43 protein-coding genes (1 of these 43 running past the window's edge) are annotated in these 57,671 nt (G+C 57.5%); 20 read left to right on the top strand and 23 right to left on the bottom strand.

Annotated elements, in window-relative coordinates:
• The 6 genes from B3Z17_RS00250 to B3Z17_RS00225 all read left to right on the top strand — a co-directional run.
• Positions 1-381: the end of a hydantoinase B/oxoprolinase family protein gene (locus B3Z17_RS00250; RefSeq protein WP_286828071.1), read on the top strand. The gene continues 3,201 nt to the left of window position 1, outside the view; 381 of the gene's 3,582 nt are visible here — the last part of the coding sequence; its start codon lies beyond the left edge, outside the window; its stop codon occupies positions 379-381.
• Between the two features lie 234 nt (positions 382-615).
• Complete coding sequence (locus B3Z17_RS00245) at positions 616-1,047, top strand: energy transducer TonB (protein WP_286828070.1); 432 nt, start codon at positions 616-618, stop codon at positions 1,045-1,047.
• 46 nt (positions 1,048-1,093) lie between these two features.
• Positions 1,094-2,023: an energy transducer TonB gene (locus tag B3Z17_RS00240; protein ID WP_286828069.1), complete on the top strand. Its 930-nt coding sequence runs from the start codon at positions 1,094-1,096 to the stop codon at positions 2,021-2,023.
• A 98-nt stretch (positions 2,024-2,121) separates the two neighbouring features.
• Positions 2,122-3,471, top strand: a complete 1,350-nt coding sequence (locus B3Z17_RS00235) for a cytochrome P450 (protein ID WP_286828068.1) — start codon at positions 2,122-2,124, stop codon at positions 3,469-3,471.
• Positions 3,468-5,093: a GMC family oxidoreductase gene (locus B3Z17_RS00230; protein ID WP_286828067.1), complete on the top strand. Its 1,626-nt coding sequence runs from the start codon at positions 3,468-3,470 to the stop codon at positions 5,091-5,093. Before B3Z17_RS00235 ends, B3Z17_RS00230 begins: the two co-directional genes overlap by 4 nt.
• Positions 5,094-5,189: 96 nt before the next feature.
• The gene (locus tag B3Z17_RS00225; RefSeq protein WP_074519497.1) at positions 5,190-5,630 is read left to right on the top strand and encodes a universal stress protein; all 441 of its coding nucleotides are present in this window, start codon (positions 5,190-5,192) and stop codon (positions 5,628-5,630) included.
• Here B3Z17_RS00225 and B3Z17_RS00220 read toward each other — a convergent pair.
• Positions 5,527-7,221 carry a response regulator gene (locus B3Z17_RS00220; protein ID WP_286828066.1) on the bottom strand — a complete coding sequence of 565 codons (1,695 nt, stop codon included), beginning with the start codon at positions 7,219-7,221 and terminating at the stop codon, positions 5,527-5,529. The two genes, B3Z17_RS00225 and B3Z17_RS00220, sit on opposite strands and share 104 nt — an antisense overlap.
• 376 nt (positions 7,222-7,597) lie before the next feature.
• Between B3Z17_RS00220 and B3Z17_RS00215 the strand changes: the two genes are divergently transcribed.
• Positions 7,598-7,999 carry a DUF423 domain-containing protein gene (locus B3Z17_RS00215; protein WP_286828065.1) on the top strand — a complete coding sequence of 134 codons (402 nt, stop codon included), beginning with the start codon at positions 7,598-7,600 and terminating at the stop codon, positions 7,997-7,999.
• On the opposite strand, the gene B3Z17_RS00210 is transcribed toward B3Z17_RS00215, so the two are convergent.
• The 3 genes from B3Z17_RS00210 to B3Z17_RS00200 are packed head-to-tail and all read right to left on the bottom strand — an operon-like array spanning position 7,992 to position 10,407.
• Positions 7,992-9,395, bottom strand: coding sequence for a sensor histidine kinase (locus B3Z17_RS00210; protein ID WP_286828064.1), 1,404 nt, complete (start codon positions 9,393-9,395; stop codon positions 7,992-7,994). The genes B3Z17_RS00215 and B3Z17_RS00210 overlap by 8 nt on opposite strands.
• Before the next feature lie 2 nt (positions 9,396-9,397).
• Entirely contained in the window at positions 9,398-10,063 is a 666-nt protein-coding gene (locus tag B3Z17_RS00205; RefSeq protein WP_068304771.1) for a response regulator transcription factor, read from the bottom strand.
• A gap of 14 nt (positions 10,064-10,077) precedes the next feature.
• On the bottom strand, positions 10,078-10,407 hold the full coding sequence (locus tag B3Z17_RS00200; RefSeq protein WP_068304769.1) for a PepSY domain-containing protein: 330 nt from the start codon (positions 10,405-10,407) through the stop codon (positions 10,078-10,080).
• A gap of 123 nt (positions 10,408-10,530) precedes the next feature.
• On the opposite strand from B3Z17_RS00200, the gene B3Z17_RS00195 reads away from it, so the two are divergent.
• Together B3Z17_RS00195 and B3Z17_RS00190 are read left to right on the top strand one after the other, a co-directional pair.
• The gene (locus tag B3Z17_RS00195) at positions 10,531-11,388 is read left to right on the top strand and encodes a universal stress protein (protein ID WP_286828063.1); all 858 of its coding nucleotides are present in this window, start codon (positions 10,531-10,533) and stop codon (positions 11,386-11,388) included.
• A gap of 74 nt (positions 11,389-11,462) precedes the next feature.
• On the top strand, positions 11,463-12,590 hold the full coding sequence (locus B3Z17_RS00190) for a glycosyltransferase family 4 protein (RefSeq protein ID WP_068304765.1): 1,128 nt from the start codon (positions 11,463-11,465) through the stop codon (positions 12,588-12,590).
• On the opposite strand, the gene B3Z17_RS00185 is transcribed toward B3Z17_RS00190, so the two are convergent.
• From B3Z17_RS00185 to B3Z17_RS00160, 6 genes are all read right to left on the bottom strand, one after another.
• Complete coding sequence (locus B3Z17_RS00185) at positions 12,580-13,584, bottom strand: aminoglycoside phosphotransferase family protein (protein ID WP_286828062.1); 1,005 nt, start codon at positions 13,582-13,584, stop codon at positions 12,580-12,582. The genes B3Z17_RS00190 and B3Z17_RS00185 overlap by 11 nt on opposite strands.
• A gap of 148 nt (positions 13,585-13,732) precedes the next feature.
• On the bottom strand, positions 13,733-14,176 hold the full coding sequence (locus tag B3Z17_RS00180) for a GNAT family N-acetyltransferase (RefSeq protein ID WP_068304761.1): 444 nt from the start codon (positions 14,174-14,176) through the stop codon (positions 13,733-13,735).
• 184 nt (positions 14,177-14,360) lie between these two features.
• On the bottom strand, positions 14,361-14,768 hold the full coding sequence (locus B3Z17_RS00175) for a hypothetical protein (protein ID WP_068304759.1): 408 nt from the start codon (positions 14,766-14,768) through the stop codon (positions 14,361-14,363).
• Between the two features lie 2 nt (positions 14,769-14,770).
• Complete coding sequence (locus B3Z17_RS00170) at positions 14,771-15,148, bottom strand: DUF4345 family protein (protein ID WP_068304757.1); 378 nt, start codon at positions 15,146-15,148, stop codon at positions 14,771-14,773.
• A gap of 101 nt (positions 15,149-15,249) precedes the next feature.
• Positions 15,250-16,005 (bottom strand): helix-turn-helix domain-containing protein, encoded by a 756-nt coding sequence (locus B3Z17_RS00165; protein ID WP_286828061.1) that lies wholly within the window; start codon positions 16,003-16,005, stop codon positions 15,250-15,252.
• A 57-nt stretch (positions 16,006-16,062) separates the two neighbouring features.
• The gene (locus B3Z17_RS00160; protein ID WP_286828060.1) at positions 16,063-17,394 is read right to left on the bottom strand and encodes a hypothetical protein; all 1,332 of its coding nucleotides are present in this window, start codon (positions 17,392-17,394) and stop codon (positions 16,063-16,065) included.
• Between the two features lie 232 nt (positions 17,395-17,626).
• On the opposite strand from B3Z17_RS00160, the gene B3Z17_RS00155 reads away from it, so the two are divergent.
• Together B3Z17_RS00155 and B3Z17_RS00150 are read left to right on the top strand one after the other, a co-directional pair.
• Positions 17,627-18,067 (top strand): hypothetical protein, encoded by a 441-nt coding sequence (locus B3Z17_RS00155; protein ID WP_286828059.1) that lies wholly within the window; start codon positions 17,627-17,629, stop codon positions 18,065-18,067.
• Positions 18,067-18,291: a helix-turn-helix transcriptional regulator gene (locus B3Z17_RS00150; RefSeq protein WP_206594875.1), complete on the top strand. Its 225-nt coding sequence runs from the start codon at positions 18,067-18,069 to the stop codon at positions 18,289-18,291. The genes B3Z17_RS00155 and B3Z17_RS00150 overlap by 1 nt, the downstream gene beginning before the upstream one ends.
• A gap of 46 nt (positions 18,292-18,337) precedes the next feature.
• Here the strand turns inward: B3Z17_RS00150 and B3Z17_RS00145 are convergent, their stop codons facing one another.
• Complete coding sequence (locus B3Z17_RS00145) at positions 18,338-19,096, bottom strand: enoyl-CoA hydratase (protein WP_068304746.1); 759 nt, start codon at positions 19,094-19,096, stop codon at positions 18,338-18,340.
• Positions 19,097-19,117: 21 nt separating this feature from the next.
• Positions 19,118-19,582, bottom strand: a complete 465-nt coding sequence (locus B3Z17_RS00140; RefSeq protein ID WP_286828058.1) for a MarR family winged helix-turn-helix transcriptional regulator — start codon at positions 19,580-19,582, stop codon at positions 19,118-19,120.
• Positions 19,583-19,775: 193 nt separating this feature from the next.
• Between B3Z17_RS00140 and B3Z17_RS00135 the strand changes: the two genes are divergently transcribed.
• Complete coding sequence (locus B3Z17_RS00135) at positions 19,776-21,416, top strand: mucoidy inhibitor MuiA family protein (protein WP_286828057.1); 1,641 nt, start codon at positions 19,776-19,778, stop codon at positions 21,414-21,416.
• Positions 21,417-21,572: 156 nt separating this feature from the next.
• Positions 21,573-22,217 (top strand): CatB-related O-acetyltransferase, encoded by a 645-nt coding sequence (locus B3Z17_RS00130; RefSeq protein ID WP_286828056.1) that lies wholly within the window; start codon positions 21,573-21,575, stop codon positions 22,215-22,217.
• Here B3Z17_RS00130 and B3Z17_RS00125 read toward each other — a convergent pair.
• Positions 22,214-22,423, bottom strand: coding sequence for a cold-shock protein (locus B3Z17_RS00125; protein ID WP_286828055.1), 210 nt, complete (start codon positions 22,421-22,423; stop codon positions 22,214-22,216). The two genes, B3Z17_RS00130 and B3Z17_RS00125, sit on opposite strands and share 4 nt — an antisense overlap.
• A gap of 910 nt (positions 22,424-23,333) precedes the next feature.
• Here B3Z17_RS00125 and B3Z17_RS00120 point away from each other — a divergent pair.
• Positions 23,334-24,305, top strand: coding sequence for a patatin-like phospholipase family protein (locus B3Z17_RS00120; protein WP_068304735.1), 972 nt, complete (start codon positions 23,334-23,336; stop codon positions 24,303-24,305).
• Between the two features lie 35 nt (positions 24,306-24,340).
• Here the strand turns inward: B3Z17_RS00120 and B3Z17_RS00115 are convergent, their stop codons facing one another.
• The 6 genes from B3Z17_RS00115 to B3Z17_RS00090 form a co-directional block, all read right to left on the bottom strand.
• Positions 24,341-25,936 (bottom strand): MBL fold metallo-hydrolase RNA specificity domain-containing protein, encoded by a 1,596-nt coding sequence (locus tag B3Z17_RS00115; RefSeq protein WP_286828054.1) that lies wholly within the window; start codon positions 25,934-25,936, stop codon positions 24,341-24,343.
• A complete protein-coding gene (locus tag B3Z17_RS00110) occupies positions 25,933-26,829 on the bottom strand; it encodes a ribose-phosphate diphosphokinase (RefSeq protein WP_286828053.1) in 897 nt (298 codons plus the stop codon). The genes B3Z17_RS00115 and B3Z17_RS00110 overlap by 4 nt, the downstream gene beginning before the upstream one ends.
• Positions 26,826-28,319, bottom strand: a complete 1,494-nt coding sequence (locus B3Z17_RS00105; protein WP_286828052.1) for a thymidine phosphorylase family protein — start codon at positions 28,317-28,319, stop codon at positions 26,826-26,828. The genes B3Z17_RS00110 and B3Z17_RS00105 overlap by 4 nt, the downstream gene beginning before the upstream one ends.
• 147 nt (positions 28,320-28,466) lie before the next feature.
• Complete coding sequence (locus B3Z17_RS00100) at positions 28,467-29,636, bottom strand: CmpA/NrtA family ABC transporter substrate-binding protein (protein WP_286828051.1); 1,170 nt, start codon at positions 29,634-29,636, stop codon at positions 28,467-28,469.
• Positions 29,626-30,243 carry an ANTAR domain-containing response regulator gene (locus B3Z17_RS00095; RefSeq protein WP_286828050.1) on the bottom strand — a complete coding sequence of 206 codons (618 nt, stop codon included), beginning with the start codon at positions 30,241-30,243 and terminating at the stop codon, positions 29,626-29,628. Before B3Z17_RS00095 ends, B3Z17_RS00100 begins: the two co-directional genes overlap by 11 nt.
• A 506-nt stretch (positions 30,244-30,749) precedes the next feature.
• Positions 30,750-31,202 carry an energy transducer TonB gene (locus tag B3Z17_RS00090; RefSeq protein ID WP_160328607.1) on the bottom strand — a complete coding sequence of 151 codons (453 nt, stop codon included), beginning with the start codon at positions 31,200-31,202 and terminating at the stop codon, positions 30,750-30,752.
• A gap of 484 nt (positions 31,203-31,686) precedes the next feature.
• On the opposite strand from B3Z17_RS00090, the gene B3Z17_RS00085 reads away from it, so the two are divergent.
• The 4 genes from B3Z17_RS00085 (at position 31,687) to dgcA (ending at position 37,178) form a co-directional block, all read left to right on the top strand.
• Entirely contained in the window at positions 31,687-34,581 is a 2,895-nt protein-coding gene (locus B3Z17_RS00085) for a xanthine dehydrogenase family protein molybdopterin-binding subunit (RefSeq protein WP_286828049.1), read from the top strand.
• The gene (locus B3Z17_RS00080) at positions 34,574-35,089 is read left to right on the top strand and encodes a (2Fe-2S)-binding protein (RefSeq protein ID WP_286828048.1); all 516 of its coding nucleotides are present in this window, start codon (positions 34,574-34,576) and stop codon (positions 35,087-35,089) included. The genes B3Z17_RS00085 and B3Z17_RS00080 overlap by 8 nt, the downstream gene beginning before the upstream one ends.
• A complete protein-coding gene (locus tag B3Z17_RS00075) occupies positions 35,086-36,111 on the top strand; it encodes a hypothetical protein (RefSeq protein ID WP_286828047.1) in 1,026 nt (341 codons plus the stop codon). The genes B3Z17_RS00080 and B3Z17_RS00075 overlap by 4 nt, the downstream gene beginning before the upstream one ends.
• Before the next feature lie 89 nt (positions 36,112-36,200).
• On the top strand, positions 36,201-37,178 hold the full coding sequence (gene dgcA / locus B3Z17_RS00070) for an N-acetyl-D-Glu racemase DgcA (protein WP_286828046.1): 978 nt from the start codon (positions 36,201-36,203) through the stop codon (positions 37,176-37,178).
• A gap of 171 nt (positions 37,179-37,349) precedes the next feature.
• Here the strand turns inward: dgcA and B3Z17_RS00065 are convergent, their stop codons facing one another.
• The gene (locus B3Z17_RS00065; RefSeq protein WP_286828045.1) at positions 37,350-38,213 is read right to left on the bottom strand and encodes an MBL fold metallo-hydrolase; all 864 of its coding nucleotides are present in this window, start codon (positions 38,211-38,213) and stop codon (positions 37,350-37,352) included.
• A 167-nt stretch (positions 38,214-38,380) separates the two neighbouring features.
• On the opposite strand from B3Z17_RS00065, the gene B3Z17_RS00060 reads away from it, so the two are divergent.
• Both B3Z17_RS00060 and pbpC read left to right on the top strand, forming a co-directional pair.
• Positions 38,381-43,648: an alpha-2-macroglobulin gene (locus tag B3Z17_RS00060; RefSeq protein ID WP_286828044.1), complete on the top strand. Its 5,268-nt coding sequence runs from the start codon at positions 38,381-38,383 to the stop codon at positions 43,646-43,648.
• Entirely contained in the window at positions 43,648-45,765 is a 2,118-nt protein-coding gene (pbpC, locus tag B3Z17_RS00055) for a penicillin-binding protein 1C (protein ID WP_286828043.1), read from the top strand. Before B3Z17_RS00060 ends, pbpC begins: the two co-directional genes overlap by 1 nt.
• 308 nt (positions 45,766-46,073) lie before the next feature.
• Here pbpC and B3Z17_RS00050 read toward each other — a convergent pair whose 3' ends face one another.
• The 3 genes from B3Z17_RS00050 to B3Z17_RS00040 form a co-directional block, all read right to left on the bottom strand.
• Complete coding sequence (locus tag B3Z17_RS00050; RefSeq protein WP_286828042.1) at positions 46,074-47,870, bottom strand: hypothetical protein; 1,797 nt, start codon at positions 47,868-47,870, stop codon at positions 46,074-46,076.
• Positions 47,871-47,938: 68 nt separating this feature from the next.
• Positions 47,939-53,269: a putative Ig domain-containing protein gene (locus B3Z17_RS00045; protein WP_286828041.1), complete on the bottom strand. Its 5,331-nt coding sequence runs from the start codon at positions 53,267-53,269 to the stop codon at positions 47,939-47,941.
• A gap of 358 nt (positions 53,270-53,627) precedes the next feature.
• Positions 53,628-57,671 (bottom strand): beta strand repeat-containing protein (locus B3Z17_RS00040; RefSeq protein ID WP_286828040.1); only part of this gene is annotated, 4,044 nt, incomplete at its 5' end.

The raw sequence follows: 57,671 nt of genomic DNA, 5'->3' as shown, positions 1-57,671 counted from the left end.
GACGGCACGGATGCGATCCAGTCACACATGACCAACAGCCGCCTGACCGACCCGGAAGTGATGGAGTGGCGCTATCCCGTGCGGGTCGAAACCTTTGGCATCCGGGGCGGCAGTGGCGGCGCTGGCGCTCACACGGGCGGCAATGGTGCCGTCCGGACCATCCGGTTTCTTGAAGACATGGAAGTGTCGATCCTGTCCGGCCACCGGTCAGACGGACCGCCCGGATTGAACGGCGGCGCACCAGGCAAGCCCGGGGCAACATTTGTCACCCGTAAGGATGGCAGCGAACAGACGTTGGCGGCGTCAGATGCGGCGGAGGTTAGCCCCGGCGACTGCGTCACAGTTGAAACACCGGGTGGTGGCGGATACGGCGCACCATAGGCACAAAAGCCCCCGCCTTGCACCATCCGGCAATACGTCCTATGCTGGCATCCATAAACCAAAGTGCCGGCTTGGGGCACATATGGTCACGCTCAGGGGGCGTGACAGACAGCAGGAGCAATAAACACAGCAGACGCCGCATCAAAGCGGCGCTTCAGTCTTTTTGGGGAAAGAGACTTGTCACGATAGTGGAGCATGAATTCGGAATCTACTTGGGAGATGAAGGGGAAAACCATGCGAACCACGAAACAAGCCGCCTTGGGGCTTATGTTGGCGGTAATTATGGGCGCACCAACACCCGCTGCATTCGCAGATGGGGATGAACATGACGGGCAGTGGCTGACTTCCAGATGCAAGGGCGCACGCCTTGCCTTTGCAGTGAAGCAAAAGCAGCTGGAAGGCTTCGTCAAAGTCAAATACGACATTCAACCAAATGGCCGGGTCACGAATATCCGGGTGGTCGAAAGCGACCCGCCTGGCGTGATGGACCGGTCTGTTACCAACGCGGTAAGGGGATGGCGCTACTTCGCCTATTTCAAGGACGGCGTTGAAGCCGGCCGTAAGGATGTAGAGCTGACCTTCACATTTGGCGGCAGCCCCGCCGATAAGGAAGCGACCTGCACCCACGTACCTTGGCCCGAGCAGACGACAGCAGAAGCGAAATAAGCCACCTAACCAGACGCGCCAGCAGCCCACCTTTTTGGTGGGCTGCTTGCATTCTGGCCCTGAAAAACACAATGTTGACAGCATGGCATCAATGTATACGTTATATTGTATCAGTATAAATATGGGGTATTCGGGGATGTTGAAGTCAGTATTTTCACGCGCACTTATTTCTATTGTAGCCATGTCTGTGTCGGCCTCCGCAATGGCCGACGAACCACAAAGGCCTTTGGACCCGATGTGGCAAAATTCTGCTTGCGTTAACCCGATGATGCCAAGGCTGGTGATCAAGAAACGTCTGACGGGCCATACCTCTGCTCTGTTTGACATCACAGACGACGGCAAAGTGAAAAACATCAGGATCACGGACAGCGAGCCAAAAGGCGCGATGGACGGCGCGGTGAAGCGGGCACTGAAGCGTTGGTCCTACTTCCTGTATTTTGAGGATGGCTATGCAGCACCCCGTAAGGATGTACCCATCACCTTCACTTTTGGCGAAGGCGGGGACGCAACCTGCACCCATATACCGCTGCCTGAACTGCCGTCCACCGCCGGCGATCCGGTCGATCCGTATGTCCAACTGAAACAATGCACCATGCTGGTGATGCAGCAGAAAGAGGCGCGCAAGGAAATTTCTGGTTCGGTTACCTTGCGCTACGACATCAGCAAGGATGGCAAAGTGGAAAACATCCAGGTGGTCAAGTCCACACCCGAAGGGGTGTTTGATGATAATGCCCAGAGAGCCCTTGCGCGCTGGAAATACCACGAATTCAAAATCGCGGGCGAGCCCATCGAAAGACCCGATATGCAGGTTGACTTCTTCTTTGGCGCCCTGCCCGACGGTGCTTCTGACAATCGCTGTGGATATGCCCCCTGGGATGCAACAAATGTTATAACCGCAATGGAATTCGAAGAAGAACGGCAGCAAAAACCAGGCGTGAAGGTAGGTCGCCCCAGCCCCTCTCACGGCAAGAATTGACAGCCGCATATAGTGCCCTATAGTCATTTTCTAGACTGTTGAGTTCCGTTTATATGGTTTAAACTGGCACACAACACCCTGGGGAGGGACAAAGGCATATGACTGCAGCTGCGACAGAGCGGCCAGCGGCGCGTCTGGAAGATATTCCAGGCGAACGCGGCCTACCGATAATTGGCCACACATTCGATATTATTCGTGATCCGGTTGCCTTCGGCGCCCGCATGCGCAGGGAATACGGGCCAGTTTACCGGACCAACAGTTTTTTCCGCGACAGCGTGACCTTGATTGGTCCTGAGGCAAACGAATTTGTCCTAATGGACAAAGGCAAGAATTTCTCCAGCGAAAAAGGCTGGTGGCCGTATATTGGCAAGCTGTTCCCGCGTGGCCTGATGCTGCTCGATTTCGCCGAACATCGTGCCCACCGCCACATCATGGCAGCAGCATTTAAAACTGAACCCATGAAGGGCTATCTGGAACGTCTGAATGACGCCATGCCACAACGGATCAAGGCCTGGGGCGAGGAAGGCCATTTTGAGTTTTACCCGGCCATCAAGAAACTGTCGCTCGATATGGCGACTACCGTGTTCCTGGGCCTGGAGCCTGGAGAAGACAGTAACCGTGTAAACAAGGCACTGACCGATATGGTCGCGGCCAGCATGGGGGTGGTGCGCGTTCCCATCCCCGGCACTAAAATGGCGCGCGGCATCCAGGGTCGCCGGTTCATGATCGACTTCCTAGGGTCCCTCATCCCGGAACGCCGGGGGAGTGATCAGACCGACATCTTCACTCAGCTCTGCAAAGCCCGGGATGATGATGGCAATACCTTCACCGATCAGGAAATTATCGATCATATGATCTTCCTGTGGATGGCAGCCCACGACACCATTACCAGTTCTGTGACCACACTGGTTTATGAGCTGGGGCGCCACACGGAGTGGCAGGACAAGCTGCGGGCGGAGATCCTGGCTCTTGGGCTGAATGATGGCCGCCTGCCCTATGAGAAAATGAATGATCTGACGCTGACGGAATATGCCTTCAAGGAAGCCCTGCGCCTGAACCCACCCGTGCCCGCCATGCCACGCGAGACAGTGCGCGAGGTTGAATTTAACGGCCACGTTATTCCCAAGGGCACTATTGTAGGCCTCAGCACCGTGACCACGCACCGCGACCCGGAAACCTGGCCGAACCCAGGAAAGTTCGACCCCATGCGGTTTTCAGCTGAAGGCGGCGTCAAGGAGCGGCACCGCTATGCCTGGGTGCCATTCGGCGGCGGCGCGCATATGTGCCTGGGATTGCATTTTGCCTATATGCAGGCAAAAGTAATCATGACGCATCTGCTGCCGAACTATGAGCTTATCCTGCCGGAAGGCTACAAAACCCGGTTCCAGATCATGCCACTGATCAAGCCGGTAGACGGCCTGCCAATTACACTGAAAGCGATACAATGAGCCAAAAGACATTTGATTATATTGTTGTTGGGGCGGGTTCCGCCGGGTGCGTAATGGCTGCACGCCTGAGTGAAAACAGCGCTGTGAAAGTGTTGTTGATTGAAGCCGGCAAAAAAGACAGTTCGATGGCCATTCACATGCCAGGCATGATTGCCAAGGTCGTGGCGCCGAATAAGCACAATTGGAATTACTGGACAGAAGCCCAGCCGCACCTGAATGGCCGGCGCCTCTTTTGGCCTCGCGGCAAAGTGCTTGGTGGCTCGTCATCCATCAATGGCCTTTTGTATGTACGCGGACACGCCCGCGACTATGACGAATGGGCGCAGATCGGCTGCAAGGGCTGGGCGTGGGATGATGTATTGCCCTACTTCAAGAAAGCTGAAGGCAGCGACCGCGGAGATGACGACCTGCATTCTTCAGAGGGTCCGCTGCTGACCACCCAGCATACATCGGATAGTCCGCTCAACGTCGGTTTCCTGAATGCAGCCAGTGAAATGGGCCTGCCCTTTACCGATGATTTCAATGGCCCAAACCAGGAAGGTGTGGGCTGGTACGACCAGACAATCCGCGACGGCCGTCGCCAGAGTGCTGCCAAAGCTTATCTGAGCACCGCGAAAGACCGCCCTAACCTGACGATCCTCACCGAAGCCCAGGTGCGCCACGTGATGCTGAAGGGCAAGAAGGCTGTGGGCATTGAAGTCAGCCGCAAGGGCAAAGTGGAACAGTGGCTCGCCGGACGCGAAGTCATTCTTTGTGGCGGCGCTATCAACAGCCCGCAGCTGCTGCAGCTTTCCGGCATCGGCGACCCTGAAGACATCCAGGCGGTCGGTTTGCCCGTCATGCATGAACTGAAGGGCGTTGGCAAGAATATGCAGGACCATCTGGACCTCACTGTATATGCCCACCTCAAGGCCCCGATCTCTTACCTTCGCTACAAAGCGCCTCACCGGGGCATTGCAGAGATGCTGAAATGGTTCTTGGGCAAACCGGGTGTGCTATCTGACTGCGTCACGCCTGTTGGTGCTTTCCTCAAGACAGATCCAGCGCTTGAGCGGCCGGACATCCAGTTCCACATCATGCTGGCCATGGCAGACGAACCGCATGGCTTTGCAGACCCACACGAGCACGGCTTCGGCATCCATATTTGCCAGTTGCGCCCCCACAGCCGCGGCACCATATCGCTTGCATCCAGCAACCCGCTCGAGCCTGCAAAAATTGACCCCAACTATCTGGCTGAAGCCGAGGACCTGCGGGTGATGCGGGAAGGTATCAAGGTCGTGCGCCGCCTGATGCGCCAGCCTGCTCTCGCCGACATGATCGACCGCGAGAAAAGCCCGTGGGACGGGATTGACCTGGATGACGATGCAGCTACGGATGGCGTCATTCGCGGCAAGGCAGAGACAATCTATCACCCTGTTGGCACCTGCGCCATGGGCCCAGCCGACAACGTCATGAGCGTGGTTGACCCGGAGTTGAAGGTGATAGGCCTTGAAGGCCTGCGTGTTGTGGACGCATCCGTGATGCCGCGCCTGATTGGCGGCAACACCAATGCACCCACCATCATGATCGCAGAAAAATGCGCTGACATGATCAAAAGCAATCACGCGATGGAACCGGCTTAAATCACCGACTTCATTTGATATCCGTCAAGGCTCCTGTCAAAATAGGGCCTATAGTTGTTTCGAGTTCGGAAAAATCATTTCGAAAAGGGAACGAAAATGAAGAAACACAAGCTTTACCTGGTAGCGGTTGACGGCAGCGAGTGGGGCAACAGAGCGGCCGACCACGCAATACAGACGGCCAAGCTGACCGGCGCCAAGGTCCAGTTGGTTACCGTGGTCCCCTGGTCAGGCTATCAGCCGCTGACAGTGGAGGAGATCGTCAATCGTCCGATTGAGAAAGAACATGAAGAGCAGCGGGCGCGTGAGGAAATTCTCGACCCCGTCCTGGCCAGGCACAAGGATTCTGGCGTGGAAATCAGCAGTGAACTCCACTGGGGCCACCCTGTGGAAGTCATCCGCAAACAGGCCAAGGAAGAAAAGGCCGGCCAGGTATTTATTGGTCGGCGCGGTCGGTCCCGCGTGGCCGATTTAATCCTGGGAAGCGTAGCCAACTCATTGGCCCATTCGCTGGGCGTGCCAATTGTTTTGGTGCCCTAAATTCTGCCCATGACCGGTTGGCTTTGCGCGAAGCGATTGCACGGGCGATCGCTTCCTCAAGCTTACCTGGTTCAACCGGCTTGCTTTGATAGCCGTCCATTCCAGCATTCAGGAACACCTCACGGTCCCCTTTCAGCGCGTGTGCTGTAAGCGCCAGTATTGGTGTCTTTCCGACAGGGCCAAGCAGCGACCTTATCAGGGATGTTGCCTCCAGCCCATCCATCACCGGCATGGCAATATCCATCAGGATAATATCGAATGGCGCTTTGACCTGCACAGCATTTACCGCCTCCTGCCCGTTGGAAACGACAGTCACATCGTGACCATCGTGTTCAAGCAGGGTCCGGAACAACTCCTGATTAACCGGATTGTCTTCAGCCAGAAGAATACGCCACTTCCGATATCCATGCCTGACGCCAACCTTGGCACCCTGGCCTCTCACAGCAACCGCATCCAAAGCCTCATGGACCGGAACAACCAGCGAGAATGTTGTGCCTTTTTCCAAGGCACTTTCGACCTTCACACTACCACCCAGCAATTCAAGAAGTTCCCGACACAGGAACAATCCAAGGCCTGTACGATTATAGAAACGACCATTATCTACAGTAGGCTTGCTGGGCTCAAACAACGTGCCGATCCGGTTATCCGGAATGCCGACACCGGTGTCTGATACTTGCAGCAACAATTCTGGCTGTTGCTCGCCTTGCCGGAACGCCACTTTCAGGCTGACGCCCCCTTTATGGGTGAACTTGAAGGCGTTATTGAGAAGCACAGCCAAAACCTGCTGCAGCTTTTGGTGGTCCACCATGACATGCTTGGGTACATCTGAAGCAACCTCGAGTATGGCCTGAAGCCCTTTCTGCGACCCTGTGGTCTCGAACATGCCCATCACATCCTGCAGCAGCAGCGGCAGGTCCGTGACCTCTTCCTCTAGCTGCACGCGACCGGCCTCCAGGTAGGACAAGTCGGTCAACTCGTTTACGAACGTCTGTAGCGACTGACCTGCACGAACCAGAAGATCGATATATTTCCGTTGTTCGGTTGTCAGCTTGGTGTCGCGCAAAAGCTCGGCAACCCCGAGCACGCCATTCACTGGCGTGCGTATCTGGTGTCCAACCATAGCAAGAAAGTTCAACCTTTCAGCTTCGGCCCTTTTCACCAGCTCTTCTTCTTCACTGGTCGCAGTGCCGCCTTGCGCGGCAAAGCCAGCACGCAGCGCAGGCAGATTTGTCTTGATCTGCAACAGGCAAAGCTGGTCCACAACTTCCTCGCGGACAGGCCTGAGAGAGTGAACATAATGCCGTGCTTCAAGGGGTTGAATTGTGATGTCTACTGGTTGAGAAGAAAGCGTCAAATCGCCGTCTGCCTGGGGAATGCTGGTGGCGATACCCATATTGATGGCATTGCGCACTTTTTCAATCAACGTAGGCGTGAAAATGGAAGGCAATAATTTATCGGCTTGCTGGTAGCAGGCAGTTTCACTGTCAATGCCCGTGGCTTGTACCATCCATCTGTTCCACAGCCGAATTTCAAGCTTCGGACCAATGACCACGAAACCAACATTCGCTACATTCACAATTTCCTGCAGCACGTATTTCTCCTCGACATCAACGGACGCCACACCAAGTCATGCGGCTTTCCACACTCTTTCCACCTCCCCATTTAAATTATTATATGCGGCCTTTGTTGCCACTTTCGGGCAACCATTGACCAGGTCGCCGCCGTTTCTTCTTTATTACTTCAGATTCCACTGAAGCTACTGTTCACCAATTTATTGGCCCAGCGTAATATTACATTTTACGCAATAGCCGACAGAAAGACAACCATTAGTATTTAAATTATTCTATTATAAATAGTATTAAAATTAAGTTTACTCCACCACTGGGCGCGCCCTTGCTCGTGCAGAAAATTAGTGCTTTAAATTCAGCCTGTTACCAAAAAACAGCGTAAAATCACTGGATTCAGGAATGATCAGCACTCGCAGAACTTTAGTTGCAGCCGGCCTCAATGGCGCCGTTGCCTCAGGCCTTGCTGCAGTGGGGGCGCATGCGCTGCCCGCCTCAACACCTGAGGCCGAAAAAGCCATGTTCGCAATGGCGACACAGTTTCATCTGTTTCATGCCCTCGCCCTTCTTGGGCTCGCGGCACTTTCCGCGTCTTCGGGAAATCTACCGCGCATTCATATTCCCGTCTGGCTGTTCCAAATCGGCATCCTGGCATTTTCAGGAAGCCTTTATGTACGCGTTTTATTGGGCCCCGGCAGCCTTGGCGTATTCCATTGGATCACGCCACTTGGCGGGCTTGCGCTGATTGCCGGCTGGCTTTCGCTTCTGGCCCTCAGGCCTAGCGACAAGACACAGGTTACTTAGCTGGAAGTTTCAGGATAACCGCCAGGCCGCCAAGCGATGCCTTTTCAAGGGCCGCGCTGCCGCCATAAAGCTCGACAATATCCCGTACAATGGCAAGACCAAGACCCGTTCCCGGCACGTGCTCATCCAGCCGCTGGCCGCGTTCGAACAACGCTTCCATTTCAGCTTCATCAACGCCGGGGCCATCGTCTTCGACACGAAACAGCATATAGGGCCGCCGTTGGTCTGTGGGTAATTTGTGGGCCGACACAGTGATGTGGCTGGTTGCCCACTTGCCAGCGTTATCGACAATATTGCCGACAACCTCGTCGAAATCCTCTTTCTCGCCGTCAAACTTGAGGTCCGCTTCGATGGCGACATCCACCTTCAGGCCTTTATCCTGGTTCAATCGTTCGATCGCACGCGCAATTTTTTCGGCCCGCTCCTGAACCGGCAGGCCCTGCCCGCTACCGCCGCCGGCAATACGCGCACGTTTCAAGTGGTGATCGATATGCTCACGGATGCTGCGTACCTGCACAGCGATGGCCTGTGCCTTGTCTGACGTGTCGTCATCAACTTCATTTTTGATTACACTAAGCGGGGTCTTCAGCGCATGAGCAAGGTTGCCCACATGTGTCCGCGCCCGCGACACCAGTTTCTCATTCTGGTCGATCAGCGCATTGACTTCCTGCGCCAGAGGCTTGAGGTCTTCCGGCCAGTCGCCCTCGATCCGAGAGGCCGCGCCACCGCGCACATCAACAAGCTTGCGCCTCAGGTTGCGAAGCGGCCTCAGGCCATAGGCGACCTGCAACACCAGCGCGAGAGAGACTGTCAGCATGATCAGCCCCAGCGCGCTCATCAGCAGCCAGTTGAAGCGTTGGATAGCCTCGCGCACCTCGGCAGTATCCGTTGCCACCTGATATCGGAAAATCCGGTCTGCTTCGGGCAGAATGATGTCGCGTTCCGCAATCCTCAGCGTCTGGCCGTCTGGTCCTTCGCCTTCATAACGCTTCAGGGAAAAGGTGCGCATATCCAGGTCGGGCTGCAGTTCATAATCCCACAGCGAGCGGGAACGGAACGGTGCCTCACCCGCTTCAGAAATCTGCCAGTACCAGCCTGAATAGGGTGCGGCAAATCGTTGGTCGAGAAGCGGCTGATTGAAACGCAACACACCTTCCGGCGAAATTTCGCTGATACCCACCATCGTATCGATCAGCAGTTCAAGCTTTTCGTCAACGTCAGACAGCACATAACTTCTGAAGGCATATGAAAGCAGCATGCCGCCAATCACGAGCGCTGCACCAGACCACAAGAGGGCCGACAGGAGAAGTCGCCCGGTGAGCGTACGCAGGAAATGGCGCACGCGCCCGTGGGCGGCACGTTCATCCTTTTCCTGAGCTGCGCCCGGTTCGTTCACACCTATTCCTCAACCCATTCCAGACGATAGCCAAGACCGCGCACGGTATGGATAAGGGGGACGTCCAGCTTTTTTCTGACCCGGTTCACAAACACTTCAATGGTGTTCGAATCCCGGTCGAAATCCTGGTCGTAGATATGCTCTGTCAGCTCGGTGCGAGACACCACCTTGCCTTCATGGTGCATCAGATAGCTCAGGAGCTTGAATTCCTGTGCCGTGAGCTTGACCGCACTGCCTGAGACCGATACCCGCCCGTTACGCGTATCCAGAATTACTGGCCCGCATTCCAGCTGCGGGCTGGTTTGCCCTGCCGAACGACGAATCAACGCCCGCAGGCGTGCAAGCAATTCTTCCATGATGAAGGGCTTGGTCAGATAGTCATCAGCGCCGGCATCCAGGCCTTCCACCTTTTCCGTCCAGCCATCGCGGGCTGTCAAAATCAGGACTGGCATAGCCTTGCCCGCCGCACGCCACTTCTTCAAGATGCTGGTGCCGTCCATAATCGGCAGGCCCAGGTCAAGAATCACCGCATCGTAGGGTTCCGTATCACCCAGGAAATGGCCATCTTCACCGTCTGCAGCGTGGTCAACCGAATAACCGGTATCGATCAGGCTGGACTTCATCTGGTCCGCAAGCGCCTGATCGTCTTCCACCACAAGAATTCGCATTTTTTTCTCCCCGCTTATCGTGTTGCGACTATTTCACCGGTTCGCGCATCGACAATTGCCACCATGACCTTGCCGTCCTTGCGCCGGATTCTAAGATCATATTGCCAGCCTCGATTCGTGCGCCTGAGCTTCTGCCCAACCACAACCCCCTGCAGTTTGGCCTCGGCAATACGCTTGATTTTAGCATAGGTCATCAGTTCGCCGCGTTTGATGGCCTGCAGGACATCATCATGTTCGTCGGCCGCTGATACACTGAAAACACCCGTTCCAGAGGGGAAGGGAAGCGTCAGTTGCACGGCTGACACGGCACCAAAAAAGAGCAGAATACAAATTACACGTTTCATAGAGTATACTTTTAAAATCACAGCGGTGAACGCATGATGAACCAGCTTTGACTAGCATCAAAGACAGAAATGAAACTTCAGGCCAAGCATAGAGTTTGAAAAATGCGAACGGAGGCAACCCCGATGAAGTCAATCCTGCTCCCCCTTACTGCTCACATTCAAGCTGCACCCCTTACCAAGGTTGCCAGCAACCTTGCCCTGCAGTTTCGGTCCAGCCTGACCGGGCTCTTCATCCGGCCCGACCCCCGCTCAGCTATCCCCTTCATGGGTGAAGGCCTCACTGCGGATATGATCCAGACCCTATGTGACAATGCAGAAAAGCAAGGCAAACAAGAGGCCGACAAAGCCGAGAGCGAATTCCGCGCAACAATTGACAAGCAGGGGCTGAAGTGGTTGGCAGAAGGCGACGCCAGCGACAGCGCCAAGGCCAGCTGGACAGTTCTTACCGGTGAAGTTAGTGACCATGTGGGGCGCCGCGCCCGTACGGCCGATATCGCAGTGTGCCTGCAACCGGACAGCGACAGTCCCGACAGCGAAGACATCTTCCACGACCTGATCTTCCGCTCGGGCAGATCTGTTCTTATGGTGCCGGGGTCTTTTGATGGCACCGTCGGCAAACACCTGATGATTGCCTGGAACGGCCGTGCCGAAGGGGCTCGCGCGGTGGCCGGGGCCCTGCCCATGCTCAGAGATGCCCAGAAAGTGACAATCGTTCAGGTTGGTGACATCGGCGAAGACCGCCCTTGTGCAGGTGCCATTGCCCACTATCTGGCCGAACATGCCGTCAAAGCAGAAACCAAACATGCAGACGCCGGCAGTTCATCGGTCGGTGAATGCCTTCTGGAAACTGCAGATACAATCGGTGCTGATACAATTGTGTTGGGGGCTTACTCCCATTCCAGGTGGCGCGAAATGGTGCTTGGCGGTGTAACCAAACATATAACCGCGAAAAGCCAACTGCCCGTATTCATGAGCCATTAGAAAAGGGTTGTATTGCCTTGACGCACGCCCTCGGCAGCAGTACCCCTGAAGAGGTCGCGCGCAGGAGCCTTGGATTGATTAACCCTTTTCGAATCCTACATGTTTTCCCGTCCTTCGAGGTTGGCGGGGCGCAGCGCCGCGTTGTCAGTCAGATCAACGCGAAGACAGGAAATTTCACGCATTCCGTGTTCGCGATGGACGGATGTTACGACGCCCTGTCGCTCATAAAGGATATCGGGCCCATCCCGGAGATGCCCCCTGCCGTCAAGAAGGCAAACATGGCCAGTTCCGTCAGAACCTGCCGCCGCCTATTGGCAGACTATGACCCGGACCTTCTCGTGACCTATAACTGGGGCTCGGTAGAATGGGCTTTGGCCAATCGCTTTGTCAGAATTTGCCCCAGCATCCACATTCAGGACGGCTTCGGGAAAGAAGAACAAAGCAAAGAATTGCCGCGCCGGCGCGTGATCCGGTCATTCGCCTATCGGGGCTGCGACGCTGTAATCGTTCCCTCGCATGCCCTTGAAACCGTTGCCCTTGAGAACTGGCACATCAAGCACGACAGGCTTCATTATGTGCCCAATGGCATTGATATTGACCGCTTTATCTGCCCGCCCGATCCGGTCCTGATGAAAAAGTTCGGGCTCACGCATGATGATCGCATCATCGGCACCGTCGCCGGACTGAGGCCCGAGAAAAACCTGACAAGGCTGATCGATACCTTCAGTAAAATTGCTGGCCTGTATCAGGGGGCTAAGCTGGTCATTGTTGGCAGTGGTAGCGAAGGCCCAGCCCTGAAGGCACATGCGGAAAAACTGGGCGTGGCTAACCGCGTGGTCTTCACCGGGGCGCTGGAAAATCCTGAAGCCATCATCCCGACATTTGAAATTTTCGCCCTGTCCTCTGACACGGAGCAAATGCCCCTGTCGGTGATTGAAGCAATGGCTTGCGGCCTCCCCATCGTGAGTACCGATGTTGGTGATATCAGGCAGATGGTTTGCGAAGAAAACCAGCGTTTCATTCAGGGCCGCGACAGCCGGGGCCTGGCGCAGTCGCTATCGGCTATGCTCGAGCGTCGCGATACCGGCCTCCGGATCGGCGCTGCAAACCAGCAGAAAGCCAAACAGGAATTTTCGGTAAAAGCCATGGTGGACCAGTATGAAGCTCTGTTCTGGGAAGCCGTCCGTGACTTTAAAATCTAGCCTGCTGGTAGCCTGGCACCATCGCCTCAATACTCTCCCGCACGCCTGAAAGCTCCGTCGCTTCCAGCGCCTTCGATAGCAGCCTGAGAACCCGCGGGATATGCCCCAGATAAATGGGTTTGCCATCCCGTTTGCTGAGGCGGACAAAAATCCCTGCAACCTTGGCGTGGCGCTGGGCGCCAAGAAGTGCCATATCGAGTTCAAGCGCCTTAACCTGCGCCGCAGACATGTCTTTTGTATAGTGCACCATCACCGCAGACCGCAGCTCATCCGACACATCGCGTCGGGCGTCCTCCACCAGGGACACCAGGTCATAGGCCGGCGCACCCAGAAGCGCATCCTGGTAATCCAGCAGCCCGCAGTGGCTGATATCTTCAAGGCCGCCAGTGATCATCAGGTTATCCACATGATAGTCCCGTAGCACCAGAGCATGTCGGGCTTCAGATACCCCTGCCAATGCATCCTGCCAGGCGGCCATATAGCCCCGCTTCTCGGCATCCGTTGGCGCACTACCGCGAAAAGCAGGGACAAACCAATCGACAAACAATTCTGCTTCCCGCAGGAGCGCTGTCATATCATAAGGCGGCAGGTCAATATCAACTGCACGCGGGTGGTCATGCAGGGCCTTAAGCACCTTTGTCGCCAGCAGGTAAAGGGGTTCGGCATCATGGCCGGCATTCAAAAGCCGGGTGAAAGTGGCGTCGCCCATATCTTCGATCAGGGCAAAGCCTGCGTCCAGGTCATGCCCCAGCGTATCTGCCACCCGCAGGCCCAGGTCGCGCAGGTGGGCCGTGATATCCAGATACGCCTTGAGGTTTTCATGTGCAGGCGGCGCGTCCATCAACATACAGCCGCCAGTTTCGCGGCGCAGGCGCGCATAGCTCCGGAACGAAGCATCGGGGGTTAGTGGCTCAACTTCGGCGTCCTGCCAGCCCTGATTTTTCAGGAAGACATCCCGCGCCCCCTGACGTTCCGGTGTGATAGAATGTGCCATTCGGCCCCCTACTCGCTCCCAAACATGCCTGCCCTTTCTGACGAAGGCCAAGCTTGATTTGGTCATACAACAGGGAACATCATTTGCGCAAACGGTCTGTTCATCGATATATCCGGCGGCAGGATATCCCGCCGCCGGACTTCTGTGACTATGCTGGCCTATAGACCAGCTTCAAAACCATGTCGCCAGTCATCTCGAACGGATATTCGCTGACCTCTTTAAATCCATACCGACGGTAGAAACCGCGCCCGATATGATTTTCCTTGAACACGTCAAGCTTGAGGGAGCCATATAAGCCAGCTGCGTGGTCCATCAGGGCACGCCCGTAGCCAAACCCTATATGGTCGGGATCCAGAAAAATGGCCCCAACTTCCACATCAGCTGGATCGCTTGAAATCAGTGAGATAAACCCGATGAGCGCGCCTTCATGTTCATATACCCAGGTTTCTGTGTTGGGCAGATAAACATCCCGCACCATGGCCCGAACGGTTTTGAGCGTCTCTTCTGTTAGAAAAGGATGAGCCAACTTATTGGCTTTGTACCAGACATCGATAACTGCATCGGTATCTTGCGTACGAAATTTTTTGATCATTGCTTTTATATCCCTGGCCGACCCGACATTGCGGGCACCGGCCTAACGTTTAATTATGAGATGGATACCCGAAAGGCCTGCACGAAATGACTTCGCACAATATCGTAGCGTTTCGGTTCAGGTGGCGGTGACACATCACCGCCCATAATCAACGGGACATAAAAGTCTCTAAAGTTAGTGATGCTTATCTTGTGACAGAAGGCGGTGCTTTACGCAAGCCTGACCGTCGTTCACCAAGCATCCAGGCCAGCCCAAGAAATGCGACCGCAATCGCGTCAACAAGGCAGGCCTTCAATATTGCGTCAGACTGAAAATCAGCGATGGCATACAGCAAAATAAAGCTAATCATGCTGAACAGCCCCGCCGCCATGGCCACTTTCCTGTAGATCGGCAGGAAAGCCGCCACAACCAGTAACCCACCAACAACACCAAACAACAAAGCCCGATGCTGCATCAGGAACAGCAGATCGGGCGAAGAAATGGAGACGCCGTAAAGCGTCTCCAGGTATTTCTGGCCAGCCGCGCCGGGAATGGGAGCCAGATTGACGAGGCCAACCAGAAAATACAGGGCTGTCGTGACACGTTTCTTCATGGTCATGCCGCTGTCAGGGCTGACATATCGATGATGCTATAGAGCAAGCCAACACCTAGGATTTCTGTTCCCAGGAACACAACCGGGATGATACCGGGGCGTTCAATCACCATGCTGACAATGCGCCCAAGCGCCATACCCGCCAGCATTACCATCACGGTCAACAGCACCCCGGGGGCAGCTGCGCCCAGCCAGGGGGCCTCAAACATCACCACTGCAACCGCCAGGCACATGCCGCCGTAGACGGCACGGATTTCATTGCGACCATCGGCTGTTTCAACCGGTACGCCAAAGAGCGCATATAACTTCTTGGGTGCGACAATCCCGTAGATGCCAATCGCAGCCCACACAAGGGCAACAAGAACAAGCTGAATGGACATGATTTCCTCCATCAAAGGTTTTGGTCATGTCCATAGGGTGCCGTGCGCGCCGCATGGTCTCAATTACGCGGCAGGTAATAAAATCGAAAAAAGTTGAATTTTCAGGCTACAGCCTCGCGCACCAGGCTTTCCATTATCGCGGCGCTGACAGCATCGGCAGGGTAAAAGGTCTCCAGTCGGATCTCACCAATCTGGGCATCGCGCGCCGTGCCCACTGTCACCAGTGTGGTCTCGAACCGGGCTTCCACGTCGCCGCGCTTCAGCACCAATGGCAGGTGGGCTGTCGGGCCCTCATCCACATGATCCAGCACCCGGTGGGGCGCGATACCGCCGGTGGCATCGAATTTCAGCTGTGTCTGCATATAGGTCATGATTTCCTGGATATTCGCGATTGCACTATTCAGGAAACGCGGGTCCATGATCATCTCCACCACCGACAGGCCCTTGAGGGTCACCAGATCAGGCCCCGGCGAGAAATGATTGACCATACGGCGTGCAGCATCGTTGGAAGCCACGATGGTCCAGTCTTCCCGCAGGATGACACTTGGGTTTGGCATCTGCCACTCAAGCATCCGTTCCGCGGCTTCCATCATGCGCCGGGCGGCGGGGTTTGTCTCTGCGTCATGTTTGACAGGGGCGAAACCGGCGGCGATCAACAGCGCGTTATGCTCCATCTGACCGAGGCCCATGGTGGCCACCAGCTGGTCAATGAGCTCCCGGCTCGCGCCGGTGCGGCCAGTTTCAACAAAGCTGAGGTGGCGCTGCGAAATATCCGCCTCGCACGCCAGGTCAAGCTGGCTCATGCCCGCCTGCTTGCGGAAATCCTTGATAAGTGCGCCAACTGAAGGCTTGTCCATGAATGTGCTCCCCTAAACCTGATGCAGCCATTTAAGCACAGCTTTTTGGGCGCGTCATCACTCAGCAGGCAGGGCCGGTGGTACTTTGCCCCACACAACCTCGTTACCTGGTTCAGGCGCAGACGGCACATTGAACGACAGGACAAGGGAAATTGCCGCCATGATGGCGCCAGCGATAAACACCAAGGCAGGTGAAATTGGCCACAGCACGGCACCAAAGACAGCCGGGATGACGACCGCAGCGATATGATTGATCGAGAAACTCACGCTGGACGTGGCCGCAATATCCCGACCATCCGCAATTTTCTGCAGGTAGCTTTTCTGCGCAATCGCGAACGAGAAGAACAGGTGGTCAAGCACATACAGGGCCGCCGCCCAGGCTGATGTTTCAACCATTGCATAGCCGCCAAACACCAGGATAAGGCCGATATATTCAAAGATCAGGGCCCTGCGCTCGCCAAAGCGGCTGATAAGCCCGCCAAGCTTGGGGGCGAACCAACTGGTGACGATATGGTTGATCAGATAAAGTCCCGTGATCTCAATGACGGAATAGTCGAACTTGGTGACCAGCAGGAACCCCGCGAACACCACAAAAATCTGGCGGCGTGCTCCGCCCATGAAGGTAAGCGCATAATAGAGCCAGTAGCGTTTCCTGAGCACCATATGCTTATGCTGAACCTCGTGGCCATCGATGCGCGGATACGCAAGCCAGATGAAAAGCGCAAGCGCCGCCGTAATGCCGCCGCCAATCATATAAAGCACGACATAGAAGTGCTGGCGCCCCTCATCGATCATGGGAGCAATCTCTGTGGTGGCAGGCACCGTTGTTGATGCGTCAATCAGTTCCTGACCGTGGCCCTGCAACTTCGGTTGGCTCATTTCATCGATCATCTCGGGCGCGAGCACAAAGATGGTGGCGAAAATCACACCATAGGCCAGAAGGGACCCGACTGATTTAGCCGACATCTGCCGCCCCAGGGCCCTTGGGGCAACTGCCTTGGGCAGCCACTGTAGCGACAGGGACATCTGGATGGTCTCAAAATAATGGAAGCCAACCGACATGATGATGGTGGTGAAATAGAGGCCATAGGTGGTTGGGAACAGCCCGGTAATCGCCACACCCAAGCCCAGGACCGCCAGCGACAGGACAGCAAAAACCTGTTCCCGAAGCGCCAGCAACACAAACACTGCGGTGAAAGCCAGGAAGCCCGGAATCTCCCGAAGGCTTTGCAGCATGCCGATTTCCGTGCCTGTGAAACCCGCCACTTCAACCGTGAAGTTATTGAGCAGCGTCATCCAGATGGAAAAGGCGAAAGGCGCCGCAGCCGCCATCAAAATCAGACACACCTCAGGGGTTCGCCAGGTGGTTTTTTCAACGGCTTGAGACATAGACAGCGCTTCCTTCAAACAGGCTTTTGGCCAAGAAAAAGCACAATATCCATTTATGAAACCTCTATCTATGGAAAATCTCGCATGGCTGAATTGCACGCGGTGCATGTATTAAATTTCAAACAATATGTAAAAAATACTAGACATTATGTATGACCAACCATACATACCTTACATCAAGCAGGCCCAGACCTGTGCCCATCGAGGCAAAAGCGAGGACAAGGAGCAGAAGATGCCGAAGCAGGAAAAAATCGCATGGATACTGGGGATCGGCAGCTTGCTGATTGCCAGCCACATGGCAATGGAGCTTTCAGGCCTGTTGCATGTTAAGGACGGGCTTGTCACCAGCCATGATGGGCTGATGCGCCTGTGCCTGAAGGTGATCATTGCTGGCATCATGTTCGAATCCATCGGCGAGTTTATCCGCCGCCGCCCCAGCGACGAAGTGGACATGGACGAACGCGACGAGGAAATCCGCGCCACGGCTGATCGCTTCGGTCTCTGGATTTTCGCAGCCCTGGTTACCAGCAGCATCTTCTCATTGACGGGCTGGCAGATGGCTGGCGTTACGTCTGTGGAAATCCCCACCATGGCGGCCAGCCTGATCCTGATGATGGTAACGTCAAACATTGGTCGGCATATCGCTGAAATCTACCACTACAGGATCGCCTGATGGCCAAGACGAAGCTGACCAACACCATCCGCACCGAACGGTTCATGGCAAATGAGATGACACAGGCGGACCTGGCGAAGCGGGTGGGCGTAACACGCCAGACCATCCTTGCGATTGAGGCCGGGCGCTATTCGCCCTCGCTTGAAGTGGCCTTCAAAATCGCCCGCATTTTCGGCAAACGGGTCGATGACATCTTCGATTACCCGGAAGACATAACAGAATGAAAAAGGGGGCCGACGCCCCCTTCCCCTTTATCCAGGCGCGTTAGCGTTAGCCGAAGTTGGGCTGGCGCTTTTGCATGAAGGCCATGACAGACTCGGCAAACTCGCCTGACATAAGCTGCTCGCCGAACAGCTTGCCTTCCTGCTCCATCCGCGCGCCAATCTCCGCGATGTCACCGCGCATCAACGCCTTGGTGCGCTGAACAGATTGCGGTGCCTTGTTCGCAAGTGCCACCGCTGCCTTTTCTGCGGCAGGCAGCAGCTCATCCGCCTTGAGGACGCGGGAATACATACCGATCTCAAGCCCTTCGCGCGCAGTCACCTTGCGGCCCAGCATCATAATCTCGGCGGCCCAGGCGTGTCCTACCCGGCGTGGCAGCAACAATGACGATCCGGCTTCCGGCACCAACGCCAAGTCCACGAACGGCGCGGTGATCACGGCCTCTTCCGCGGCATAAACAATGTCAGCGTGCAGCAGCATGGTCAGGCCCACACCTACCGCAATGCCGTTCACGGCCATGACAATTGGCTTCTTCGCCGTCAACAGGCACTGCAGGAACTGGGCAACCGGGGCGTCTGGCCCCATTTTCGGGTTATCGCGGAAATCCACGAGGTCATTGCCTGCCGTGAAGGCCTCGCCGGCACCGGTGAACAGCATGGCACGCACACTGTCGTCAGCTTCCGCAGCCTGCATGGCCTCAACCACCTTGGCGTACATGGCGTGCGTCAGGGCGTTCTTCTTATCCGGGCGGTTGAAGGTAACCTTTAGCACCCGGTCTTTGATTTCTGTGATGATATGATCTGTCATGGTTTCCTCGTCTCATTCCCGTCAGGCTGACTGTTTTTCATCCGGTTTGATCGTACCGATTTCAAATGCGTCGGATTTGGTGATCACAGTTTCCAGGAAGCGGGCGATGGTGGCCCGCTCCGCCTCTGTGAAACCGTCCAATAGATGGTCGTTGGTGGCATGGATCAGGGTGTGGCTTTCCCGCGCGATGGCACGGCCCTTTGGCAGCAACACCAGCTCAAAGCTACGGCGGTCCTGGGCACTGGGGCGCCGGGCGATCAGCTCTTTGTGTTCCATGCGGTCCACCAGTCCGGATGTCGCTGCATTCTTCAGCCCGATCGCTGCCGCCACCGCACTCATGGAAGCGCCCTCATTCTTTTCCAGATACAGCAATAGTGCATTCTGAGCGGCCGTGATGTCATGGCGCTCTGCCAATAGCCGGTCGGCCGCGCGGAACAAAGCCCGGTGGGCCATATGTATCAGGTGAAAAATCTTGGGCCTGCTCATCCCGCACATCCATATAGTTCGTATCCGAAGTATTTATTTCGTATCCGAAGTATAATGCTATTGCAAGCAGGAAATATCGCCCTGTCCCTGCCCCGATGTCGCCACAGAGTTGCGTGAGGCTTGTTTTAGCTGTTTAAATGATCCTGTCAGAATTTAGGGCCTCGCCCGGAATGAGAGACTTATGGGGGACTTCATGACCAACCGCATCTTTGCCGCGCTGATGGCCGGCGTTTCCACCGTCGCCACCGGCGCCACGGCCGACGATTTCTCTGTCGAGCCAGCCATTTCAAAAGTTGTTGTCTACCGAAATGGTGGCGCGACGGTTACCCGAACAGGCACCCTTCGCCTGCCCGCAGGACGCCACACGATCACAGCAGACAAATTGACGCGAACATTTGACGAGGAGCAGCTGACGGTCAGCTTCGACAGCAGCGCTGTGCGCCTCTACTCGTTGGATGTTGATACATCCTATTCGGTGACGCCCGGATCAGACCGGCAAGCCAGCCTTGAAGCGGAACTGGACAAGATAGACGCCAAGGACGCCGAACTGATTGCCGCAGAGCAAGCCAAGAACATGCAGCTCGCGTTCCTGCGCACGCTCAACCAAAACGGCGGCAAGGCCGATCAAGCCCTGCCCTTCTCGGACTGGCAGAATGCCCTGTCCTTCATTGGCGACAGTTCGGTGAAGGTGCTGGGGGAAATTGAAGAGATCAAAAGCAAGCGCAAGGCGCTGAACGACCAGCGCCTGAAGCTGCGCCGCGAGCTTGCGAATGCCGGCCCCAAGCGCACGGACTATAACAAAGCCACCTTCGAGGTGATGGTCCCAAAAGCGCAGGACGTCAGTTATGAGCTGTCTTATTTCGTCGAGGACGCAGAGTGGGAACTTGGGCTAGAAGGCGCGCTGGACACCGACGCCAAATCCCTGTCGTTATGGTCTCGCGCCATCGTCTCGCAGGAAACCGGTGAAGACTGGACAGATGTCTCCCTGGCGCTTTCCAATAACGAACCAAGCGATGACTTGGGTGAGATTAGCCAACATCCGCGCATCCTGTCGCTGTTGGACCCGGAAGAAGTAGAACGAAAATCAGGCGGCCCATTCCTTGAGGCCCGCCGTACGCCAGCGCCCGACCAGCGAGGGTCCGCTGAAGGTGACTTCCGGCTGGAAGAAATCGTGGTCGCAACCGAACCTCGCGCCCAGTCTTTCACCAGCACCTTCGATCGTCTTTATGAAGTATCTGGCACTGTCAGCATTCCATCCACTGACGAAGCTGAATATGTCGATCTATCGGATGTAACCTCTCCGGTCTCTCTCGTTGTGCGCGCCAATCCATCCGTGAATACAACCGCTTATCTGTTTGCAGATACGGAACTGACAGACTTTGAAAGCCTGCGTAACGTCTCGCCCAAATTGCGTCGGGACGGCCATTATGTGGGCATGGGCTACTGGCCCAATCTGGAAGCCGACACAAAGCTGAAGCTGCCTTACGGCGCCGACAATGCCATCAGCATTGAGTATACCGAGCAAGCACCCGAGGACGGCGACAGCGGCCTGTTCGGCAGCAAGAAGGTGGAAGAAAAGCGCTATGTGATCAGCGTGACCAACAACCACACCAGCCCCATGACGGTGGAGATTTTTGACCAGGTGCCCGTGTCCGGCCATGAAGACGTCAAGGTCAGGACACTGTCGGACGCGACGAAGCCTACTGAAACAGACATGGACGACAAGCAGGGCCTGATGATGTGGCGCAAGACCATGGCGCCGGGCGAGGTGTGGAAGATCAACCACAGCTACAGGGTTACCTATCCGTCTGACATGATGCTGGTTGGCCAGTGAAAAAATCTTTGCCGCTGGCGCTTTTCCCCGCTATGAAAGGCGCCAGCAAACGAACGTGAGTACCCTGCCGATGAACAAAGCCGCCTAAAACACCAAGCCCTGCGATACAGCCGGAACGGGCCACCTATATCTGCCATTTTGCAGCAAGGCTTTGTTATGCATACAAAAATCAATCACCCTAATCCGGGCCAGCGCTATCCGCTTGCCCATACCGACCGTGTTGTCTTCCTCAAAAACGTCGTTTCCGGCGCGAATATCGAGGTGGGCGACTATAGCTATTATGACGACCCGAAGGCCCCGGAGGCCTTTCAGGAAAACAATGTTCTGTACCATTATGATTTTGTCGGCGACCGGCTGACCATCGGGCGCTTCTGCGCGCTGGCCACCGGCACCAAATTCATCATGAATGGGGCCAACCACCGGATGGACGGGCCGTCCACCTTCCCCTTCCCCATCTTCGGGGCTGACTGGGCGGATCATATGCCGATGCTGGCAGACCTGCCAACGCGCGGTGACACGGTCGTGGGCCACGATGTGTGGTTCGGGTTTGAAAGCCTGGTCATGCCCGGGGTCACCATTGGGCATGGCGCCATCATCGCCGCCCGGTCGGTGGTGACAGAGGATGTACCCCCGTTCGCCATTGTCGGCGGCAATCCGGCCCGTGTGATACGGCAGCGTTTTGACGAGGCAACGATTGATCGCCTTCTCAGGGTTGCCTGGTGGGACTGGCCAATTGAGAAAATCAGCCAGCACATCCCTGCCATCATGGCTGGCGACGCGGCGGCGCTTGAGCGCGCTTAGGAAACCAGTTTCAGCGAACCTGCGGTCACACGGCCTTTGGGCCCGTCCTGCAGCTCAAAAGACAGGCGCTGTTCTTCCTGAAGCTCATAAAGCCCGGCTTCCTTGACCGCGGAAATATGCACAAACACATCGTCCCCGCCTTCGTCGGGGGCGATAAAGCCAAAGCCTTTGGCTTTGTTAAACCATTTTACCGTACCTGTGCTCACGCTGTCCTCTTATCGTCAAACTGGCCTGAAACTGGGTTAATTCACCATTTTCGCCCCAGCTGCGTCAATAGTCATTCTTGTCGCGAAGGGAAATTCATCGCGCACGCGTACAATGAAATACAGAGCATCTCTCTGTATCCTCTAGACCTCCCTGAGCGCCAATAGGCGTGACCTCCTCTGTGCCCTTTCAGCCCCACCCCTTCGGGACCCTGAAAGGGCCTTTTTTTGGAAAATAAATCTTTTTTAAAAAAACGCATCGTCTTGACCTACATCAAGTAGTAGGCCACTGCGCAGGCGTATACAGAATGTGCCTTCAATGATTGGCGGAGTTGAAAAGCTCCAGACAGGTCAGGGCATGTGATGCAACAGCCAAACCATCTCTCCCGCTGCTGTATCACACTGTTCGGCAGGTTCGCGGTTACAGAATTGCTTCCCTTTGTAGCAGCGCGCCCCGACACAGCCTGACAGGTTTACCAATCACGGGGCGACGACGATATTGGTGTCGGGTTAATCGCTTCCCGCTTCAAACCTACCGCACCAATGGACATCGTCACCCTTTGAAGGTGGGTATCAAGGATATCCTCTTTTGTTCCAGATTGAGCCTGTCCCGGCTGTCCCGCCGGCGGCAGGCTCAGACTTTTCATCGCCCACCGAAATCTGGTTTCGCGCCTCCCACCTGCAGGTCTTTATAGGCCCCTCGCGTTCGCACAAGAACGGCCTCATCATCATGCGCCCCGAAGGCTATGAATGTCCCTGCGCGCAGGGGGGCAAATACCCGCACATAATGACCAATCGTGAAATGCCCACACAACCATTTAACACTCACAAGATATAAAAAACCTCGCTAAGCTTTACTCGTTTAGTTACATTTTTAGCACTTATAACTTGCAACCATACGGGGGAGGTATCGATGGCAAGCTTCAAACGCGCGCTTGTGCTGTCCGGCGGCAATGTAAAAGGCGCCTATCAGGCCGGCGCAATCAAGGCAGTTCTGAACCACACATTTGCGGACGGGTCGATGTTCACACCCGAAGCCATTTATGGCGTATCGGTGGGCTCAATGAACGGGGGGTTCCTGGCCGACCGCGCAGGCGCCGCCGTCCTGGCGGGCAAACAGCCTGACTGGCCGGAAATCGGCAATGAAATTGAAGCCTTCTGGCGCGACAACATCACCAGCTTCGGCTCCATCGGCAAGAAACGCGGCACCCTTGAACTGGTTGGCGACGTTCTGTTTGGCAAGTTTGACGGCCTCACCACCATGGACGGCGCAGCTGACCTTGCCAGGGCCAACATCCGGCCCGACAACCTGCGCGCCAGCCCGGCCTATTATGCCTGTGGTGTCACCAATATGGCGACAGGTGATTTCTTCGAGGCCAGCGTTGAAACCTTCGGCGACGATATTCTTGACTATGTCATCGCTTCCACCCGTGAGCCGGTCACGATGCCACTGATGTGGATCAATGACATGCCCATGGCGGACGGCGGCATCAGGAACATCGCACCCCTCAAACCAGCCATCAAGCGCGGCGCAGACCAGATGGCTATCATCGCCATGAAGCCTGAGCAGATGACGCCCGACTATGCCAGAAAGAACTTCAGAAACATCCTGAAGCTTCTGAAGCGCACCATCGGCACGCTGACAAGCGAGGTGATGAACAATGACCTGAATGAAGTGCGCAAGATCAACCACGCCTGTAAAATTGGCGGCCAGGAAATCGCATCCGGCAAGCGCATCATCGAATTCGTTGAGATCAGGCCCGAAGACCGGCTGCCGATCGATGTGACCGATTTTGACTCAGGCGACATCCAGGCCCTGATCAAGATGGGCGAAGAAGAAGCCAAGAAGCAACTGGCTAAAGGCTGGCTCACTGGCGAAGACTAACCTGTCACCCAGCCGTCGCAGCCTTCCTGCGGCGGCTATCCGCCCTGATATTCGTGCAACAGTTCCTTGAGCCTTGCCAACAACTCTTTACGCTGCTGGTCTGACTTCACAGCTTCAAGCTGCCGCCTCAGGTCCAGCGTCAATGCTGCCAGGTCGTTGTGCCAGTCAGGCTTTTCCACCGCTGCAGGATCAAGCCGCCTGATCACTCGGTTCAGCTTCGGCACTTCCTTGCCGTCCTCAAGGGTATAGTCATCATCCAGTTGCGGGACGATAAGCTGGTCGTCCGGGATGCCCGATTCAACGAGCGCCGCCCTCATGGCCTCCAGCGACTGGGCGGAACCGTGACAAAGGAAAATATTCCGCCTGACCGGCAACCGTTCCTTCACCCATTCCATCAGCCCATTATGGTCGGCGTGCCCGGAATAGGTATCGATAGTGCGGATATTGGCCCGAACCTCAATTTCCTCTCCCTGTATTTTCACACGCTTCTTACCCTGCTCCAGAAGGCGACCGAGCGTGCCCTCTGCCTGATAGCCAACCAGCAGGACCGTAGACTGCGGGCGCCACAAATGGTCTTTCAGATGGTGCCGAATACGACCGGCATCACACATGCCGGATGCTGCAAGAATGATCATGTTCCCTTTGAAGCGGGCTATGGATTTGCTCTCCTCCACAGTTTCGGTGAAATGGAAACTGCTGTGGTTGAAGAGCGAGCCGCTGCAGTCAACATCTTCAAGGCTGCATGCATGATCCGCAAACACAGAGGTAACCCGGATGGCAAGCGGTGAATCAAGGAACACAGGCACACACGGTATGTCGCCACTTTTCAACAGAAAGGCGATGTCCAGCAGCAGTTCCTGGGTGCGTTCCACAGCAAAAGCCGGGATCACCAGTGCACCACCGCCTTTCAGCGCCTCGTTGATTTCGTGCGCCAGAAGGGCGCGGCGTTCCTTGGGCGCCAGGTCTGCGCGCTCACGTCCGCCGTAGGTGGACTCCATAAACAGGTAATCCAGCCCGCTGGGCGCTTCGGGGTCAGGGTGGAACAGCTTGTGATCCGGCCCAATGTCGCCGGAAAACAGCATCCGTTCGGTGCGCCCCTCTTCGTGCGTTACTTCGAGCTCAACCGATGCCGCGCCAAGGATATGGCCCGCGTTCCAGAAGCGCGCGCGCACACCATCCAGTTCGCACCATGCTTCATAATCAACCGCACGTATTTGCCCAAGGCAGGCTTCGACGTCTTCGCCGGTATAGATGGGCTCGACTTCGTCCCTGCCCCGCTGCCGGTTGCGACGATTAAGGCGGGAGACTTCCATTTCCTGAATATGGGCGCTATCGGGCAGCATGTAGGTAAGCAGGTCGCGGGAACCCGACGTGGTATAGATAGGGCCTGTAAAACCGTATTTGGTCAGCTTCGGCAGCATGCCCGCGTGATCTGTGTGCGCATGTGTCAGCAGCACAAAATCGATCTCCGCCGGATTGAAGGGGAAGTCGCCATAGTTCAGTTCCTTCACCGACTTCGGCCCCTGGAACATGCCGCAATCCACCAGGAACTGAGTGTCCCTGAACCGAACCCAATAGCAGGAACCCGTTACGGTGCCCGCGGCACCGCAAAATTTTACCTTCAGGGTCATGCGCTGACCTCCCGCGTTAAAGCCTTGGCCAGAAGCGGCGCAAGGGAAATGGCATTTGTGGTGTGCAGGATGCCGTCGCAAGACCGCACCCGGGCGATACCGGCTTCCTTCAGGTGGCCGAGGTCTTTTTCGCCGCACACAGCATGAACGGCCATGGCTTCCACACGGGAAGCCCCCGCGTCCACTAGAAGACGCGCACAGGCCTGCATGGTCGCGCCGCTTGAAATCAGGTCATCAATGATAACCGCAGGCCGCCCTTTGGCCTGGTCGGCGTCCGGCAGGCAGACCTGCACATCCCGGTCCCCGAAGCGTTCCTTGGTGGCGACGATAAACTCCAGGCCGGAAGCCTGCGCCGCAGCCGCAACCCACTGGCGTGATTCACCGTCAGGGCCAACCAGCACAGCATCCTTGAGCGTGTCATCTGCGGTCACGGCCTCCCCGATCAGCGCTGCGGCGGAAAGCGCATCCGCCTCCCGGCCTGGGAAAACCTCCGCCAGCGTGGACACACGGTGCAGATGGGGATCAACGGTTATGATGCGATCAAAAGACGGCCCCAGAAGCGGCCCCAGAAGCTTCTGTGTAACCGCTTCGCCTTCATGAAAAGCCTTGTCCTGCCGCATATAGCAAAGGTAGGGGCACACCAGCACAACCCGCGCCGCGCCACCTTCGCGCAGCGCCTGGGCGGCCTGCAAAATATGGATCAGCTTGTCATTCGGGTGGTCAAGGCTCGCGTAGATGATGGCCGTGCCCCGCACCGGGGTCACTCGCAACAGGCTCTCCCCATCTGGGAAGGTGTGGATGTTTATATTGTGCGTCTCAAGCCCCAGCTTTACGGCAAGCAAACCTGCGGGCCGGTCCTGGCCTGGGTAGACATGCAGGGATGCGGCCATCATGCGTCGTCCCCAATGGTGTAACCATCGCCTTCCTCCGCAAATTTCAGGGCAAAGCCGAAGTCGGATTCGAAGCAGGCGTGGATGCGGTAAAGCGGTTCACCCATCTCCACAGGGTCACCCACTTTCTTGAACAGGTCGATCCCGGCGCCGCAATCCATCGGCGCACCCGCCAGCCTTGCCAACCGGGCGATGCGGAAGCAGTCGATCCCTGTCACCTTGCCCGGCCCGGACGCCAGGATGTCATGGGTCAATTCGCCGGTGCAAGGAACATCCGTTTTCCGGCCCTGCGCATCAATGATACGGTTCATCGACTTCAGCGCCTCTCCGTTTTCCAGAAGCTGACGCGCCCGAGCATAGCCGGACCCGCCCCTGAGTGCAGGATCATTTTCCAGCAGTGCGCCCGCGAGCTGCAGTGACTTTTCGCGCAAGTCAGCTGGCGCATCGGGGGTGTTCTCCAGCACGGCCATCACATCGCGGGCTTCAAGAACAGGGCCGATGCCGCGTCCAATGGGCTGGCTGCCATCGGTGGTAACCACCTCAACATGCAGCCCCACTTCATGGCCCACATATTCAAACAGTTTCCTCAAGCGCATGGCGTCGCCGTGACTTTTTACCTTGGCTGTCGGTCCGATCGGGATATCAATCACAAGGTGCGTGGACCCCGCAGCCATCTTCTTCGACATGATGGACGCCACCATCTGTTCGCGCGTATCGATCGCAAGCGGGCGCTCGACGGAGATCATCACGTCATCGGCGGGCGACAGATTCACATGACCACCCCAAACCAGGCAGCCGCCGCATTCATCCACCACCTGCTGCATTTCATGCATCGAAAGGTCCACCCGCGCCAGCACCTCCATGGTATCGGCTGTGCCAGCAGGTGACGTGATCGCGCGCGACGAGGATTTCGGGATTGGCAGGCCGTGGGCGGCCACAATGGGCACCACAATCATCGACGTACGGTTACCGGGGATACCGCCAATACAGTGTTTGTCCACCACCACAGGCGCCCGCCAGGTCAGCTTGTTGCCCACTTTGGCCATGGCTTTTGTAAGCGCCAGCATCTCTGCAGTTGTCATGAAACCCGCGCAGGCCACAAGGAAGGCTGCGATTTCCATTTCGGAACAGCGCCTGCCCGCAATGTCGGAAACCACTTCCTCAAGCTGGTGAGCTTCGAGCGTATGGCCCAATATCTTCTTGCGGATATGGTCAAGGCTGCGCGGCTGTTCAGCTGGTGCAATCGCGGTCATGGCCCCTTCCGGCATGCCAAGACGGCCAAACGCCTGTTCCGAAAGGCCAAGCTCATCTTCGCCCACGATAGAAAGATCATCCACCACCATCAGGCTAGCCAGCAACGTCTGACCGTCATGCACCACTTTGATCTTGTTGAATGCCTGAAATTCTTCCGGACGATAGATGCTACACGTCCGGGCTATGAACGCCACATTGGCCCCATAGGTATCAATCGCAATACGCCTGAGCTTCAGCATAAAATCCCCTCATCAACACGCTTGATCGTACCCCGGCAGCAGCTTGGCAGCCTTGATAAGCGTCAAGTGAAGGGAAATCATGCCACTGTATCGCGGCACACCCAAGGAAAAGTGGAAGGCCTTCCCGCGGGAAGGCCTTAGCGGATATCAGGATTGACCACTGGCCGCAAAATTGTGGCGATAGGCCTCTATATCACTTGCGGTAAAGGGCACGCCGTCAAACGCCATCCGTCCAGGGTCTTCATTCACGGAATTGTCCTGTTCCGGGTCCGCTCCAATCACCTGCGTAAACGGCTGGAAGATCGTGCCCAGGTCTTTCTCAAAACCCGCCTCTGCCTGCCCCCAGCGCCGCATCTGGGCAAGAAGCCACAGGGCACCCGCCTTGGTTGGCAGACAATCACCGCCAAATTCCAGATACCGCGGCACAAGGGTTTCACCTGCCCCTGGCGCCAACTGAGGCTTGCAGGAAAGAGTTCGCATCAGGATGGGCGCTGGCACATTGAGATAGTCCTTGTTTGACAGGATAAACGCCAGCTCCTCATGATTTTCTTCCTGTCCAGCCCACTCCAAGCCTTGTGCAATGGCTTTCACGGTAGCCTCTGCAACGTCTTGATGGCCCTGAACCCAAGTGTCCCGGAAGGCCAGAACCTTCTCCGGACTGTAGGGATATAGGTCGGCCTTGGTGGCCACGATATGGCCAATGCCGGCCTCAACCGCCAGCTGGCCCCAAGGGTCACCCACGCAGAAACCATCGATTTCACCAGTCGCCAGTGCTTCCACCATTTTGGAGCGTGGCACAACGATCAGCTCCACATCTGTATCCGGGTCAATGCCGGCGTGCGCAAGCCAGGCGCGCACCTCATAATTGTGGCTTGAAAACGCATGTACGGCACCGATCCTGATTCGCCGCTCTCCGCGCAGTTTGCGTTGCTCGGCAACAAGCCTGACCAGCACACCGCTTTCACCGCGTGGTCCTTCATGCTCGCCACCCAAAAGCGCGACACCTTCTTCAAAAAGCTTTGTCGACACCGTAATGGCATTGCCGCCATGGCCCAGCATCAGGGGTGCGCGCACAGGCACACGCAGCCCCGAAATACCAAGATGCATCGCAAGTGCCAGTGCGCCAGGCATTTGGGCGCATTCAAGCTGTTCGAAGGCCAGGCCGTCCCGCACGGCTGTCCAGGATTTCAGCAGCACCGGTTCAAGCTTGATCCCCGCCTGGCGGTCAAAACCCAGTTCCTGGGCCACGATCAGTGGCGCGCAATCCGTGAGCGCGACATAGCCAGCCCGCACAGCCGGATATTTGTCAAACGGCATCGCGGCCTCCATCCATCAATTGGGCATCCAGCTCCATTGCTGTGATAATGCTTTGGGCGATATCCACCAGCTTGCGGCTCTGCTTCATCGCCGCCCCGCGCATCAGCTTGTAGGCGTCATCCTCAGATATCCTCCGGTGCTGCATCAGCAGGCCTTTGGCCCGATCGATGGTCTTGCGGTCAGCCAGCGCATTGCGTGCCGCGTCGCGCTCGTCCGTCAGCCGCTGGAAGGTCTCGAACCGGTTTACCGCCACATCGACCACCGCCTGCACGCGGTCCCGCTTCAGCCCATCAACCACATAGGCGCTGACGCCCGCTTCCACGGCACGTCGGATCATTTCACCATCAGACTGATCCACAAACATGGCGATTGGTTTCTTGACCGACTTGGTCACCTGAAACATGCCTTCCAGCGTATCCCTGTCAGGGTTCTGCAAGTCGACAATCACCATGTCGGGTGCAAGTGCCGCGATGCGTTGGTGCAGATTGGTGGTGCTCTGAATTGTCACCACATGGGTATAGCCCGCATCCACCAACGCCTCTTCCAGAAGCATTGCTCGGCCTGGATCTTCATCTATCACCAGAATGTTCAGGTCTTTGTCTGCCATAAATGCCGTTCTCTTTGTTTGCAGCCAGGCTGCTGTTTTTTCTACGCGTTATTCAACTGGCCCGGTCGCAAGCTTCAGCTGGACCGGACACACCATCTAACAGCAAGCCGTATGCCAGATTCAGGCATCCCGCCTGCTCGCCTGCAGCAATAACCAGCCTCATGGGCCGGAACCAACCTAACCACTTGAAGTGCATATAGAATTACTAATGCAGCGCCATTAACATGATGATTTTCAATAGAAATTCCATGCAGTAGCCCCGTCAGGTTCGTAGGCGGTACCCAAAGGGTAAGCCGCTAACATGATCAATTATTAACCACTGATCATTTTCAAATCACATCCCGGAGGATGCTGGATAAGTTTGGGGCGAGGTCTTTAATGAAGACCTCGCCCCAGGGATAACGGCAGTGGAAGGATCCGCCCCCACCGGACCTGTCACTTGCGTGACATTTGGGAAGGAAGGGAAGGGAAAGTCAGCGAGAGCGGACTGCCGCGGTCGAACTCCCTTAACTATCCTGGAAGGCGTAAACCACTTTGTAGCGCTTGCCAGTCACAGCGACTGGTTCACCTGCATACGTGGCTGGCTCGAAACGGAATTGTTCGATGGCGCGAAGTGTTGACCGCTTGAAAAGAGGGCTCGGGCCATTGTCGACGATCTCGGCATTATATGGCTTGCCTTGCTCGTCGATATCCAGCTCAACAATCACCCAGCCTTCGCGGCCGATTGCTTGTGCGTGGCTTGGATATTCCGGGGATACAGCCTTGATTACTTTGGGAAGGGCATCAGGCTTCACACCGGCCATACCGGCCACCTGCAGCGTATCCGGACCAGCCACCGGACCCGTGTTGCTGACAGCGCTGGCCGGAGCCGCGGCAGCCATAACAAGGCCAAGGGACAGCGTGAATGCGCTCAGTGAAAGTGTCTTTGTCAGACGGTCAGTTGTTGTTACAGGTTTCATTTCAATCTCCATTAGATTCATCTGAAGCCTCGTTGCGATCGCATTATACTTGGGGAGGTACGACCACGCTGAGACGGAATGCATCATGCGAACCTGCTGCGGTCAAACACGATGCGATGTAAATTCAACCCGTCGATGGATCGGAGATGTGAACCGCCCGCTGTGGCGGCTCACCCTATTAATAGCAACCTGCGTGCCAGTTGTTTCTTTACCGCTCCCAAAAAATAAAAATAATCATAAACCGTTGTAATAATTGTATTTATATTTTTTGGAACCTAACAGACACCCCAGAAGCCGTTGCATTTTTAGCCAATACCTCAACAATCGTTGAACACTTTTTAGGCACTGCCGTAAACAACGCCTAATTATGAGGCAGGTTAGTGCAACTTTCCTGATCACCCAATTCCATGCCCAAAAGCAAATCTACTTGTCGACCCCCAACTTTTCCTATAGCTGTATTGTTATACCTAAAGGGGCATAATTCATGAAAAAGTCGCCGTCTCAGTGTTTTGGGGAGAGGAACACAGAGGGCACCACTTCCTCACCCTCCATCGCAATAGGCCCACAGTCAGGCCTGTCGCGCCGCAGCTTCATCAAGAATGTGGCGGGCGCCTTCGTCACCGTGAATGTCTTCTCACTCGCGTCCGGCATCGCCGCCCGCGCCAGCGAAGGCACCTGGGAGCCGCCCTTGGGGCGCGACGGCTGGATGGGACCGCCCGGTGTGGCCAACGCCCGGATCGACGGTTACGCCAAGGTCACCGGCCAGAAAATCTACGCCCGCGACTATCACGTTTCAGATATGGAAGGGTGGCCAGGCACAGAAGCGCCGGTGATGATCATCCGCGCCATCAATGTAGACGACGCGTTCATTGGCCTCGATATGTCGATGCTCCCCCCAGATCTGAGGCCTGAACGGGTGATCTACGGCGAACAGGTTGAAGGCAAGGTTGAGCTGACCAACACCATCATCCATGACCAGCACCTGGACCAGGTTGAGGACAGGATGCGGGCGGCCCAGAAAAAGCGGCTGGAAAGCGACAGCAGTACGTCGGAGACAGAAGGCATCACCCTGCCCGGGGATTTCATGTGGCCCTTTATCGTACCGCGCGGTGCGGGTGCGGCCTTTTATGGCCAGCCTGTAGCCTTCCTGATCTTCAAAGACCGCGCAACCTATCTTGGGGCCAAGAAACAGATCCAGTTTGTCGACAGCTTCCAGCAGTATGGTGCCCCGGTCAAAGACCCGCTCATCCCACCCCTGTCGCCGCTGACGAACTATGTGCGCGTTGCCGGCGACGGGCCTGAGGATACCTTCTCATATTCCCAGAATGGTTACGACGACAACTATAATGAGGAAGCCAACAATTACCGGCGTCAGATCGAACAAGCCATTGCCGACAATACGGCGAGTAGCACCTGGAAGGCCTATGGCTCAGACTTTTCCATGCAAGCCATGGACCCCATGTTCATGGAGCCGGAAAGCGGCCTCGGCTGGTATGACGCAAGCACCAAAACCTTGAATCTGGTCGTCGGTACCCAGTCTCCCGACGGGGACATCGGCACCCTTCTTGGCATGTTCGAGGATTCTGAAATCTCAGTATCAACAGTGAACCTCTTCTCTTGCTATCCCGGCGGCGGGTTCGGCGGGCGCGACAGTTCGGTTTTCACCCTGAACCTGGGGATTGCCGCGGTCATGAGCGGTGGCAGCCCCGTTCGACTGGCCTATGACCGGTTCGAACAATTCCAGAGCGGCCTCAAGCGCCACGCCTGCACAGGCACCACACAGGTGGCCTTCGACACGACAGGCAGGGTGCAGGCGCTGACAAGCAACATGCAGTTCGACAGTGGGGGCAGGCGGAACCTCAGCCCCTATGTCGCGCAGCTCGCGGGCGTGTGCGCAGGCGGCAGCTATAATATCCCCTTGAGTGCCATCTTCTCGGAAGCGCTCTATTCCACCAACGTCTCGGGCGGATCCCAGCGCGGCTTTGGTGGCCCACAAGCCTATTTCATCATTGAAAGCCTGTTCGACGAGGCCGCCCGCGATTTTGGCGTCAGCCCCTTCGACATCCGCCGCACCAACATCACCGGCCCGGGTGACCGCACAGTTGTGGGCGGGCCGATCACCCAGTCACTGCAGTTCGGCAATATCCTGGATATGGCCGAAGCGGACCCCATCTGGCAAAACCGCGCGGCAGACCGCGCACGCTGGGCTCGCGAAGGCCTAAGTTATGGTGTGGGCTTTGCTGTGTCGAACCAGGCTTATGGCACATCCGGTGACGGTGTGCTTGCGGCTGTCGCGATGGACGCTGAAGGCAACTTCACGGTTCGCACCAACGCCGTTGATATGGGCAACGGGTCAGCCACCACGCTCGCGGTCGTCATTGGCGAAACGCTCGGTGCGAACGCCGAGCGCGTGGAGCTTGGAAACGCGGACCTCTGGGACGCGCTTCAGATGCAGTATGGCTCGAAAAACGGCAGTTGGGACGACAATAACTGGACACCCAAAAGCGTTGGCTCTTCCAGCGCCTGCCTCACGGCGTTCCATCAGGTTCATGCCGCCGTCGAAAGCGCCAAGGCACTGTTTGACTGTGGCATCTTCCCCGCCGCCCAGGCGCTGTGGGGCGCCGGCGCAAATGACCTGAAGCCATCCGACACCGCGTGGGTAGACGGCCAGCTGACGGTGAAAGCCGGCGGCTTCCCGGGGCTTACCCACGGGCAGCTCGCCAGCCAGATCATGGAAAGCGGCGGCGTCTCCAGCGTGCTTGGGCACGCCTACTTCCAGGAAACATGGGCCAAGGGCACCTTCAGTGTTCAAGGCACCAGCCACACCTGGGGTCTTGACGGCATTGCCCTGACCTACGGCGCAAACAATAGCTTTACCCCCAACTATCGCACCAGCGTTGTACGAACCTGCCCTGCGGCATCCAGTTATGTCCGCACCGTCTTTGCCCCCTGCGGCAACCTGATCGGTGTCACCGTGGACCCGCGCACCGGCGATGTGGTGATGCGCGCCTCCGCCAGCTTCCTGAACGCGGGCAAGATCCATGTGGAAGGACTGGTGTCAGGCCAAAGCCAGGGCGGGGTCGCCATGGCCATGGGTTGGACGCTTCTGGAGGACATGCCACCCGGCCCCGAGGGCCCGGCGTCTGGCGACTGGAACCTGAACCGCTATTTCGTTGCCAAAGCCAAGGACGTGCCACTGGACCAGCGCCTGATCACCCTGACGCCTGAAGGCGATGAGAAGACAGGTCGTGGCATCGCCGAAGCGGTGATGTGCTCTGTCGCCCCCGCTATCTCAAACGCGATTTATGACGCAACGGGCGCGCGCATGCGGGACCTGCCCATCACACCACAGAAAATGCGGGAGGCGCTCAATGGCTGATATCAGCTTCATCCTGAACGGCACAGGCGTCACCGCCTCTGCCAATCTCAGCGACCTGCCGCTGGTTGATTTCCTTCAGGAAGACCAGGGTCTGACCGGCACCAAATTCTGTTGCGGCATCGGCGTATGCCGGGCCTGCACCGTGTCTGTGCGCCGCGCACCCGGCGCGCCCCTCGAAGTTTTGCTGGCCTGTTCGACACCGCTCAGCCAGATGGCAGGGCTTGAGGTCTATACGGTTGAAAGCGTGGCCACGGACGGCATGTTGCACCCACTACAGGAAGCCCTTCTGAAGGGTTTCGCCTTCCAATGCGGCTATTGCACACCCGGCTTCCTGATGGCAGCTATCACGCTGTGGGACCGGCTGAAGGCCGCGCCCATTCCGGCAAGTGCCCTTGACGCAGCCATCGACCAGGCCATCGGCGACCATATCTGCCGCTGCACCGGTTATGTGCGATACTATGAGGCCATCAAGCAGGCCATTCTGAATGAAGGAGGGCTTGTGTCATGAAACATCTGTTGATCATCGTCGGACTTGGCATCATAGGCTTTCTGGCCTACCTGGCGCTTGCGCCTGCGGCCCGGACGCCCTCAAAGGTTGCGCCGAAGAATGTGAGCGCCACACAGACGCTGGCTGAATACGGCCAGATGTGCAAGGCCGCTATCAAGGACGTGCCGTCCTTCAACTGTCTGGATGGCGAACTAATCCCGATCACGGTGAACGGCCTCGTGCCTGCAAGCTACACACCGAACATGGACTGCGACCGCCCGGCCCTGTTGCCCCTTGGTGAAGGTGGCCACACAGGTGCAGACGGCCAGTGCGTGCCCTATTCCCGTATCTTCAATTTCTCTGACGGCATCAATCAGGTGGTGGCCGCCTGCAGGCAGAAGATCATCCGCAGCGAGGCCAGCACCCAGTTTGACGAAATTGATGTGATTACCCACAGCGTGGCGGACGGCAGCACCTGCTGGTTCCAGGCCACCGGCGACGGAGACGCGGGCCTTGACGGCACCAAGGTGCCCTCGCCCACCGAAGCTACGCCCGAGCCGGGGTACCCGGCCCCTGCTGATTTCTGGAACAGCCCCGCTGCGGTCGCGAACGAACAGCCTGTCAACTGCGGCTTCTGCCATGATAACGACCCCTTCATGTATAGCCCCTATGTGGCCCAGGTGTGGGACATGGTACCTACCGACCCGTTCGGCTGGTACAAGCATATCGGGCCAGATTTCGCCTGGTGGCCCACCACATCGCTCAGCACCCGCGACAATACCTGTGTTGGCTGCCACCGGATCGGCATCACCTTCACCAGCGGCCAGGGCGCCAAGGAAGCAACAGGACTTGTCCACATCCCGAACACGGACGAATGGGCGAACACCTATCCACAAACCCACTGGATGCCGCCCGGCAACTTCCATTCCGAAGCCCAGTGGGACACGATCTACAAGCAAGCCGTGCAGGATCTTCTGGACTGCAACGAAGACCCGGCCCTGCCGAAATGTATCGTCACTGAAATCACGGGCCTTCCCGAATAGCGACTTCTGCAGCGCTTCATACGCTGCAGGCTTTATCCCGGTGATGAAATCTGCCTAAATAGCGGTTTGTCATCACAAGCGGACTGTCCATGGAGTTTTCCTTCACCTCAGAAGCCTGGCCTATTGCAGGCACCTTCACCATCTCGCGCGGCGCCAAAACCGAAGCGCTGGTGGTGACAGCAGCTGTCAGCCACAAAGGCCACACCGGCCGGGGGGAATGTGTGCCCTACGCACGCTACGGCGAAACCGTGGAAAGCGTGCTGGGTGCCCTTCGGAGTGCGGCGGCACATATCATGTCGCCGCACGACCACCACAAACTCCCCGCCCTGCTGCCTGCGGGCGCCGCACGGAACGCGCTGGACTGCGCCCTGTGGGACCTGCGCGCCAAATTGTCTGGCACCCGCGTTTGGGACCTCATCGGCATGGCCGCGCCGGAACCTGCCACCACCGCCTTCACCCTGTCCGTTGCACCGCCGGACGAGATGTTTGCCAAGGCCAAAGCCAACAGCGACCGTCCGCTGTTGAAGCTGAAGCTTGCGGGCGACGGGGACCTTGACCGCGTGTGGGCTGTCCGCGAAGGCGCGCCTGATGCCGCCATCATCGTGGACGCGAACGAGGGCTGGCGCCGAGAGCACTATCACGCGCTGGTGCCGGAACTTCAGCGTCTGGGCGTAGCCGCAATCGAGCAGCCCTTTCCGGTGGACGACGATGACATGCTGGCCTCACTAGACCGCCCCATACCGGTGATCGCCGACGAAAGCTGCCATACGGCCGATGACATCCCGCGCTTGAGCGCACTTTATGACGGGGTGAACATCAAGCTGGATAAATCCGGCGGCCTCACCGAGGCCCTGAAAGTACGCGAAGCCGCGATGAATGCAGGGCTGCAGATCATGGTGGGGTGCATGGTCGGCACGTCGCTTGCGATGGCGCCAGCCATGCTGCTGACCGCCGGGGCGACGTTTGTCGATCTGGATGGGCCGCTATTGCTGGCGCGCGACCGGGCCCCGGGCCTCGAGTTTTCAGGCAGCGTCATCGGCATCCCATCCGCAGCGCTCTGGGGATAAAAAAGCCGCAAGCAAGGCCCGTTACTCAAATGTTTATACAGGCCGTAAAAAGCGGGCCGTCAGGCGGCCAATTATTACGAATTAATCTCACTTGCAGCCAATCAAGCCCGCCACAGGCAACATTACTCCCAGAAAGCGCGGCTCCTTGAGGCCTCCTTTGACGCGTTGGCCCTAGATGGCATCCAACGGGATTTTCAGGTACCGCACACCGTTGTCCTCTGCCGGCGGCATATGCCCGGCACGCATGTTCACCTGCACGGACGGCAGGATCAGCCGCGGCATATCCAGCGTGGCGTCGCGCTTGGTACGCATATCCACGAACTCTTTTTCCGTCACGCCTTCATGGACATGAATGTTGCGCTCGCGTTCGTCGCCCACCGTGGTTTCCCAAAGGAAATCCTCCCGGTCCGGCGTTCCATAGTCGTGGCACATGAACAGCCGCGTCTCGTCCGGCAGCGCGAAAATCTTCTGCACCGATGCGAACAGGGTGGCCGCATCACCGCCTGGAAAGTCGCAGCGCGCGGTTCCGTAATCCGGCATGAAAAGCGTATCGCCCACAAAACCCGCGTCCCCGATCACGTAGGTCATGCAGGCAGGTGTGTGGCCCGGCGTGTGGATGGCTTTAGCCGGGATAGAACCAACAGCGAACTCGTCACCATCTTCAAACAACACATCAAACTGGCTGCCGTCGCGGCCAAAGTCATGGCCCGCGTTAAACAGCTTGCCAAACACATCCTGAACCACAGTGATATTGGCGCCAATTGCCAGCCTGCCGCCCAGCTTCTCCTGAAGATACGGCGCAGCGGACAGATGGTCTGCATGGACATGGGTTTCAAGAATCCATTCCACCTCAAGACCATTCTCCTGCACAAATGCGATGATTTCATCGGCAGCAGCTGTATTCGTGCGCCCGGAGTTCGTAGCGTACTCAAGAACTGAATCGATGATCGCGCATTTCCCTGTTACCGGGTCTGACACCACATAACTGAAGGTGAATGTGGGTTCGTCAAAAAACTTGGTCACCGTTGGTTTCATGTCAGGCCTCCTGTCAATCTGAGTGCTTGTAAGCGCTGCTGCACTGTGATTGTGGCGGCCCCGCGGCTGCACCACAATCTTTCGCCATTCCGGCATATTGCGGTCCGGGTTTGACCACAATTAGCAGTGAAAGTTACACATACATACTTCTAATCATGGGGGAAGTCATGCGCAGCATTGTCGCACTCATACTCTTCACAGCCATCTGTTTCACCGCCGCGCCAGCGCCAACCTTTGGGGCCGACCTGACAGGCATCACTGCACCAACCGTGCTCAAGGACCGCTCCGCAGACGCCGAGCGATTGCTTGAGGACGCACAAGCGCGCGCGAAAGAACTGGAGGCTTATGAGGCAGCCCAAAATGTTGACGGGCTGAACCTGTCGGACGCCTTCAAGGAAGATATGCCGGATATCCTCCCCGAAACAGACATCAAGGCCTTCAGGAAGCGCCACCGGATCGAGCTTCGGCTTGCAAAGTTCCACAGCCGGCCCTACGCGTGGCGCGATGCCGCCGAGGCCTGGATGAACGCTGGCCGCCCTGAAGATGCCTACGGCGCGGCGTGGCGGCTGCTGGATATGGCAAAAAGCGAGCGCGAGCGCGCCGCTGCCCTGGATGTCTATGTCAGGATTCTGCTGGCCGAAAGGAAACCCGAAGAAGCCCTGACAACGCTTCGGGAAGCGCAGGCCATCCACCGAGACAACCCGCGCCAGACATGGCTGAACACAATTGAAGGGCGCTTCACGCTGCGGGTGGTTGACCAGCTGATTGATGTGGAAGGCCGCACCCCACGCGCCTGTCTTGTGCTGTCCCACCCAATCCTGGACCCACTGCCCATAGAGCTAAAGGACTATATCCGCTTCGACAGCCCGCGCGACATTGCCGTGCGCGGCGAAGGGGACCGCATCTGCCTGACCGGTATGACGTATGGCGATACATTTGGCATCACGCTCCTGGCTGGCCTGCCGGGCCATGACGGTGCCAAGCTTTATGACGACGCCAGGCGCAGCTTCACTGTGCCCGACCGGGAGGCCCGCGTGATGTTCGGCAACGGCACCTATATCCTGCCCAGGGTGGGCGATGAGACCGTACCGCTCAAGAGCGTCAATGTGGAAACCGCTTCGCTTGGCCTGCTGCGCGTGCCCGACGGCGGCATCGTACCCTGGATGAAGTCCGGCCTTGAAGGCCAGAACCTGAACGAATGGGCACAGCGCAATCTGGGCAACGACCTGGGCGAGCGTGTCTGGGAAGGCACGGTGGACATCGACAGTGTCAAAAACCAGGAGGTCACAACCCTTGTGCCCATCCGCGACATCCTTGAGACCGTCAAACCTGGCATCTACGCCCTGGTCGCGGCACCAAAATCAGACGAAAAGCGTCAGCGCTGGGTGCGCTGGCAAACCCAGTGGCTGGTGATCTCCGACCTGGGCGTGCTGTCACTGCAGGGCGCAGACGGCATGCATGTGTTCGTCAATTCGCTGGAAAGCGCAAAGCCGGTCCGCAACGCCACGGTCAGGGTCATTGCCCGCAACAATGACACGCTGGGCGTTGCCACAACGGACCGCCAGGGCCAGGCCACCATCGCCACCGAACTGTTGCGCGGCACAGGCGGCAACACGCCGATGGCACTCACAGTCAGCACAGACGAAGGTGACTATAATTTCATCAAGCTGCAGGGTGCGGCGCTGGACCTCAGCGACCGGGGCACTGAAGGGCGCTATGCCACCGGCCCACTGGACGCCTTCCTTTATGCCGAGCGCGGCATCTACCGCCCCGGCGGGACCGCGCGGCTGTCAGGCATGCTGCGGGACCAGGCAGCGCGCGCGGTCCCCGACCTGCCGCTCAGCCTTGTGATCACCCGCCCGGACGGCGTTGAAGCATTGAGGGAGCGCGTCACCGGCGACAGCCTTGGCACCTATGCGCTTGACTATAGCCTGTCGCCCGCCGCCCGCACGGGCCAGTGGCGCGTGACCCTCTATGCAGACGATGAGAAGAGAAGCGTGGGCAGCACTCACTTTCAGGTGGATGATTTCGTCCCCGAGCGCCTGACCGCCAAGCTGGAAACAACCGGCGACCAACTGACCGAAGGCACGCCGCTTGAAGTCCATGTACAGGCTGATTTCCTCTATGGCGCGCCGGGCGCCAACCTTGAAGGGACGCTGTATGCGTCGCTGGAGCCCGACCCCACGCCGTTCCCGGATTGGAAAGAATATCAGTTCGGCCTGGCTCAGGATGAATTCACCCAGGAAAAGCTGACACAGATGTTCTTCAAAACCGGTGAGGACGGCCTCGCGCGCGTGGCACTGACAACTGAAAGACTGCCCCAGACCACCCTACCCCTGCGTGCAAAACTGACCGCCGAGGTTCAGGATGTGGGCGGCCGGTCTGTCCAGGACGGCAAATGGCTGCCGGTGAGCCGTGCGCCTGTCATGTTGGGCGTGCGGGCCGACGGCCGAGGGCACTTTGAAGCCAGTGAAGACGCAGGCCTGACCGTTGTCGCGGTCGATGCTGATGGCAAGCCGCTCAAGGGCCGGAAACTGACCGCCGTGTGGGTGAAGGAACATTATAACTATACCTGGTACCAGTCCCGTGGCCGTTGGCAGTACCGCACCACGCACTATGACGAAACCCTGGGCGAAGAGGAGCTGACAAGCGGTGAGGACGGGACAGTACACGTCTCGCGCTTGCTGCCCTGGGGCCGCTACCGCCTGGAGGTGATGGATGAGGCAGGCAATGCCGCCTCCAGCCGACGCTTCTATGTGGGCTGGTGGATGTCTTCTCAGAACCCGGACGTGCCCGACGGGCTTGAACTGACAGTGGAAGAAACCGCGCTTGAAAGCGGTGACCGGCTGCGCGGGTTCGTGAAAGCACCCTTCGAAGGCGTGGCAATCCTGACCATCGCCAACGACCAGGTGCGCGAAACAAAAACCATTGAACTGGGCAAGGACGGTACCAAATTCGATTTCAAGGTGAAAGCCGATTGGGGCCCGTCGGCCTATGTGCTGGCCACCGCCATCAGGCCAAATGCCGGCGCCATTTCCCGCCTGCCGGTTCGTGCCACCGGCCTGGCCTGGTTCTCTGTCGACAAGCAAAAGCGGTCCAGGAGAATAGTGATCGATGTGCCGGAAACAGCGCTGCCGAGCCGGCCAGTGACCATCCCAATCAAGCTGGACGGCCCACGCCCCGAAGGCCCCGTCAAGGTGACGGTGGCTGCCGTGGATGAAGGCATCCTCAACATCACCCGCTACAAGGCACCCAACCCGAACGATTTCTATTTCGGCAAACGGGCCTTCGGCTTCGATGTTCGTGACATCTATGGCCGGCTGATCCGGTCAGAAGAAGGCAAGCGCGGCACCATCCGCACCGGCGGTGACGGCCGCCAGGATGTAATGGTAACCGGCTCGCGCCTGCAAACCGAAGACGGTAACCTCTTCAGCCCCATCACCCATACCACCAAAGCCGTGTCGCTGATGGCGCGGGATATCGAACTTGACGAGAAGGGCGAAGCCAGTGTCACGTTTGAGCTGCCCGACTTCATGGGCAGCCTGCGCCTGATGGCTGTCGCCACAGCAAAGGACGCCGTGGGCACAGGCAGTGCCAACCTGACCGTGCGCACCCCTGTGGTGGCGGACCTGATCACGCCGCGCTTCCTGGCGCCGGGTGATGCCTCACGGGCCACCTTCACCATCCAGAACCTGTCCGGCAAAGACGGCGGGTTTACGGTAAGCTTGGCGGCCAGTTCGCCCGTCATCAGCCTGCAAGCGCCTGAAACGCATGTCACCCTCAAGGACGGCGAGCGCCGGGATATTGTGGTGCCGTTGAAAGGCCTGACAGTGGGCGACGCCGGGATCGCGCTTTCGGTCACAGGCGCAGGCCTGCCGGAAGTATCCCGCCACTATGACATTTCCGTGCGCCCTGCATGGCCCTATGTGACCCAGCGTGCGCGCATGGCCCTGGCACCGGGAGAAACCAGCCCGGTTGAGGCCATAGATCTGGCCGGCTTCTACTCAGGCACCGTGAGCCAATATATGACGGTCTCGTCGCGCCCCAACCTGGAGGCCGGGCGGCTGTTCGAAGAATTGCGGTCTTACCCCTACCGCTGCAGTGAACAGACCGTATCGCGCGCCCTGCCGAGCCTCTATTTCAGTGAACTGAACAAGCTGTATGGCCTGTCGCTGAATGAAGGCGAGGCCGCGAATGCCATTGAAAATGCGGTGATGGTGCTTCTGGACAGGCAGCGGCAAGACGGCAGCTTCGGCCTTTGGGGCAGCCACGGTTCAACCTATGACTGGCTGGACGCCTATGTCACCGACTTCCTCCTGCGCGCCAAAGGCAGGGGCTATTATGTGCCGGACGGCGCCATCACCCTGGCCTTTGGCCGGCTGAAAGGCATGGTGGCAAGGCGCGGACGCGGGCTACTGGAGGCCACAGCCTATGCCCACTACATCCTCGCCCGCCACGGCGAAGTTTCCGCCAGCGAAGTGCGCTATTTTACCGACCAGTTCGGAAAGAAACTACGGACGCCATTGGCATCTGCCCAGCTTGCCGGCGCCTTGAGCACCGTCGGCGAGACTGAGAAGGCGGAAGAATTTTTCGTGCGGGCCATACGCGGTCATCGGCCCAACCATTCGGTGCACGGCGACTATGGCTCCCGCCTCCGGGACGTGGCAGCGCTGACCACCATCCTCGCGGAAACCGGCACCAATGCCACCCATATGGCAAAACTGGCGGAGGAGCTGGAAGCCAGCGTGGCAAAAGACCAGTGGCTGAGCACACAGGAAAAGGCGTGGCTTGCCCGCGCTGCGGCGTCCTATGCCGCTGACGGCAGCAGTGCGACGATCTTCGAGATCAATGGCGAGCAAACCAAGGTCACCCACGGCTTCTGGCGCAAGATGCTGGCTGCTGACGCAGGCATGAGTGCGGCGCATGTCAGCAACACAGGCGACCTGCCGATCCGTGTCGTCCACACGCTTCGGGGCGTCAGCAAACAAGCGCCAGAGAAAAGCGCAAACGGCTTCGCTTACAGCCGGACCTTCTATGACCTGGACGGCGCGCCGATCAGCCCCGACACCCTGCCCCGGAACGGCCGCTTCGTCGTTCTGCTGTCCGGCACCGTAAAAGCGGAAGCCGTGCGGGACCCGCTGCTGGTTGACCTGCTGCCCGCGGGGCTGGAGATCGAAAGCACGGACACCAGCAGTGTGTCCTTCCTGAAGAACCTGACACGGACAGCCTTCGCCGACGCCCGCGATGACCGGTTCGTGGCGGCGATTGAGGTCCCCAGCTATCAGCGCGGCAAGGGCCGTTCGTTCCAGGTGGCCTATATTGTGCGCGCCATCACGCCCGGGACCTATGTAATGCCAGGCCCGTTTGTCGAGGACATGTACAAGTCCGAATTCCGCTATCAGGGGGCAGCTTCCAGCCTGGAGGTTACCGATTGATGCCAAAGGGGCTTAGGGCATTGGGGCTGAAGGGCTGGCGCAGAAAGCTGCGGTACGCTGCCATGACTTTGGTGGCGTTCCTTGGCCTTTCCGTGCCCAGCTTTTTCATCCTTGATGCCACCTTCCCGCCTAACCTAGACCGTTTCAACACGGTCTCAAGCGAGGTGGTTGGGGCGGACGGCAGCCTGCTTAGGTTGTTCCCGGTTGAAAACGGCCGCCTGCGCCGGGCCGTGACGCTGGATCAGGTTGATCCGCTGTTTGTCGATATGCTGATCGCCTATGAAGACAAACGCTTTCACGACCATGCAGGCGTTGATGGGCTTGCCGTGCTGCGGGCCGGTTGGCAGGCCCTTGCGGCACAGGAAGTGGTCTCCGGCGCGTCAACCTTGACCATGCAGGTGGCGCGCCTTCTGGAACCCCGCCCGCGCACCGTGTCCTCAAAGCTGATTGAGATGTTCCGTGCCCTGCAGCTGGAGCGCCGCTATAGCAAGCAGCAGATCCTTGAAATGTATCTGACGCTGGCGCCCTATGGCGGCAATGTGGAAGGCATTCGCGCCGCCAGCCTGGTTTATTTTGGCCATGAGGCTGATCGCCTGACGCCGGATGAGGCGGCGCTTCTGGTGGTGTTGCCGCAGTCACCCACCGGCCTCCGGCCTGACCGCTACCCGGCCCGCGCCCGTGCCGCGAGAAACAAGGTCCTCGCCCGTGTGGCAGGCGATATCGGGCTGGACGCCCATCTGGCAGCACTGGCAGCGCGTGCCCCGGTGCCCCCCATGAAACAGCAACCTGAACTGAGCGCGCCCCATCTGGCAGCAAGGCTCCGGGCCGATGGTGGCGCGCCCCTGAAGCGGACACACATTGACGCGATCTTGCAGAAACAGATGGAGGCACTCGCGCTGGCCAGCGCCCGACGCCTTCAGGAAAACGCCAGCCTTGCCATTCTGGTGGTGGAAAACAAAAGCCGGAAGGTGATCTCTTACGTAGGCTCGGCTGATTTCACCAACACGGCCCGCGACGGCTTTGTCGACATGGTCACGGCCATCCGCTCGCCCGGCTCTACCCTGAAACCCTTCATTTACGGTATGGCGTTCGATCAGGGCATGGCGCACCCGCGCACCCGCATCATGGATGAACCGCGCCGGTTCGGAACCTACGCCCCCAACAATTTCATGGATACATTCTATGGCGAGGTAACCATTTCGGAAGCCCTGCGCCGGTCCCTGAATGTGCCCGCCGTTGCCGTGCTGGACCGCCTTGGCCCGGTGCATTTTACCGAAACCCTGCGCCACGCGGGCGCCAGACTTGCCCTGCCCGGTGAAGAAAAGCCCGGTTTGGCAGTTGCTCTTGGCGGTGTCGGCATGTCGCTTGAAGACCTTGTCATGCTGTATGCGGCGCTGGCGGATGACGGGCAGGTGCGCCCGCTGAAGCTGTTGGATGCACCAAATCAGACCGCTCCAGCGACGAACACAACGCTACTGGGGGCAGATACCCTCGCGGCGCTCAGGCACATCCTGACAGGCATTGGCGCACCCGGTGACAGGCTGCCGCGCAAATACCAGCAGAACCCGCGCCATATTGCTTTCAAGACGGGCACCAGCTATGGCTTCCGCGATGCCTGGGCCGTGGGTTATGACGGCGGCTATACAGTTGGCGTGTGGGTCGGCAGGCCGGACGGCACGCCCATGCCCGGTCATTTCGGCAGCAACACGGCGGCGCCTGTGTTGTTCGATGCGTTCGGATACCTGCCACAGGCGCCAGTGACGGCACCGTCCAAAAGCTTCTTGACCGCCCAAGCCCTACCGCCGGGCCTGAAGTATTTTGATCGCCCGCAGCTTTCCGTGCTGACCGGCAAACGGGTGGCACCCCTCACCCTCGCCTTCCCACTCGCGGACAGCGTTGTCGCCCTGGCGGGCGGCACCACCCCCATAACCTTTGCAGCCCAAGGCGGCGAACTGCCGCTGCAGTGGTTCATGGACGGCAAGCCGCTGCCTTCCAGCCGCTGGTCAAGGAATGCCACGCTGATGCTGGAAGGCCCGGGTTTCTACCGGGTCAGCGTAACAGACAGGAACGGCCACCAGGTCTCCGCCCGCTTCAGCGCACAGGACTTGTTGCGATAAACCCACGCAGGCAGACGACTGATAATCCCGGTGTGCGGCCTCGAAGTTATAGGAACACAGGCGTCAGAAATGCTGGACATTAGACCGGAAATCTCACGCTTAGTGGAAAGCAATCTCAGCAATTCAGGAATATTTTGAAGCTATCTCAGCTGAAATGGAAAATTTTGAAAACAGTGGAAGTGACTGCTCTTGCTCCGTAAGGAGACCTCCAAGTTTCTCCTCGCAAAGGCCCGTAGTGACCCAAAGCGGCAACAGGCCCGATGTCACCATGATTAGGACATCAGGCTTTGAACGTTGGCTGGACGACCCTATTTGTCAATTTGCCCATCAAATATTGGTCTGGGTCCATATGCCGGACGCCACATAAGTATTTTCCGATCAGGGTCAACGGTAATGTTCCTGACATTGCCATCGGTTTTGAAAACCAATTGAGCGTGCTTTTCATTGAGCTGAATCACTCTTCGCTCCACCGGTTTGTGGTAATATTGAATTTCAACTTCCACATCTAGCTTATAGAGCTCGTCTTGGCGCTGCACCAAATCGACCCTCACCTCTTTTTCACCATCTTCAGCTAATGCGATGATGGCCTCATATTCGCCATCCATATAGTCCGGCGCCACCATTGGGTTCACCACCTCCCATGTCATATCGATGATGGGAGCGCCCTTACGTGTCAGCCACTGTGCAAAAAACGCCGTCAGGTCCATGTTGGAATGCTGTTCAAAAACAGTCTCAAGCTGTTCCAGTTCCAGAAACTGACCACTGTTCGCGAGTTCCTGCAAGACGGGAAAAAATACGTCATCACCCAGCTTCTGTCGCAGCATATGCCAGAACCACATCCCCTTTGAATCCTCAAGCCTTGTAAGTCGCCAGCCCGCTTCAGGACCAATGCTATCAAGGGCAATGTCTTCCCCTGATCGCCACATTGCAAAATAACCTCTTGCGGACGCATACACCGTGAACCCTGGCACCGAAACGTCGAGCAGATCTCGCATGGCCTGCTCGCCATAAATCTCTTGCGCAACCAGAACAGGACCAAGCTGGGCCAGAGCCTCGTCACACAAACTTGCGCCCTGCCCCCTACAACCAAACTTGTTCCCCCACCAGGCATGCCCGGCCTCATGCGCAAAAAGCGCCCATCCCCCCTCGCTTTCGAAATATGAGCTTTTGGCAACGATGAAGCCTTGTTCAGAGGCCGCTCCAAAATAGTCTGTTGTTTCGTCTGGAAATTCGGCGACACCAAAGGTTTCGAAAGGATAAGGCCCAAAATATCGCTGCAGAACATCAATGGTCTGAGCAAGTTGTTTGCTGTTGGCATCCACGACCTCTTGGCTGGCGCCCAACATATACATGGCGACTTCTTTCTCGCCTACGGTGACACGCGAGACCGTAAATGGACCCGCCATATAGCTTCGGGCGACCGGATCATCCATACGCCAGGACTGTAGCGTCTTTCCACCGTCTGTCTCATCTGCATAAAGACGGCCGTTGGAAAGCACATTCCAGCCCGCGGGCATTTGGAAGCGTGTCATCCCCGGAACGGACAAGGCAGGCCGCGACACCAATGCAGGACTATCCTCTACGGCCAGCGGATACCAGAGCGTTACCCAACTCGCATAGCTGGATTTAGTCCGGTGAAAAATTTGCCCCAATTCACGTGCAAGATGATAGGTGAACTGAACCTCAATCTCGGCGCCTTTTTCCAACGGCTTTTCAAATGTGATCATGGACAAGGAGGATGCCCGCCCCCCAGGATGCTCGATGTCATTTTCGATTTGGTGGTCGGGAAGCTTGTCTGCTCCGGCGCTCTTCAACCACACGCGGAAGTCGCCCATGCCGGCTTCACGGTTATTGAGAAGCAGGACAGGGCCAAGACTTTGATCTTTCTGAAGCCTTAGCCGAATGGTCCCGCTATAGCTTGGCATTGCCGTTGTCAGATCAACCTCAAGATCAAGCTCAACTGCCTGCCAACCAGCCCGTTCCCGGATTTCCTCGACGGTGTAAGGCGCATCAGTCGCAAATACTGAACCGCTCAGCGCGACCAGTAGCCAGACCATACAAAAGCCCCACAGGCTGTGACCGTTTTTTTCTGTCTTGTTTTTCATTACTTCCTCACATTTTTTGTCGTTTTCAACTGAGCGCCCTCAATAAGCCCTGAGTTCCAGCCGAAATATTATATCACTAGTGTCATTTCAGAGAGGTCTGTCACAGTCATGCTCTCGATGAACACGCTGTTCCCACCCCCGAGGTTGATCAACAGGCCTGGCTGACCGGCCAAGACGGTTTCTGATGACGCTGCCACAACGGCGTCGACATTGGCAAAATCCACCAAAGCATAGCGTAGGTTCAAACTGTCCTCAGCGAGATCAAAGTCGGTGATGATGTCATTGCCGCTCACCCGGCCGAATATGAACGTGTCAGCTCCGCTGCCGCCGCCCAGCGTATCGTTGCCGTCACCAGCCCAGACCGTATCGTCTCCGCTACCTCCCTCAACCAGATCGTTGCCGCTGCCACCAAAAATCAGATCATTGCCGCCACCGCCAATGATGACGTCATCTCCGGTTGCGCCGAAGACCTGATCATTGCCGCCGCCTGCGTCAATATGGTCGGCGCCCGCACCACCGCCGACAAGGTCAGCACCAGAGCCGCCCTCAAGCGTGTCGTCTCCTTGATCGCCTCTCCCGGCAAACACCCGGTCGTTGCCGCCGCCAGCCTTGATGTGATCGGCCCCCTGCCCGCCCAGCAGTTTATCGTCGCCCGCGCCAGCATCGATCGTGTCGTCCCCCGCGCCGCCGAAGATGCGGTCATCAAGATCGGTTCCTGTAACGCGCCCGCCATCGCCATCAAGGACCATGTCCAAAGGACTTGATATCTGACCGTTCGAAGTCCCTCCGCTATCCGTTGATCCACTATTGTCCTCAGGCGGCTGAATTGCTCGAATATCAAAGCTGACCATACTGCCTGCCGTGGCAAACAAGCTGCCGTCACTGACTGTATAGCCAAATGACGCTACGCCAGGCCCATACTGGCTATCTGGCGCCTGATAAACCAGACGCCCGGTTTCAAGCATTGTCGCATCGACATAATCGCCAACAGCCAGCGGCACGGCTGTATCGGCATCGGAACCAAGTCCAAGCAAAACGAGCTGACCACTTTCCGGCAAGCTGTTGATCCGGATGCCGTCAAGGGTGTCGCCGTCAGGATCCGAGAAGCCCAAAGCGTCCTCGGAAATCGTCACATGCGCGCCGACATTGAGCGTCAGTGTTCGGCCATCATTGAGGGGCGCATCATTTTCGCCCAGAATATCGATCTCGACCTCGCCCAGAAGCACGTCACCGCCGCCACCGACACCCAAGTTTCCGCCATCATTGGCCACGATTGTCAGTATGGTTGCACCATCATCGTTGGCTTCCCCGAGATACTGCAGTGCCTCTGTATCGTCCAGATAGGCATCGATATCCGCCACAGTTCCCGTCAATTGCAGAGCATCTGTCCCCGAGCCTGAGACGGACACACCGGCGGAGGAGTTCGCCACTAGTGTGCCCGTCCCAACACTCAACGTCACGTCGATCAGATAGGGGCCGGAATCGTCCGTGAGCGTCGCGGAGGAAAGGTCTAGGAAGCTGAGTGTATCTTCAGCCACTGTCAGGGTTTCAGGCAGGCCTGCCATAACGGGGTCGTCATTTATGGGTTCGACAACGATGTCACGGCTGTCCGATCCGGTTTCCCCGTGGGCATCTGTCGCGGTTGCGGAAACAGTGCGGGTCAGGAAGGATGAATCATCCCCGTCAAACAGGGCCTCGAACCAGATCGCCTGCAGAAACTCCTGCACGATGTCACCAGTAATGCCCTCACTGAAGATGACCTCCAGCGTGTCGCCCCCCATCACGGCACCACCGACATTGTTCAGGTCCCCTACATCGACGCCGTCCGCCAGCAGGTCCTGCCCCGAGACAGTCAGTAACGGGCCTGTACCATTGCTATCGTCAAGGAACAGCCGGTCGCTGGCATAAGCCCCGCCCGTGATCTGAATGCTGAGGCTGCCGCCCACCCAGTCGCTATCGCCATCGGCATCGGCAATGATGGCGGCGGCATCCAGGGGTATCGGCGCGCCATATTCAGGATAGACAGAGGCATCATCGGCTAGGTCCAATACTGGCGATGTATTCGCCACGGATACCGTGAGGGAAAAATCAGTCGAGGCCTGAGCGCCGTCATCATCTGTTGCGGTGATGCGCACATGAACCGCGCCTACATCGCCGCTGGCCGGTGTGCCGAACAAGCTGGCGGTACGGGCATCGAAATGCAGCCAGTCAGGGAGAGCGGAGCCGTCCGCCATTGCCGCCTTATAGGTCACGCTATCATTATCAGCCAGGAACCCGGCATCCAGATCTGTCGCCAGAAGCGCCACCGACAGGCTGAAAGCCGCCCCGACGGTCGCGTCCATGTCGGCCTGCGTGCCTATCACCGGCGCCTGGTTATAGGGCTCTGCCCCCACCGTGATCTGGCGGTTGATCTCGGTCGCGCCCGCCCAGGTGAGCGGCAGGAAGGGCGATGGCGTCGCGCCGTTGATCAGGCCGTAAGCCGCGCTGCCAGCGCCCAGCGCCAGATAGGCAGGGAATGCCTCACTGCCCGTGAAGGTGACGAACGGGTCTCCTTCCACATTGCCGGTCCAGGTGGCGGGCAGGTTGCCGCTGGCCACCAAGTCTGCCCAACGCTCATAGTTATTCCCGTCGCCATCGACATCATGATAGTAGACGCGCCCTTCCCCGTCGGGCGTATCCATGATCAGGCTCCAGAACAGGTTGTTCTGGTAGGTGACATAGTCGGCGAGACCGCTTTCGTTGATTACGCCATTGTCGCCCGAAAGGAACAAGTTGCGCACGAACATCAGGTCATTGGTACTTTGCGTCAGCTGATTGCTGGCATAGATGAAATTGCCGGTACTATCGTAGAAGCTGTTGCCATAAACCCGAACACCATCGGCTTCATTGGGAATTTTGATGGTCCAGGATGCGTCGTCGAAGACGAATTCGCCCGTCTCAAAATTATGATAGTCCGACTTCATCCGGTCGGTGGTCATGGTGTTGTTGTAGAAACTGAACCAGCCGGTGTCGCCGCCGCTGCCGCCCTCTTCTGCCGGGAAATAGGAAATTCCGGTTTTCACATCATAGATATGGTTGGCGAACACAAACACCGGTGTGTTGGACAAGCCGATGATATCGATCCCGTCATCCTGCGAGGCGCTGACGAAGTTATTATGGATCAGGACACCATTGTCGCCCACCGCCCCGGCACTGACATTGATGCCGTCGAACGTGTTCGCGAGGTCATTGTCATAGATGCGGACATTGTCGACATCGTACGTGCTGGAGCCGATGATGCGGATGCCTGACGTCTCCATGACGCGGTAGTCATAGTCACCCTTGGGCGGGTTGGTATAATCGTCGATATTTTCGCCGGCGCGCCCAACCTGGGTGCCGTGGGAGCTGTAGCTGCTTTTGACATGATACCAGGCCATATTTTCGGGCAGGTTGCCGTCAAGCTGGTTGCCATAGACGAAAAAGTCCTTCAGAGGCTCCCGGTTGTTGGTTTCGGCATATACAAGATATCGGGCGTCATTGATATCCAGCCCCACAAGGCCAACGCCAGTATTGCCGTACCGCAGATGCACCGCCGACTGGGTGCCGATGCCGAACTCGATATGCTGACCATTTCCATTCTCATCTCGGCCGTCGATGAAGATATTACTACTTTCGCGAATAAAAAGCGTCTCTTCGTAGGCGCCGCCCACATAGACCGGGATTTCATTGGGGTTCGGCGTGCTTGATGACAGGTCTGCTTCCGTCATGCCAAGTTCGACCGCCGCATCCTTGTTGTTGGTATAGATATAGATCCGCGCCATGCCGTCGCCGTCGAAGTCGGAATAGAATTCGGCGGCGTCTTTTGTATTGGCAAGTAAGTCCTCGGGGCTGATGCCATTATCGACCAGAAGCACACCCGCGTCTGTCGAATTATAGACCGCGTGAATGAAGTTATAGGCACCGTCCACCGTCATCTCGCGCGAGGCCTCGCCGTCAGGGTCGAGTTTCAGGATAGGTGCGTGGCGGTTGAAGTTGGAGCCAACACTGTCTACCGGCACATCCACATACCAGACAGCAAAATTATGGTCGTTATAGACGGCCGGGTTCTCTGCGTGACCCGGGAACACACCTGCGAAGGTCCAGGCGCCGCTGTTCGTTTGCGCCAGTTCCTCGTGATAGTTCCACAGTTGTACCGGCCCGTCCGCCGCATCCTCGACAGAGATTGAGATGTTGGCCTTGTCGCGGATCACCAGATGTTCGTTATAGAGCCCGCTGGCAACCTCGATATAGGTGTCGTCCGCATTGTTGGCGAGATCAATGGCATGCTGGATGGTGGCGAACGGGTTGGCTTCCGAGCCATCGCCTGTGTCGTCATCGCCGGTGGTCGATACATGGTAGGTCACGACCGCATTCTGCATTTCAACCGCGCCGATATCGACAGCACCACCCGCCACACGCGCATTGCCATTCTGGTCTGGCTCGCTGCTGGCAAAGCCTGCGTCCCCCGCGTTCCGCGCATCGCTCTGCATATAGAGCGTCATGGTCTCCACTGCGCCGCCATTGTCCGCGAGCGATCCCAGGAAGGCCTCGCCATACACATCCGTGGCATCGGCCCCGTCCACCGCATGCCCGCCCCGGCTTGAGAAGAGGTTATAACCGAGGCTATTGATGGCCCCGCCGCCTACATCATGGGTTTCCCCGTCATAGTTGCCGATATTGTCTGCAAGGATCGTATGCCCAACCGACACATCCGCCGCAACGCCCGCAACGCTGTTATCTGTCAGGTAAAGGCCGTGAATACCCTCGGGGCCGCTCGCGATATTGGCGCTGATAGTGCTGTGGCTGACAAGCGCCTCACCGCCATAGACCGCGACGCCACCGCCTTCCCCTTGGGCGTGGTTGTCTGCGACCGTCGAAGTCTGGAGCGTCAGTGTGCCCGCATCATTGAAGATGCCGCCGCCGTCGCCCGTGCTGGCGTTGTGGGCCACCGTGGCCCCGTCGAGCGTCAGCGTGCCCGCATTATAGACACCGCCGCCTTCTGCCCCGGAAGAATGATAGATATGACCATGGGAGAAGGTGACATCGCCGCTTGCGACATGAAGCGCGCCGCCCTGCCCCGTTCCCGCATTGCCGTTCACCAGAAACAGGTGTTCAATCGTGACTACGGCGCTTCCGGCGTCCACAGTCAGAACCCGTACCGCATCGTTGCCGCTCAGGATGATGTCGGCCCTGCCGTCGCCGTCCACATCACCGCTCAATGACACACCCACCGCGACATGAAGCTCGCTCGCAAGCGTGATGGTCTGGCCCGAAAGCGACGCGTCAAAGACAATCTCGTCACCATCAACCGCGACCGCAAGAGCTTCCCGCAAGCTGCCTGGACCGCTGTCATTCGTGTTCAATACCGTTATTGTCGACATCGCTTACCTCGCATCCCGTTAGCAACACGCCGCTCTCGGGCGACTGGTCCCTGATTTTTCACGGAGCAAAGGCGCTTGTCTTCCAGAACCCGCCTCGTGTCCCATCCGGCACACGCAATGTCCCTAATGGAAATCCGGTGGAGATATTTCCGGGTTACCGCCACGCGCTGGGGCAAAGCTTTCGACTCAGAAAAAGGCCCAACCTGCCAAACAAATGGTTGGTACAGATTGGGCCAGTTAAGCGGGCGCGGCGGAAGATGAACTAGTAACTCTACACCCAAAATTATCTGTGGCGGAGGGTGCTGGGGGGAGCTGTCACTCCGCCACTGCAAATGGCCCGAAGGTCATTTGCAAAGCGTTAAAGAGTGATATCTAGACTGGCAAAATCAGCCATCGATAATCCCTGCAGGAAGACGCTCTGCCCACCACCCAGGTCGATCAGCAAACCATCAACACCGCTCTGGGTCGCATCGCTGGCCGCGGCCTGAACGGCTGAGGCGTCAGCGAAATCGGTCACGGTGAAACGAAGGTCCAGGAGGTCGTCAGCAGTTGAGAAATCCGTGATCGTATCGTTGCCGGAGTTTGCGCCGAACATGAAGGTGTCGGCACCGGCACCGCCCGTGAGCAGGTCATCGCCCGCGCCGGCCCAGATTTCATCATCTCCGGCACCGCCATCAACCGTATCAGCCCCGCCGCCATTAAAGAGCATGTCGCTGCCGTCGCCACCTCCGATAAGGTCATCACCCATACCACCGAAGACCAGATCGGCACCGTCGCCTCCCGCGACGACATCATTGCCCAGACCGGCAAAGACCATATCATTGCCGGAGCCACCTGACAGGACATCATCCCCGGCGCCCCCACCAACGGTATCTGCCCCTTCACCACCGTCGAGCGTGTCATTACCGGTATCGCCTGCGCCGGCATAGAGCACATCATTGCCTGTCCCGCCTGAGATGACGTCAGACCCGTCACCCCCTGGCAGGATATCATCCCCGGCACCGCCGCTGACCGTATCGTCGCCAGCACCGCCCAAGATGGTATCTGCAAGGTCACTCCCCACAGCCGTCCCGCCATTGTCGCCCAAGTTCTGGTCGATCGGCTCAGGATCAGGCGTGGACCCGCCACCAGAGGAACCGCCACTACCGGAACCACCACCAGATGAGGCCTCCTGACCGTCAAAGGTAATTGTGTTTTCCTGGTCCGAGAGATCCTTCCCATCACCGACATAGAAGGTGAAGGATGCTACGTCATCCCCGGTGACACCTGCCTCCGGCTGATACCGAAGCAGGCCAGCTTGGATGTCTGCCACGGCAATATCGTCGGAACCAGACACCGGGGTCCCGTCAAGTGTCAGCGTGCCGCTATCCGGTAGCGACGCAATTCTGACAGTCTGCAGTGTGTCCCCATCAACATCGGCGAAGCCGAAATGCGAGGCCTGGAGCGTGAAGTTGGTATCTTCCGTGAAGGTCAGTTGGTTATCTGCACCCGTCGGCGCATCATTCACCGCCCCAATTTCAAGGGCGATAGTGCCCAGCGTGACATTTTCACCGCCACCGGTGCCAGAGTTGCCACCATCGTTTGCCAACAGCGTTAGCGTGGTGGACGTGTCGTCATTCTCGGCCCCGAGATAGACAAAACGGGTGGCGTCCGAGATGTAGCTGTTCAAGGCTTCCACCGTCCCCTCAAGCGTGATGGTGGACGTACCTTCCCCGCTTACAGTTATCGGGCCGCTTTCTCCCGTGACGTCAAGAATGCCGGACGCCACAGAAAGGGTTAGTACAATCGGGTTTTCCCCTGCATCATCAGCCAGTGTAATGCCGGAAAGGTCCACTTCACTTTGAGTGTCTTCCTTCACACCCAATATCGCTGGCAGGCCAGCGGCTACAGGATCATCGTTCGTTTCCGTGATGGATACCTGCACACTATCAGTCGCCATTGCCGTGTGGGCATCAGCCAGGGTCACAGTCACCGTCTTGGCGTCACCGCTTGGGGTGTCAGACGTGGTTTCATAAACGAATGCCCTTGCGACTTCCTGCACAATTTCCTGCGTCGCATCTTCATCAAAATTGATGACAAGCTGCGCGTCCCCGGTGGCCAGGCCACCATCCATGTTCACGTCGCCAACATCGACACCGTCCGCCAGCACATCCGTGCCGCTTACCGTGATCACCGGCCCGGTTCCATTGTCGTCCGATAGGAAAAGCTGGTCATCCGCATCAGCCTGCCCGGTTACCTGCACCGTGAGTGTCGCGCCCTGGAAATCGCTGTCACCGTCAGCATCCTCAAGGATGGCAGCAGCATCTAGATGGCTGGCACCCGCACCTTCCACATGGTCAATCGTGGTGTCTGCAAGGGACAATGTTGGGGCGGTGTTCGGTTCGCCGTCAAAGGTGATGGTGCTGGAAGCTTCGGCGAAAGTGTCACCGTCATTCACCGTGAAGGTGAAGCTGGCCACAGCCTGGCCTGTTGTGTCGGCAGGCGGGCTGTAGGTCAGCAGTCCGGCATCAATATCGGCGACCGTGATCACATCGCCTGCTGTTACACCAGCACCATCCAGCTGAAGGGTGCCTGAAGCCGGAAGTGTGTCGATCCGAACCGCCTCAAGCGCGTCACCGCTGTCGACATCCTCGAAGCCGAAGTGACTTTGATTGAGCGTGAAGTCGCTGTTTTCACCAAAGGTCAGCGTTGCATCTGTGCTGGTCGGGGCATCGTTTGTCGGATCGATGGAAAGCTCGACTGTCCCCAGGGTCACATTCCCACCACCGCCTTGGCCAAGGCTGCCGCCATCGTTTGCGATGATGGTCAGAGTTGCGGAAGTGTCATCATTCTCGGCACTGGTGTATTGGATGTTCGACGCCGTACCCATGTACCCATTAAGGTTGGAAACGGTCCCCGTCAGAATGATCGTGTCGGTACCGCCATTCGATACTGTCACGCCGTTGGCATCAACTGCGTCAAGTGTACCGGCATCCACGTTCAAGGTAATGGTGATATTGTCGTCAACCCCTGCATCATCTGAAATAGTCATCCCGGAGAAATCAACATCGCTTGCGATGTCTTCCGTTACTGAAATGCTGGTTGGCATATCCACAGCGACCGGGTCATCATTTACAGCCAGAACATTGACAACAATGCTTCCCATGCTGAAGGCCACGCCACCCCCAGAGCCGGAGTTTCCATGGTCATTCACGCTTATGCTGATTGTATCAGAAACGTCTCTTTCACTGTCATTCAGGTATTGGATGTTCGCTGGATCCGACAAATAAGTATTGATGTCGTCAACAGTTCCCGTGATTTCACCAAAGCCATCACCCACTTGTACGGTGACCCCAGTGCCTTCCGCCAGGAAGATCTCACCGTTTGCGCTTGGCAAAAGATACACAGACACTTCGCCATCACCGGCATCGACATCCGCCAACACAGCATCGGACAGGTCAATATTGACTAGCACGCCCTCATCAGTGGTAATTGGTGCTTCTGGCAGCCCCAAGAGGGTTGGCATATCATTCACGCCATCAATGTTAATGGCGATGGTGCCAAGGGTGACATCCTGACCGCCGCCGGTACCAACGTTACCACCATCGTTGGCGCCGATCGTCAGCGTCGCCGACGTGTCATCATTCTCAGCCCCAGTATACTGGATATTGGACGCAGTATTGAGATACTCGTCCAGATCAGAGACAGTACCGGTCAATGTAATCTGCGCGGTTCCACTGTCTGCCACGGTCACACCAGCTACGTCACTGGCTGCAAGCGTTCCTGAGTCCACATTGAGGGTCAAGGTAATCGGGTTTGACCCGGCATCAACGTCAGACAAGGTGGCGGCAGAAAGGTCAATATTGCTCGCAACGTCTTCGGTCACATTGATTGTGGCCGGCAAGGCGGTCATCACGGGGTCATCATTGACCTGCGTCACCGCAAGTTCGATTGAACCAATCAGGTTGGGCGTTCCGCCCCCGGTGCCGGTATTACCATTGTCACTAAGGTAGACAAGAATGCCATCTGTCGCGTCTTCGCCCGTTTCATTGAGATACTGGATGTTTTCCGGGCTTGATAGATAGCTGGTCAATGCTGGGATAGTACCCGTTACCGAATGGGCGCCATCGCCGCTGCCGAGCGTCACGCCAGCCCCTTCAGCCACGATCAACTGCCCCTCGCCCGGGTCCAGCCAAAGTGTAATTTCACCGCCGTTGGCGTCTACATCTGAAATGGTCACCCCAGACATGTCCACATTGGACGGGGTACCTTCGATTGCTTCCACAGTAACGCTGTCAAGGCCATCCATTGTAGGGGCGTCATTGATCGCTGCGATATTCAGGGTCGTGGTGCCGACCAGAATATCCTGCCCACCGCCTGCGCCTGTATTGCCGCCATCATTGATTACCACGGTCAGCGTCGC

The organism is Kordiimonas sp. UBA4487 (assembly GCF_002389025.1).
Lineage (GTDB): Bacteria > Pseudomonadota > Alphaproteobacteria > Sphingomonadales > Kordiimonadaceae > Kordiimonas > Kordiimonas lacus.
The sequence above is the reverse complement of the archived record's forward strand: the minus strand, read 5'-3'. Positions and strand labels throughout refer to the sequence as shown.

What these genes read in the sequence shown, in the direction of transcription:
- B3Z17_RS00245 (WP_286828070.1), top strand. Translation starts at nt 616, where the DNA reads ATGCGAACCACGAAACAAGCCGCCTTGGGGCTTATGTTGGCGGTAATT.
- B3Z17_RS00235 (WP_286828068.1), top strand. Translation starts at nt 2,122, where the DNA reads ATGACTGCAGCTGCGACAGAGCGGCCAGCGGCGCGTCTGGAAGATATT.
- B3Z17_RS00230 (WP_286828067.1), top strand. Translation starts at nt 3,468, where the DNA reads ATGAGCCAAAAGACATTTGATTATATTGTTGTTGGGGCGGGTTCCGCC.
- B3Z17_RS00225 (WP_074519497.1), top strand. Translation starts at nt 5,190, where the DNA reads ATGAAGAAACACAAGCTTTACCTGGTAGCGGTTGACGGCAGCGAGTGG.
- B3Z17_RS00215 (WP_286828065.1), top strand. Translation starts at nt 7,598, where the DNA reads ATGATCAGCACTCGCAGAACTTTAGTTGCAGCCGGCCTCAATGGCGCC.
- B3Z17_RS00205 (WP_068304771.1), bottom strand. Translation starts at nt 10,063, where the DNA reads ATGCGAATTCTTGTGGTGGAAGACGATCAGGCGCTTGCGGACCAGATG.
- B3Z17_RS00200 (WP_068304769.1), bottom strand. Translation starts at nt 10,407, where the DNA reads ATGAAACGTGTAATTTGTATTCTGCTCTTTTTTGGTGCCGTGTCAGCC.
- B3Z17_RS00195 (WP_286828063.1), top strand. Translation starts at nt 10,531, where the DNA reads ATGAAGTCAATCCTGCTCCCCCTTACTGCTCACATTCAAGCTGCACCC.
- B3Z17_RS00185 (WP_286828062.1), bottom strand. Translation starts at nt 13,584, where the DNA reads ATGGCACATTCTATCACACCGGAACGTCAGGGGGCGCGGGATGTCTTC.
- B3Z17_RS00180 (WP_068304761.1), bottom strand. Translation starts at nt 14,176, where the DNA reads ATGATCAAAAAATTTCGTACGCAAGATACCGATGCAGTTATCGATGTC.
- B3Z17_RS00175 (WP_068304759.1), bottom strand. Translation starts at nt 14,768, where the DNA reads ATGAAGAAACGTGTCACGACAGCCCTGTATTTTCTGGTTGGCCTCGTC.
- B3Z17_RS00170 (WP_068304757.1), bottom strand. Translation starts at nt 15,148, where the DNA reads ATGTCCATTCAGCTTGTTCTTGTTGCCCTTGTGTGGGCTGCGATTGGC.
- B3Z17_RS00165 (WP_286828061.1), bottom strand. Translation starts at nt 16,005, where the DNA reads ATGGACAAGCCTTCAGTTGGCGCACTTATCAAGGATTTCCGCAAGCAG.
- B3Z17_RS00160 (WP_286828060.1), bottom strand. Translation starts at nt 17,394, where the DNA reads ATGTCTCAAGCCGTTGAAAAAACCACCTGGCGAACCCCTGAGGTGTGT.
- B3Z17_RS00155 (WP_286828059.1), top strand. Translation starts at nt 17,627, where the DNA reads ATGCCGAAGCAGGAAAAAATCGCATGGATACTGGGGATCGGCAGCTTG.
- B3Z17_RS00150 (WP_206594875.1), top strand. Translation starts at nt 18,067, where the DNA reads ATGGCCAAGACGAAGCTGACCAACACCATCCGCACCGAACGGTTCATG.
- B3Z17_RS00145 (WP_068304746.1), bottom strand. Translation starts at nt 19,096, where the DNA reads ATGACAGATCATATCATCACAGAAATCAAAGACCGGGTGCTAAAGGTT.
- B3Z17_RS00140 (WP_286828058.1), bottom strand. Translation starts at nt 19,582, where the DNA reads ATGAGCAGGCCCAAGATTTTTCACCTGATACATATGGCCCACCGGGCT.
- B3Z17_RS00135 (WP_286828057.1), top strand. Translation starts at nt 19,776, where the DNA reads ATGACCAACCGCATCTTTGCCGCGCTGATGGCCGGCGTTTCCACCGTC.
- B3Z17_RS00130 (WP_286828056.1), top strand. Translation starts at nt 21,573, where the DNA reads ATGCATACAAAAATCAATCACCCTAATCCGGGCCAGCGCTATCCGCTT.
- B3Z17_RS00120 (WP_068304735.1), top strand. Translation starts at nt 23,334, where the DNA reads ATGGCAAGCTTCAAACGCGCGCTTGTGCTGTCCGGCGGCAATGTAAAA.
- B3Z17_RS00115 (WP_286828054.1), bottom strand. Translation starts at nt 25,936, where the DNA reads ATGACCCTGAAGGTAAAATTTTGCGGTGCCGCGGGCACCGTAACGGGT.
- B3Z17_RS00110 (WP_286828053.1), bottom strand. Translation starts at nt 26,829, where the DNA reads ATGATGGCCGCATCCCTGCATGTCTACCCAGGCCAGGACCGGCCCGCA.
- B3Z17_RS00105 (WP_286828052.1), bottom strand. Translation starts at nt 28,319, where the DNA reads ATGCTGAAGCTCAGGCGTATTGCGATTGATACCTATGGGGCCAATGTG.
- B3Z17_RS00100 (WP_286828051.1), bottom strand. Translation starts at nt 29,636, where the DNA reads ATGCCGTTTGACAAATATCCGGCTGTGCGGGCTGGCTATGTCGCGCTC.
- B3Z17_RS00095 (WP_286828050.1), bottom strand. Translation starts at nt 30,243, where the DNA reads ATGGCAGACAAAGACCTGAACATTCTGGTGATAGATGAAGATCCAGGC.
- B3Z17_RS00090 (WP_160328607.1), bottom strand. Translation starts at nt 31,202, where the DNA reads ATGAAACCTGTAACAACAACTGACCGTCTGACAAAGACACTTTCACTG.
- B3Z17_RS00085 (WP_286828049.1), top strand. Translation starts at nt 31,687, where the DNA reads ATGAAAAAGTCGCCGTCTCAGTGTTTTGGGGAGAGGAACACAGAGGGC.
- B3Z17_RS00080 (WP_286828048.1), top strand. Translation starts at nt 34,574, where the DNA reads ATGGCTGATATCAGCTTCATCCTGAACGGCACAGGCGTCACCGCCTCT.
- B3Z17_RS00075 (WP_286828047.1), top strand. Translation starts at nt 35,086, where the DNA reads ATGAAACATCTGTTGATCATCGTCGGACTTGGCATCATAGGCTTTCTG.
- dgcA (WP_286828046.1), top strand. Translation starts at nt 36,201, where the DNA reads ATGGAGTTTTCCTTCACCTCAGAAGCCTGGCCTATTGCAGGCACCTTC.
- B3Z17_RS00065 (WP_286828045.1), bottom strand. Translation starts at nt 38,213, where the DNA reads ATGAAACCAACGGTGACCAAGTTTTTTGACGAACCCACATTCACCTTC.
- B3Z17_RS00060 (WP_286828044.1), top strand. Translation starts at nt 38,381, where the DNA reads ATGCGCAGCATTGTCGCACTCATACTCTTCACAGCCATCTGTTTCACC.
- pbpC (WP_286828043.1), top strand. Translation starts at nt 43,648, where the DNA reads ATGCCAAAGGGGCTTAGGGCATTGGGGCTGAAGGGCTGGCGCAGAAAG.
- B3Z17_RS00050 (WP_286828042.1), bottom strand. Translation starts at nt 47,870, where the DNA reads ATGAAAAACAAGACAGAAAAAAACGGTCACAGCCTGTGGGGCTTTTGT.
- B3Z17_RS00045 (WP_286828041.1), bottom strand. Translation starts at nt 53,269, where the DNA reads ATGTCGACAATAACGGTATTGAACACGAATGACAGCGGTCCAGGCAGC.